This window comes from Cognataquiflexum aquatile (assembly GCF_003316845.1).
In the GTDB taxonomy this organism is placed as follows: domain Bacteria; phylum Bacteroidota; class Bacteroidia; order Cytophagales; family Cyclobacteriaceae; genus Cognataquiflexum; species Cognataquiflexum aquatile.
In genome coordinates, this window is the sequence record NZ_QMIK01000002.1 from 346,029 (window position 1) to 403,699 (window position 57,671).

Genomic DNA, 57,671 nt, shown 5'->3' on the forward strand with positions numbered 1-57,671 from the left:
GGAACTCTGCGAAAAGGGACTGAAGACCCTTGTCCTGGAGCGTGGCAGGATCGTCGAGCATGTCGTGGATTATCCTACCATGACCTTGGATCCTTGGGATACCGAGCTCCGGGGAGGACTCACTCCCGAGCAAAGGGACATCCACCCCAAGGGCAACAGGTCCGGATTTATCGGCGAGATGAACCATCATTTCCACGCCAACGACCTCGAAAACCCCTATACCGAAGTCAAACCATTTCTTTGGATCCGTGCCCATCAGATGGGCGGAAGGTCCCTGCTTTGGGGAAAACAGACCTACCGTTGGTCTGATCTGGACTTCGAAGCCAATATGAAAGATGGTCATGGGGTAGATTGGCCGATCCGATACAAAGACATCGCTCCTTGGTATACCTATGTAGAAAAATTTGCCGGTATCAGTGGGGAAGCACTTGGCTTGCCACAGTTGCCGGACAGTCATTTTCTGCCTCCGATGGAGCTCAACTGTGTGGAAAAACACGTCAGAGAAAGAATAGAAAAAGAATTTTCAGGAAGAAATATGATCATCGGAAGGGTGGCCCACCTGACCGAACCGCTTAACGGACGTGGCAAATGCCAATTCCGAAACCGCTGTGACCGGGGCTGTCCTTATGGTGCTTACTTCAGCAGCAATGCGGTGACTTTACCTGCCGCAAATGCCACCGGAAACCTGACCATCAGGCCGTTTTCCATTGTACAGGAACTGATCTATGACAAGGAAAAAGGAAGGGCCACCGGTGTCAGGATCATCGATTCGGAAACAAGTGAAGTCATCGAGTACAATGCCAAAATCATTTTCTGCAATGCCTCCACGCTGAGTAGCACACAGATCTTGTTGAACTCTGTTTCTGAGCGGTTTCCTAACGGACTCGGCAATGACAGCGGGGAATTGGGACACAACCTTATGGACCATACTTACCGGGTCGGTGCAATGGGTACAGTAGAAGGATTTGACGACCAATACTACAAAGGCCGCCGTCCAAATGGCATCTATATCCCACGCTATGTCAACCTTGACGACAAAACCAAATCCGACAAATTTGTCAGGGGCTTTGGATTCCAAGGTGGCGGCGGAAGAGGCAATTGGGGTGCAGGAGCCAATGTCGAGGACTTTGGCGCAGACTTCAAAGACCGCATGATGAAGCCCGGACCTTGGGAATTCTTCATCACTGGTTTTGCAGAATGTCTTCCTTACCATGAAAACAAAGTGTACCTCAACAAAGACGTCCTCGACAAATGGGGTCAGCCGACCTTGTCGATAGATGCAGAATGGGGTGCAAATGAACTTGCTATCAATGCCCAAATGAGGATAGATGCCAAGGAAATGCTTGACCGTGCAGGTTTGACAAATGTCACCGACTTTGACAACAAACATGAAATGGGATACGGCATCCATGAGATGGGTACCGCACGCATGGGACGCGATCCAAAGACTTCGGTCCTCAATGGAAATAACCAAGTACATGATTGCAAAAACGTGTTTGTGACCGATGGCGCCTGCATGACTTCTTCCTCTTGCGTCAATCCATCACTTACTTATATGGCACTCACTGCCCGGGCAGCAAACTTTGCCGTCGACGAACTCAAAAAAAATAACCTCTAATGCCATGAACAGACGAGACGCACTTAGAAAAACAGCCCTTTTGGCGGGTTCAGCCGCCGCTGCGCCGACACTCCTTTCCCTGCTTCAATCCTGCGCAAAGCAGGACAGGCTGACTTGGCAACCGGTCTTTTTGAATGAAGATCAGGCGAGGTTTATCTCCTCATTTGTGGATACTATCCTGCCAAAAACCGAAACACCGGGTGCTTTGGATGTGAAGACAGATATCTTTATGGACCTGGTCTTTGCCAAAACCTACAACAAAGAAGCACAGGATAAATTGGTGGCGGATATTGAGAAGTTCAATGCGGACTGCAAGTCGACCTATGGCGATGTCTTTGCCAACCTGAGTACGGAAGACAAAACCGCCTGCCTCAAAGCCGCAGAAGCAAGTTCCCCGAAGTTCAATCCAAAAGTATGGGGAACGGCCGTCGGGAAGCAAGAACCTGTAGGTTTCTACCGCTCGCTAAAGTCCATGGCCATGTGGGGATACTTCTCCTCGGAGGAAATCGGCAAAAATGTCCTTAGCTACGATCCCATCCCGGGGGAATTCCTTGGATGCATCCCTCTTTCCGATGTGGGAAATACCTGGAGTCTATAAAAAAGAAAAACCGTCGAAAGGCGGTTTTTTTGTTTGTTAAAAGTGGGGCGTAGCCCCCAAATCTTCGTAGCGAATGGAAATGTTATATGAACGCAAGGGGCGTAGCCCTGAGATTGTTCATTCATTTGTTTTTGCCTTAGGTTTTAAGATTTCAGGGCTACGCCCCTCTTGGGTCCTTTGTTATTGGTTATTAAGAAGATTAGTGGGCTACGCCCTCTTTGTCTATCCGAAATGATTTTTGCTAGAACTTATTGGGGTGATATTTTTTTAAGGTCTCAGACCATTTCATTTCAAGTTCTTGTTCTGATAATTTTGTGATGAGGCAAATGGTTGTGACTAGATTTTTATATTCCATTGTATCGGCCAACAACAATTGCAGTAAACCTTGATCTCCACTATGGCCATGGACAAGTTCACAAATCGCCGCACCGGCAGGATATGCTGTTTGGTATCCATTGTACCTTTCGGATTGGGATATCACAGACTTGAAATTTATTGTTTCTGAACGCTCTTCCAGGTCTATGGCCAATTTGTTCATTAGGCTTTCATATTCTTCCATATTCTCTTTCGTACCGAGGAACTGTGCAAGCCCCTCCTCAACCACAAAATTCCTTTTGGGATTTGAAGGCAGCAGTTTGTGAATAAACTCATGAGGGTAAAATTCACTCCCCTTTGCGGTCAAAATCATTCCTTCTCTGGCTTTTCCGGAGGTTATTCCGACGAAATAATAATCAAAGTTCTCTAGTAAGCCCATGTCATCAATGCTGCTTGTGATGTAAAACTTAAATGACTCCTCATAACCGGGATTAAATCTGCGGATAATCTCCTCGCAAAAACTTTTTGCCCGTTCTGCTTCCTGTATATCAAATTCATGGGTGGGAGGAAATATATAGTCAATATAACCGAGTTTTTTGGAGCTCCAGCCTTTTGATAATTCGACAATCAGGTTTTCCAAAACCCAGGATTCACCTTCTTTAACGGCATTCAGTTTTTGAATACACCAAACTTTGGATCCTGCATACTTGGGGTCAGTCGTTGCCGAAGAGAATAAAACCCTGATCTGATATTTTTTTCCAATCGGTTCCACTGACAGTACAAAAGGTGAAAAATATTGGAACAAACTGTTGGCATCCATTCCCCCCTGAAAAATACTTATTCTGCTAAAGTCAAAGTCTTTGTAAAGGGCCTTTTCCTTTTTGTTCCAATAAGGATTGTCGTAAATAGAGTCCGGTTTGGACCTATAATAGTTCTCATAGAGCTTGATTATTGATCTTATTTCTTCGGATGTCGTGTCCACCCTTGAACTTATCAATAGGCTTATTGGATCGGTATTATCTTGCGCAAAAAGCGGGTAGAATCCGCCAAGAAAAATAATTGTCAGTAGGATGTTTTTCATTGGTCAATAAAATAAATGTACCGTTTCGCCTTTGCCAATAAATTGTGTATAGGTAGATTTTTTATTCGCCGATATAGGCTGTTGATTTGGAAATTTATTTTCGAATCCCGATTTCTTTTCAAACTCTATTTGCCACCTAAAAAGCCGGATGCAAGGAAAAAACCCTACGGAAAACACTGAGCCCCATGTTTTCTCTGGTGCCGAAATGAGGCCCTTCTTTAGTCTATAATTCCGCTTATTTGTTGAAAAACAAATTCAGTTGTCAGGCTGTCTTGTTTGATTTCAAACTTTAAATCTTCAAGTTCAGCACCACTATAACCTCTTCCTTTACTTTTTATAATTCCTTCAATTCCTTTATCCATGCCCTTTAAAGTAAGGATGATTTTGGCGCAAAGACCGTATCCTTGGATGTGGGCATGAATGTATTGAGAATTATTTTTTTCTTGATAAGAATCCATCCAATATGTCAGTTTAGACTTGTCGACTTTTGCCAATTGATTAACTATTTCATCTTTATATTCCTTAGTGTCAGGTGAATAATTCTCGAAAATGGTGTTTGTATTTTTACATTAAGGTTTATCACAAGAAGCAACTAAAGTTAAAAACCCAAAAGCGATAAGGGTTTGGAAAATAATTTTTGTCATAATAAAAATTTTTAAAATAATGACTGTTGGTACATCAAGATTTCTTGCTCACAAATATCCCAATCATTCTATACTTAACAATACTTCTCTTTTTCTCCAACCTTTAAACTTAGTTTTTTTTAGTTAATTATCCAATGCCTCTTTCAGACTAATTAATGATTTGGAAATTCCTGTCCCAATCCTGCAGGAATTCTATAAATCCGAACAATTCAAAAAAATAACCCTCCCGATCAAGCAGGAGGGTCATTCGCATTGATTAGCTGTGTGTATTGGATTATTTAATGTCCATTTCAAAAGCTTAGGTCTCGGACCCTACTAGCCTCATTTAACTACGTTAAATATAAGATTCCATTCAAAAGTGAAATTCTGTGAAGGAGCTTCCCCTCTGATGAGAATGGTATGTTTACCAATTTTCAATTTCTTCAACATCAAGAAATAACCATCAATAACAGCTTCTTGTGGTTGTCCGGTCACACATGGATCAAAGCATCCTGCCAAATCCGGATTTCCTGTAAAGGTAAATAAACCTGAACTCAGCCTATATTTCAATACCTCATCGATCTCATTACCATCAACAAACACTTCAACTGTTTCCAAAGGATCAATATATGGCTTTGCAGTTTCTTTTAAAAAATCCTCTAAACTTTGTCCCTCAGCAGGTTCAAATTCAAATTCGGCTGGACATGGGTAATCATTGACCACAAGTATGGGTGAAAGAAGCACATATTGATCTTTGTTAATGGTATATTCCTCAGGAGTAGTTTCCGAGGTCAACGAGAAGGGTGCTACCACGTTGTCACTTAGGCTAACCATTTTTGATAGCAACACCTCCTCACAATCATAGGTGTATATTTTTCTCCCAAATTCTGTTGCCCAATACTCAATACTTTTTCCATAAACCTGAGCAGTTTTAGGAAATACGAGTGAGTTGTTTATCCGAAGGGTAGGATCTGTTTCTTCAACTGTTTCGGTCGTAGTCGGTTCTTCAATTACGACGGCAGGTTCGGTAAATTCATCCGTTTGGCAGGATGTAAACAAAAACATTAAAACCAGACCAATGCCCGGTACATTTTGGAAAGAAAAATAAGTTTTCATTTGGCTTAAATTTAATAGTTATACCTACTCTGTTGGAGGATTTTCGGTAAGTTCCTTTTGAATTTAAATGCGGCAAAGAATAATAATGGAATGGACGCTACTCTTAAATACCCGGTACTTTAAAAATTTCAAATGGACAAAAGCTTGGGAATTAGTAATGCGTAATTAGAAAGTTTAGATAAACCGTTCTGTTGGTCACTGTAAAGGGAGGAATAATCAGATAATACTACTAGTTGGCTACTCTAAAAGAAATCCGAAGTAAAAATTGAATATCTAATTTAATGAAAATAAATATCAAATATCGTGATTGGTATTTTTTTTTGAATTTCTTGCACTATGTGATAAAAAAATAACCCCCCCGATAGCTCAGGAGGGTCATTTGCATTGATTAGCTGTGTGTATTGGAATATTTAATTGTCTTCATCAAAATCCTCGTCCCCGGGTGTCCCCATGTCAAACATTGAGCTGAACAGGTCCTTGAACTGCATCCCGGTGTCGAGCATTTTTTTGCTGAGTTGGCTGTATTCTGCCAATCCATGAAGTGCAAACTCCATGAAGAATTCCTTTTCTCTTTCGGGTAATGCTTTCACCTGTTTGGTCACGATGCTTTCGAGCCCCGGAACCTGATGAAGGAGTGTCTTGTATTCTTTGTCGCTTTGCGAAGCCAATAAATCGAGGGTATTTCCTTCTCCAAACCATGACAGCGGCAGGGTGTACAGGTTATCGGTTTTCTCTTTTTTCTTTTGCTCGGGAGAAGGGAAGAAATCTGTGAATAAGGTCCGGATGGCTTTGCCGATCAGGGTATAAGCTACCAGTCCTGCGCCTTCCTGTTCGCCTTCATAGACGAGTTCCACCTTGCCTGTGATGGCAGGAATGACGCCAATCAGGTCCGATATCCTGACAACCGTATTTTCCTCATTATTCATATAAATCCTTCTTTCTGCAGCGGAAATGAGGTTTTCATAAGCCGAGATAGTCAGTCGGGCTGATACACCGCTTTTCTCATCCACATATTCACTCTTTCTCGCCTCCACGGCAATCTGCTCGATGAGGTCTTTCATCAGCATCGGCACATGGATTTTGTCCAAGGGCTTTCCGTCCAGTTTTGCTTCCTGTGCGGTAATTCTTTTGCCGATCTCAATGCTCTTGGGATAATGCGTGATGATCTGACTTTCGATCCTATCCTTCAGCGGAGTGACTATCGAACCTCGGTTGGTATAGTCCTCCGGATTGGCGGTAAACACAAACTGAATATCAAGCGGCAACCTCAATTTGAATCCTCGGATCTGAATATCTCCTTCCTGCAGGATATTGAACAGTGCCACCTGTATCCTTGCCTGAAGATCTGGAAGTTCGTTGATGACAAAGATAGAACGGTGAGAGCGGGGTACGAGTCCATAGTGGATGACGCGCTCATCGTTGTAGGAAAGCTTCATCGTCGCGGCTTTGATCGGATCCACATCCCCGATAAGGTCAGCTACCGATACGTCAGGCGTTGCAAGTTTTTCGGTATATCGATCATCCCGATGCCACCATGAGATGGGCGTATGGTCTCCTTTGTGCTGTATGAGTTCTTTGGAAAAAGTCGTAAGCGGCGCAAAGGGATCATCATTCAGTTCAGAACCTTCGACTATCGGAATATACTCATCCAACAAATGTGTCATCTGCCTCGCAATCCTGGTTTTGGCCTGACCACGTAGACCTAGCAAGTTGATATTGTGACGGGAAAGGATTGCCCGCTCGATGTCAGGAATGACTGTATCTTCATATCCCCAAATGCCTTCGAAAACGTTTTCTTTGTTTTTGATCTTGTGGATCAGGTTTTGGCGGAGTTCTTCTTTGATGGATTTGGATTGGTATCCGGCGGCTTTGAGTTCGCCTATGGTTTTTATTTTTAAAAGGTCTTTTCCTGCTAGTTTGCTGTAATCCATGTGTTAAAATTTTTTGGTTCGGTTTCTTTTATAATCTTCAAAAATCAGGTCTCCAAGACCTTTGAGGCTACTGTAATAGGCATTTCCGTTGTTGACTTTGGTAAATTCCTTGACAAATTCCTTCAGGTAAGGATCCGAAGCAATCATAAATGTAGTGACAGGAATCTTCAGCTTGCGGCATTGTGCGGCGAGTTTCAGGGTTTCATTGAGAATTTTGCTGTCGATGCCAAAGGCGTTTTTATAGTATTTGATTCCGACTTTGAGACAGGTGGGCTTGCCGTCGGTAATCATAAATATCTGTTTGTTGGGATTCTTTCTCCTCCTCAATAAGTCCATTGCCAATTCCAATCCTGCGACGGTATTGGTATGGTAAGGACCGACCTGAAGGTAGGGCAGATCTTTGATCTCGATTTGCCAAGCGTCATTGCCAAAGACGATGATGTCGAGGGTATCTTTTGGATAACGGGTTTTGATGAGTTCGGCGAGTGCCATGGCGACTTTTTTGGCGGGCGTGATTCTGTCCTCGCCATACAAAATCATGGAATGCGAAATGTCGATCATCAGCACGGTGGAAGTCTGGGAGCGGAATTCATTCTCGACAACTTCCAAGTCATCTTCGGTCAAAAGATAATCTCCTCCAAAACCGTGGTTTACCTGTGCATTTCTGATCGAATCGGTAAGTGCTATTTGATCAAGGTTGTCCCCAAAAGTGTATGGCCTTCGGTCAGTTCCTTTCTCTTCGCCCTGACCTGAATGAGTGGTGCGGTGTTGGCCGCTTTTGCCGCGTTTGAGTTTGCCGAAGATTTCTTCCAACGCACTTTTTCTGATGGTTTGCTCGGCTTTGGAAGTGATCTTGAATTCTCCTTTTTGATTTTCCTCAGTGAGGTAGCCCTTGGTTTTGAGGTCTTCTATAAAATCACCGATGCCGTAACCCGGATTGGTCATGTTGTAGCGCTTGTCGAGGTTGGTCAACCAAGACAATGCCTCTGCAACATCCCCGCCGGTCATAGTCACGAGCTGGAGGAAAATATTGAGCAGGTTTTCGAAGGTATTTTTCTCCGGATCGTTGGGCGGGACGTATTGTGTAAATCGAAATCCTTTCATAGCAAAGTCATAACACAATCAAGGCAAAGCTGGTTTGGATTCGGGAAAAAATAATTGGGTAGGGGTTTTGGTTAAGGGTTATTAGGTTAGTGGTTATTGAGGTTGAAATGGTTTTGACCTATAAAAATTTGGCAAAGATGGAATTTTATCCAAATTTTATTTCTAAATAATGCCATCCCATTGCCAAAGGACACTTACCTTAGATTCTGAAACCCAAACACTCAGCAACTTATATGGAAAAGAACTTGCCTCAATCCAACCAAAAAATCAAGATCAATCCTGTTGTCTATCATTCTCTGCAACTGCTTGCGCTAGGTCTGTTATTGGTTTGGTGTTTTTACATTTTGGAGCCATTTATCACACCTTTGGTTTGGGCAGCGGTTTTGGCGACGACATTTTACCCTCTACATGTCAGGCTTTCACGCAGGTTGAAGGGAAAAAATGCGCTTTCCGCCACCGTCATTGCTCTCACGCTGCTGATGCTGATCATCGGACCGGGAGTGTGGTTGCTGATCGCTACTGCGGATGAGTTCAAGGAGTTGGTCGATGCCTACCGAAGCAATGACCTGCATGTGCCTCCTCCTGCCGACAAGGTGGCAGAATGGCCGATAATCGGGAAAAAGATCTATGGCCTGTGGGCTGAGGCTTCGGCAAGTCTTTCGCAAACCCTGACCAATCACCAAGATGAAATCAAACCCTATTTGCTGAAGTTTTTGGATCTGTTGAAGAGCAGTGCAAAGGGATTGCTGTTGTTTTCATTGTCCATCGGCATCAGCGGGGTGATGCTCGCCTATGCCAAGGAGGGCACACAAATGCTCAAGACGATTTTCACCAAACTTGCAGGAAAAATGGGTGAGGATATGGCCGAAAGTGCGGAAGTGACGATTCGGAACGTGGTCAAAGGAATATTAGGAGTGGCTTTGATCCAATCCATCTTTGCCGGTTTAGGCCTAGTCGTCGCCGGGATACCCTTTGCAGGAGTTTGGATTTTAATCTGCCTAATCTTGTCTATTGTACAGATCGGTATACTTCCGGTTTCTATCGGGACGATCATCTATATCTGGGGCACAGCAGACAGCCTGACAGCGAGTTTGTTTACCGTATGGATGCTGGTGGCAGGTTTGTTGGACAATTTTCTCAAGCCGATCTTATTGGGAAAAGGCGCACCTGCACCTATGGCCATTGTGTTTATGGGCGCCATAGGGGGGTTTATATTTTCCGGATTTATCGGGCTTTTTACGGGAGCCATCATATTGACACTTGGATACAAACTTGCCGCAGGCTGGCTTGCAGCCGAAAGTGAATAAGCCCAGCCCTGAATGTCACAGGGCTAACAGACCTATTCCATCCCCAATCCCGCAAGGATTGTCTTTCTGATTTGGATTGAAAGCAGATGCAACAATCGGTTTTGATTTTTTGTTATCAGGTTATAAAATATTGATAGCCATGAAAAACTACCTCTTTCCTGTTTATTTGGTAACCGCGGTTTTGATCGTCTATGTGACAGCCATTCAGGTCAACCTTGCCACTTCTTTGATATTGTTTGTATTTTCCTTTTCGCCGGCCTTGGTTCTTTGGATGGTGTATAGGGTACTTACTGCGGATGTAGAAGTAACTTCGACTTTCGAAGAAAAATGGTATGAAGATCAATAAGCAAATCAAAGTTTCAGGCCGGGTTCAGGGAGTTTTCTTTCGGAAAAGTACCCAACAAAAAGCCTTGGAGCTTGGGATTAAAGGTTGGGTTAAAAATGAGCCTGATGGGTCCGTCCTGGTAGAAATCGAAGGTAATCTTTCTGCTATGATGGAAATGGAAGAATGGCTGAAACATGGACCGCCATTGGCCAAAGTTGAGTTTCTTGAAATAACAGATGGTGAAGTTCTCAACCATGCAGATTTTTTAATTGTAAGGTAAGTTGCTGTCAATCCCCTCTGCGAAGGTCAGCGAAATCGGCGGGAGAGTATTTATTTGTAACTGAACCTGAATGGCGAAAGGTCAGGGACGTTTTCTTTTTTTCTTTTTAATTCCAATTGGTACAAATATTCCCCAAGCTCGGCAAAGAACGGAAAGCCGATGGAATCGTACTCATAGACATCGTCATTGAGGGTTTCATCGGCATTGGTATAAATCACCGCCGATACAAAAAACTCTGTTCCCGTCTCATAATCCACAAAATACGAACCGTCCAAAAGATGCCCATAGGCATTTCCTGTTTTGTTGAAAATCCTGAATCTCTCAGGAATCGGGTTTTTGTCCGTTCCGAATTTGAAAAACTTGGAATAGCTGTCGTAAAATTCAGGCAATTCATATTTGGGATAGTCACTTTCCAGAGGCAACATCGACATATATTTCAAGACAAATTCCCTATCTGCCTCACTGATCTGAAACCTTTGCTCAGGAGAAAATTTTTCAGGGAATATTATCCTTTGGACGACACCATGAAGGTCTGAAAGCGCAAACTTATTTTTGAAGGTAAAATCCATCGGCGTATTTACCAGTTGGCCATTGCTGTAGTAAGCCTTTCCGATGCTTGGATGGTCAATGTTGGCGTAGATTTCTGATGTTTCCCTTTCCGGGATTTCCTTTAAAATATTTCCCGCACTATCCACAAAACGAATTGGGTTGAAATGCCTGTTTTCCACCTCACTCATCGGCATACTTAGACGATGGTTGATGAGGGTGTGTGCCAATCCCTTTTCTTTGAGCTTGGTATTGATATAATCCTGACCCAACAGCTCATACAACCTGTTGTATGCATCATTGTCACTGACGAGGAGGATTTTTTTGATGTATTGAGCGATGTTCGGCAGGTTGTTTTCAGCCGAACTGTCCGCCAAAGCGGGAATCTGAGAAGGTCTTACCGAATCGGTAAGCATTATGGTATTTGCAGAAAGTCCGGCTAGATTTTGCTCAGCCAACCATTCCAAAGCCAAAATCGCAATTGGAAGCTTAACCGTGCTGGCGGGATAAAAATAAACCTGATCATCGAGACCCACATTGAAGTCCCTGAAAACAGGATTGCCTAAAGAATCCCGGTCGACCTGTGTATACAGAATCTGTGCTTTGTAAATCTCAGGATGCTCCAAAACCTGACGGAGAACAGGATAGCTTTCCGGAATATCTGCAAATGGAACAGGTTCTTTTTGGGAACAGGAGATCAGCAGGATTCCGAATAGGAAAAGCAAAACAGGTTTTTGTAACATGCGCGTCAAATTTGGCTATTTGACTTCAAGTAAGCCATATTCATTTTTTTACCCAAACAACAGATTCAAAAATCTTCAAATAAGACTTGTAATGGCCTTGTGGAGGATGAGGATATCCGACTCATCGTGACAGCCCGAAACCACGATCCTGTTTGCAAAGGGATCAGTAGGCTTTGGATAGGGAAAAGAGGAAACTATAATTCCTGCCTCTTCAAGCACGGAAACCCAATTTTGATCGGGAAAGGAAAAAACCGGAAAATCACCGGATTGCTGAAGCGAGGAATGTTCTCCCAATAGATTTTTGAAAAGGCTTAAATTGGATCGGGATTTTTCTTTTTGTTTTTGGAAAAGATGCTGTCCCTGAAGGAATGCATATAAAAATCCCGGTGAAGGAGGAGAGGAAGCCCGAAAAATCGGCATTTGGGATATTCCTGAAATGGTTTTTTCATTCGCCAAAATAATTCCGGCAGGAAGGGAAAGTCCTTTTCCCAAGGAACCTGAGATGACCAAATTTATAGGCAGGGTTTTCCATTGGCTGTAAGTACCAAAGATATCTTCGCCCAAAACTCCAAAGGCATGGCTGTCGTCGATGAGTAAAGTATAATGGTGCCGAGAAGGCAGTTTCCTGATCCAATCAAAATCATGGACAGCTGGCTTCAGCGGATCAACGGCATTGGCTAGAATAAGAATATTGGAGGTAGGAAGCCGCTCACAGGTTTCTTTGCAATAGCCGATCCAATAGTCAAAATTTGGGTCTGGGAAGGGGTGAAGCCCCTCTGCCAAAACCGCGGGATGTGTATCAGGAGCAATAAAAATCTGGTGGGCATCTTTCCTCAAATAACTGATGGCGGCAGTTCCGGCCAAGAATCCGCTGCTCAAAACCAGGGATTTTTCAGCTTTTGCCTTTTCTGCAAAAAAAACCTCAAACTGCTCATAGACAGACAATCGGACATTATTGACCCGACTGAGGCCGTGGCTGATGCCGTATTTGGAGATCCCTTCGATGACCAGTTTTTCAAAATCCCCGACACTTCCCATTCCCAAATACGCCGTTCCGCTAAAATACAGGAATTCCCTTCCTTCGTGGAATACCGTTCTGCCGATTTTGGAGTGTAGGTCAAAAGGTTTTTGGAGGGTCATGGGGTTGGGATATGTGGGTTACCGGGGGATTATGAGGAAGGGAATCCTTTTGCCTGACTTTTTTTTGAGATGCTGTCTGTCTTTGTAAATCAAATTTTTAACTCAAAATCGACTGATTTTATACGGGGAAATAGACCGAAAAAATTGCACCCTCACCCTCAACGCCATGTGCTTCAATGTAACCTCCGTGAAGTTCGGCTATTTTTTTACAAATGAATAAGCCAATACCTGTACCCATGAATTCTGCCTGACTATTTAAGCGTTGAAATATTTTAAATACCTTTTCTTTATAGACGGCATCAAACCCTATTCCATTATCTTTTACAATAATTTTATGAAATATTTGTGATTCAAATTCAATTTTGTTGCTGGTCACAATTTCACTGGAAATGCTAATTACGGGCGTTACTTCAGGCCGGGTAAATTTAATTGAATTGCTGATTAGGTTTAAAAACAGTTGCCTTAATTGAAAATTAATTCCGTACACAGAAGGTAAATTTTTTAATTCTATGGAAATATTTTTTTCTTCAATATTTTCTTTAAAATCTAACAAAATATCTTGGATGATTGTGTTTAGATCCACAGTATCAAGCTGTTTTTCTTCATTCACAACTTTGGAATAAGTGAGCAGATCATTAATTAATGTTTGCATTTTATTTGCAGAATTCTGCATTCGGAGAATGTTTTGTTTCACAGAATCAGGTATCAAGGCTCCATCTTTTTCAAGGATGATGGAACCATACATCTGAATTTTCCTTAAAGGCTCCTTCAAATCGTGGGTACTTATCCAATTCATATTGGCAAGTTCATCATTTGATTTTTGCAATTTCTCATTGAGTGTTACATACCTTTTTTCCTCTGCCATTAAATCCGCCAAATGCAATTGACGTTGAATAGAAACTGATATTGCAGCGGCCTCCTTAAGTTCTGGAGTTTTCCATTCTGAACTGCTTAGCTTCACAGTCTCTTTCCAAACCTCAAATGATTTACGTGGTGAAAGCATTGAATTTTCATCATTTTTCTCAATGGCCTTAGAGGGGTTGCCTGCCCAAAAAATACTTTTCTCCATTTCTCTTCTTGTCCATACAATACAATTTTTATCACTTAGGGGTAAATACACTACACCCGCAATGGCATTTGAAATTTGTTTTGCACCGGCAAAATGTCGGTGCAATTGATGGGTGGAAAAATTTTGGGAACCCTTTTCTAATTTTAGCCAAACAATTAAATCCTCAATTTCAGGCTCACTTGGCAGCAACCCTTCGACATAATTTGTTTCATTAAAATGAAGAATGACTCCATCAGCATTTATTAAATCTTTTAGTTTTACGAGGATACTTTTATCCGTAATATTATTTTGATTTTTGATCAAAAGATTCTGTAAATCAACTATTTTCCTTTCCGTTTCTTTAGCAAGCTCAAATTCATCTGCTGTCTGTCTTACATCTATCTGTGATGAAAGAAATATGCCCTGTAAATGTGCTGAAAGTCTGATATAATATGGAATGTGCTTGGCGCTGTTATGGTGACAAGAAATTAAACCCCATAATTTGCCATGATGAATTAGTGAAATTACAAAAGTGGCACCCACTTTCATATTCTTTAAATACTGCAGGTGGATTGGCGAAACACTTCTTAAATTTGCCACGCTCAGATCGAGATTTTTATTTTTGTTTGAACCCTCACTAATGGTAAAAATAGGTACTGGTGTATAAGAAACATCTACCAACATTCTTACCAAATTGCGCAGATAAAGCGCCCTGGCCTGTACAGGAATATCCGTATGGGGATAGTGTAAATTTAAAAAAGGATCAAGGTTTTCGTTTTTACTTTCTGCATATACCTCTCCATTGTACTCTTTGTCAAAGCGGTAAATCATTACCCTGTCATAACCGGTAATGCTTCGGGTTTCATCAGCAATATCCTGGCAAAGACTTTGAAGATTATCTGCACGCTCAGTATAATATGCAAATCGTTTCATTTGGATAAAAATGTCCGGCAGTTCCATTTTTTCTTCTGAAAAAATTTCAAATTCCAATACGATTACTTCATTGGAAGCGTGTGCTGTTACATGAAAACTTTTTTCCCCAAAATTCATCACAAAAGGTTTTGCAAGTTCTTGCGATGCATTGTTAAACTGTTGTTCAATATTGATAACATCTTTTTTGTCAAAAATGTCCTCAAGTTTTATCCCCAATAACTCTACGTGTGTTTTATTTAAAAATTCAAAACAGTTTTCACTGCAATATGCAATTGTAAAATCAACAACAGTGACTGCAAGTAAAAACCCGTGCGGCTGAATACTGCCCGGTATGTGAATGGGCTCACTTTCGCAGTTTGTAATGGATACCACATCCTCATTTATGATACTTTCAATGCTCATATGTTGTAAAGGTTAGAGGGTTGTCATTAAGTAAACCATCTATTATTTTAAAAGTAATAATGGCACCTGCTATTATTTGCTTTTCCTCGAGCGCCGATGGCGGCAGTGCAGTCAGCTGCTGTAAAAATTCCTTCCACATACTGCCTGTTTTCTGTTTGTATGCAGAAAAATAGGCCGAGTTCACAAACCCGGAAGAAAGATTTTTTTGAAGGTGTTTTAAAATTATTTGACCTCCGAGCGTTGAGCCTTCCAATACATACAAGGCGCCTGCCGCACTGTAAATATCAGGATATGTTTCTCTAAAAAAGGATTCTGATGGAGAAGTATTTTTATTGGAGGCGACACCATAATTGCCCAAATCTTCTTCGATAAATTGGGCTTTTTTACGCTCGCTCACATTTTTAAAATGAAGAGGCAATATTGGATAAATGAATTGCTCAAAACCTTTGACAAAGCCGTATAATCGAATCAGATAATTATGGTAAATATTTTCATCAACGTGATCACTCAATAAAGCCAACGACAAATTATTTGTTTCAAGCTGTTTATGACAATCAGCTGTAAGAGCTCTTAAATTTTGTATAAACACCTTTTCTATATTTAATTTTGGCTTATTTTAATGTGTCCCAATCCATTTGAAAACATTTTGATAACGAATCTTTGAATGAACTATAGCTGTTGGGTTTTTTCATATACAGATTTGCACCCATTTTATACATGTCTTTTATTTGCTCAGGATGTGATGAGGTGGAAAGAATGACGGTTTTAATAAGTTTCCACTTTTCAGAGTTTTTAATTTCTTGTAGACATTCTAATCCATTTTTGAGTGGCATGTTTAGATCCAAAAAAATGAAGACCGGTAATTGATTTGCATTGTTAAGCAGGCTCATAAATTTGATGCCATCTTTGGCAACAAAAATTTTATAATCTGCAGAAATTTCAGAAATGATAAGGGTAAAGAGATCCCTATCCTCCTCATCATCCTCGGCTAAAAAAATGTGTTCTTGCATCTTATTTTTTTAAACTTTATAATTAAAATATTATTCAGTAACCATATTGAAAACTTTTTGGTTCATAACATCTTTCATTCCAGCTTTGCTAAAAAACCCTGTTAAAGAAAGACTTTATTTTAAACCTGATGGATTTCTATCAAGCCGAATAATTTCCTGCATAATTGTTTTAAAACGAATAAGTTATCCTCCCTGACCACTTTAAGTTTTTTACTCTTCCTCAAAAGAAGAGCTACATAATGGAAGCGGAACCTGGAAAAGATTAATAATTTAGGTATAAACTAAAAATCGGGTTGGAAATAATAAACGTTAAATTTAATTCTCCTGTTCTGTATAATTCAAAGGCCTAATTTGGGAATTTAATCAGTTTTTTTCCAAGCCACTCTATGTGCCTCGAATGGGTACCCAGGACAAAAATATGACAGCTCCTATGGTTTATACTTTCTACCAAGAGGAAAAGTATAGGAATCCGTGTAATCTTTCGATATGTCCACCCCTTCCATAAAAGCTCGGAGTAAGCCTGATTTATTATCTGCCCATGTTTGTCCGGTAATTTGGATTTGATGGTTTTCAAGGCTTGTTTTGCTTTTACAATTTCTGCTTTACCTTTAGTCAAAATGAACCATTTTAGCTTCTTATTCCATCAAAAATTCATTTATTTGCATTCCGAATTTTACCTGCCAAAGAATACCATCAGGTATGCAGCAAATATCTCCCTTGTATGCCGATTAAAAACAAGTCGACTTTCCTGATTTTTTTATTCCCATTAGTCTTGGGTCTAAGTTCCTGTCAGCAGGATACTGTCTGTGACTGTGAAGGAAATGACCTCGTTTATTCCAATGATTTTTCTGGAGGAGACTTAAATAATATTGAAAATGGCCGATTGATGGTTTTTGAAAATGACACCATTCTTGGAAATTATCATAATGAAGAAGTTACTCTGAACTTATCCTCCTTGCCCTCCCATAATATTGTCAAAGTTACCGTTGAGTTATTTGTCCATGACTCTTGGGATGGCAATCCTGATAATATAGGAGGCCCTGATTATTGGTACATGAACGTGGAGGGAGAGGAGGTCATGAGGACCACATTCTCCAATACTGCCTGTGTATTTGGATTTTGCCTGATGCAATCTTATCCGAATAATTTTTTCCGTCAAAATTTGCCAAAAACCGGAGCTGTAAGAACCAACCTTCCCGGGCTTTGCCATTTGTCAGGCATTCCGGAAAATACGACCGTTTATAGTTTTTCCCGGTTGGTTTCGCATACCGGCCCAACAGTTAAGATTACCCTTGGTGATGAATTGTTGCAGCTCAACAGCCCCGATCCAAAATGTGATGAGAGCTGGTCTGTAGGTAAAATCGAGGTCTCCACCTTATTTGTGATGTGATCAGATGAAAAAAGCCACACCATCATTTTCAGCTTTTACTCTGATTATCCTGTTTGTCCTGATTTTTCAAAATTCCGGATTTTCCCAGACAGTGGCTGTAGGCACACCGGTATTGGAGGAATACATGCGAAGGATGCAGCTTCTGGGAAAACTGAGTGAAACAAGCAGTTTTTCTATCAGACCCATTCTGCCTGTCCATGTTTTTGACAGAGAAGTAGGCTTTGACCTTGACAGCACTTTTATTGATTTTGAAAGCTCTAACACACATCGGTATTTAGGTGAAAAGAAAAAACTGAAATTTCTCGTCATGCCTTTCACCAACAGGTTTCAGTTCACCACCAATTATCCCTTTGGACTCAATGATGGAGCAATGATCCCCAACAGGGGTTTTCAAAATATGGCGAGCGGGGGTGTGTTTTTAGAATATGGAAAATTTAGTTTTCAGTTCCAGCCGGAAGTATTATTAGCTCAGAACAAGGATTATAAAGGATTTCCGATTGAAGAGCCGTCCACACTCTTTTTCTATTACGAACATATGAACAGGATTGACATGCCGGAGAGGTTTGGGAGAGCACAATACGCTAGAGTACTCCCCGGTCAATCAAGTGTCAGATTTAACCACAAAGGCATGTCGCTTGGTGTTTCTACCGAAAATCTGTGGTGGGGACCTGGTAAAAGAAGTTCGCTTTTGATGAGTAACAATGCACCCGGTTTTCTTCACTTTACCTTAAATACCCAAAAGCCCATCAAAACAAAAATCGGATATTTTGAAGGCCAGCTTATTTCGGGTTTCTTAAAAGGCAGTGGATTTCTTCCGCCCTATCCGGAATATTCATTTTTGCTTAACCCTTTCCTAGTCCCAAAAAGAGAAAATGGAAACAGGTACTTAAGTGGGTTGGTTTTGACATACCAACCAAAATGGCTCAAGGGATTTTCTATTGGCTATGGTTCTGTCAGCCAGATGTACAGTGCCGATATGTCAACTTTTGCAGATTACATTCCGATCTTTAATGGAGAGAAAGGCCTCTACGAAGTCCATAATCCCACCCGTGACCGAAGACAACAATTCAGTACAGGATTTTTCAGATGGGTCAGTTCTGAAGGACATTTTGAGTTTTACGGAGAATATGGGACCAATGGCAACAGTATCCGAACTGCTGATTTTATCATCACCCCAGAAAGAAACAGGGCTTTTACCTTAGGATTTTCAACTTTGATCCCTCTGAAAAAAGAAAACCAATTTATCCAGATCAGTTCAGAAATGACCCAATCCGGTCAGACTATCAGGGAAAGTATCTTTAACCTTGACACTTGGTATATTCATGACCATGTCAGACATGGATACACCCATCTGGGTCAGGTTTTGGGGATCGGTTATGGTCCTGCCGCCAATGTCAATTGGGTAGAATTGGGTTGGGTGAGAGATTTCAGCAAAATCGCCTTCCACATTGAAAGGATTGTGTACAACAATGATTTCTATAATTTCAGGTTTGAAGACATCAAAGATTGGCGGACAAAATACGTAGACATAGTTCCTTCTCTCGTGGGAGAACGGAGGTTTGGAAATGTATTGATACATGGAAATTTTCAATATGTCAATACTATGAACTACAAATGGTTTCTGACAAATGATCCTGATAATTATTTTGTGCCGGGATGGGACAGGAAAAATGTCGTACTCAACATCGGACTTACCTATATCATAAAATAAAAAGAGACTTTAAAAAAGCCTCCTTTCAAGTAGCAAACCGTTAAACTTTTAGATTTTTTATTTTTTGGTGAGGACAAAATTGCCAGCACCCTGCTTCAATGTCATTTCGTTGGATTCCGGATTAAATTCCAAAGTCAGTCCTGCCGGAGTAAATATGAAAATATGGCCTTCTTTGTACTCTAATGAGAATTTTGGTTGGCCGGTAGCCTGTCCGATCAGTGTGGTGTTTTCTTTGGTTATGGTCACTTCCAAAGGAAACGAAGCGCTTCCATACACACCGAGATAGGGATCAAGATCTTCTGTCTTGAGGGTATTCGCGGCAAAAGTCGGGATCTCATAATCCCTTCCAAAGTAAGCACTCAATACCGCGATGGCGGCTTGGTTTGGGTCATAGCTGGAACCGTTTACAGCCATGGCAAAGGCAAGTTTTTGCTCCGGAAAATAACTCAGCATGGATTTGAATTCATCAATGCCTCCGGTATGACCAAAAGAAGCTTTGTCATAAAAGGGTATGACAAACATCCCCCTTCCAAAATTATCCTTCATTTCTTTCATCATTTCCAGACTTGTGAGGGAGATGATTCTGCCGGCAAACAGTCCTTCGATGAATTTGGTCAAATCTTCTGTGGTGGAGACCATGGCTCCTGCGCCCAATGGAATAGACATATCGGTTTCGGTTTCTTTTTCCCATTTGCTGACAAATTTGTAAGAATAAGATTCTTTCGCAGCAATTGCTGTTTTTTGTCCCACATATGTGTCATTAAGATTTAATGGTCCGGTAATGTATTTTTTCACCAGATTGGAATAGGGCTGCATATACACGTCTTCGAGAATCCAGGTAAGCAAGACATAATTGGAGTTGCTGTAGTCGGCTTTGGAGTCGGGTGCGAAATCGCTTCCCCCTTCTCTGATTAGGTCATAAAGGCCTTTTCGGGACTTGTTTTGGGTATTCCAAGATAGGTAATCCGGATTGGAGGTGAAGCTGTGGATACCGCTTCGGTGGTTCATCAATTGGCTGATGGTGATGTCGGAAGCGTTTTCAATTTCAGGAAAGAACTTATCGATTTTTTGGTTAAGGTCGATTTTTCCCTCTTCCATAGCTTTTAAAATAAGGGCCGAAGTAAACATCTTTGTGATGGATCCGATCCTGTATTTTGTGGCTGGAGTTGCAGGGATATTTGCCTCAAGATCCGCAAAACCGAAGGCTTTCTGATAGACAATTTTGCCCTCATGGGAGAGGGTGACAGATCCCATCATTTTTTGGTTTTCTGCCAAAGTTTGAAAGTATGTATCAAGTTTTGCTTTGTCGAATGTCTGGGCAGACAGCGTGTGGAGGAAAAAAACCGCAAGAAGGGTCGAAAATATTTTGGCCATGATGATTTAAAGTTTTGATGGAAATTTGCTTGTGTAGGGTATCTAATTTACATAAAGAAATTAAAAATAACCCGAAAAACCCTACACCACATGGGCATAGGGTTCGGGATTATTTAATTGTCCAACCTGTTTCTTTCTTCTGTACTTCCGCTGCTGTTTGAAATTTTGAAATTCTCACCTTTGGCAAATTTATACCTCAAGGTAAACCTTACTCCCTGATTGCTTCTGTATTGCTGGAATTGGGTATCGATATTGTCAAATTGCACGGCCGCATTGATGACCTGAGTTCGGAAAAGATCGGTACCATTGACAGTAATGCTCAGCTTGTCTTTCATAAGGTTTTTTGAAATTCCTGCATCTACCCATCCAAATCCCTTAATGGAAGCTTGGCCATATTGGGAAGGACCGATATACATCGCCATCAATTCACCTCTGAATCCTGCAGGCAGGTTGAAGGTATGCTGTGTTCTGAGGGTCAGTGAGGTCTGGGACACATCCAGCAAAGCATCTCCAATCATTGACTTCCAACGTGCATTGTTGACTTGAACCATGTTACTGGTATTCCACCACTTTCGGATCTCGACAGGAATCATGGCTCTGAAATTCCAGTTTTGTGATTTGTCCAGGTTGGCGGTGTAAGTCGTCGTGGTTCTGGTTTCTTCATCTTGGGTAAATATTTGTTGGAATACATCTGTTGTCAATGAATACCCCAGAGTAAACTGGTATTGGCCTTTGACCACGTGGTTCATTTCCAGGTTGTTGGAATACTGCGGTCTCAGGTAAGGATTTCCCTGCTCGGTAGTCAAAGGATCAATGTAGAATATAAATGGATTCAACAATCGGTAATTGGGTCTGTTGATCCTTCTGTTGGCGTTATAGACGATTTGATAGTCTTTGCTTACTTGCTGCTGAACAAAGAAACTCGGGAAAAGGTCGATGTAGTTTTGTTTATCTACTCTTTCCAAGGTAACTGAGTTTCCTGTGATGTCGGAATATTCAGTTCTTAAACCTACCTGATAGCTCACTTTCTCAGAAAATTTGCTTTTGTAAGTTGCGTAGGCAGCGAGGACATTTTCTTCATAAATGAATTTGTTGGAATTGGGATCCTGCTCAAAAGGCTCTTCTTCAATTGCTTTGCTGAGGTCGAGTTCATTATCCGATTTTACCCAACTTCCTTTTAGGCCTGTTTCTAGGATTCTCCCTTTTCCGAGCGGTTTGGTGAAGTCCACTTTTGCGGTGAAGATGTTATAGTCCATCTCATTGAGTGTTAGAATGTAATCCCGTGCGGCTCCATTTTCATTTTCATTGATCCATCTATTGTTGGATAGCAGCGACGAGGCATTTGATTTCATCTTGGTGTAATCCACGTCAGTGGTAAATTTGGTTCCCAGTGTATCCAAAAGCCCGACATAATGGAAGTTCCCAAATATCCTCTTGTTCTGACTCTCCCCTTCGTTGTTTGACCTAAGAAAGAAAAGGTCTTCCGTTCCAGGATTATCGATTTCAGTAAATGACTTTCCGTCATTTTCTCCTTTGTAATCGGAGGCTTGGATGGAAATTCCGACACTGTGTTTGTCATTGATCTGGTAATCGGAACCGCCATTGAAAAACAAACTTTTATTGATCGTGGTGATCTCGCTGCTTTGGTCAAAGTTGGAAATGCCTTCATCCAATTGGAAATTTCTGTTGATGCTGATGTCGTTTAGAAAATTGAATTCATTGTAATTCAAGTTGGCAGCATTGGTCCACTTTCCTTTTTTAACGTTCAGTGCGATCCCTGCATTTGGACCATATATTCCATTGTACATGCCTCCTGTTTGGATATTGCCAAACATACCGTCCATGTTGTTTTTCTTCAGTTTAATATTGATGACTCCGGCAGTTCCTTCGGCATCGAATTTGGAAGTCGGGTTGTTGATGATTTCTATGCTTTTGATATTGTCAGCTGGCATAGAACGGAGAAAGTTGGCGAGGTCATTTGCCGACATATATGTTTGACGGTCGTTGATCATTACAGTCACTCCGGGCCGGCCGTTGAGGTTGATGTTGTCATTTTCATCCACATAGACACCTGGTGATCTTCCGATTACGTCCAAAGCTGTATTTCCATCAGCCATGACAGTCCCTTCGACATTGATGGTGGTTTTGTCTGCTTCGACGATGATATCCGGTCTGGTGGAGCGCACCGTTACTTCCTCAAGGTTTCCAGCTTCTTCCTCTATAGAAATGATTCCGAATTCTTTGTTTGATCCCACTTTGATTTCAAATTCTTCAGACTTGAAAGTTTGAAAACCTATGGAGGAAACCATAAGCTGGACTTTTCCGGATCTTGCTGTCTCGATTAAAAATTCTCCGGAGTCGTTGGTGACGGCACCTGTGATCAGGGTGCCGGTCTGGGCTTCAACCAGGGCGACGTTGACAAATGGAAGTGATTCTCCTTTTTGGTCCTTGACCTGTCCGGTAATCAAAGCGACATCTTTCGCAGCAAGATTACTCAATCCTAAAAAGAAGAATAAGAGGACTGTAAAAATCTGAGTTGAAATTTTCATAATAATAGGTTGGTTTAGTTTTCATGTACTGTACCAACCCTATTGAAAAATGGATGCCAACAAATAAAAAATAATTTAAACAACTGAAATACAGACGATTAAATGATTTTGTCTTATTCGAACATGTACATTACCGTACACAAAGAACGTACAGAAGGGGTACAAAAAAAGCCTTGGAAGGTCTTTCCAAGGCTTTATGATCATGATGAATATTGTCAATTACTTCGCAGCAGCGTATCTTTTTGCTACTTCTTCCCAGTTGATAACGTTCCAAAACGCAGCAACATAGTCAGGTCTTCTGTTTTGGTAATTCAGGTAATAAGCATGTTCCCAAACGTCAAGACCCAAGATAGGTGTTCCGGGACATTCAGAAACATCCATCAATGGATTGTCCTGATTTGGAGATGAACATACGCAAAGTTCCTTTTTGGTATCTACACAAAGCCAAGCCCAACCTGAACCAAAACGTGTTGCGGCAGCTTTGGCAAATTCTTCTTTGAATTTGTCGAAAGAACCGAATTTTGCATCAATGGCAGCACCGATTTCTCCTGTGGGATTTCCTCCGCCGTTTGGTTTCATGATGGTCCAAAACAAGCTGTGGTTGTAATGACCACCTCCGTTGTTTCTTACGGCTGCATTGCTGCCGGCCACTTTCATCAATTCTTCAATGCTTTTGTTCTCGAGGTCAGTTCCTGCGATGGCATTGTTAAGGTTTGTCACATAAGCGTTGTGGTGCTTTCCATGGTGGATTTCCATGGTTTTGGTGTCGATATGCGGCTCTAGCGCATTAAAATCATAAGGAAGTTTTGGAAGTTCAAAAGCCATTTTTATAAAGGTTTATGGTTAAACATTAATATTAAACTCTACTGATTCATACTACCTTCCAACCAAATTGACTTTAAAAAGGTTCTAAAATGACCTAAAATGAATCAATCTCTTAGCTTTTTGAAGAATTTATCCAGAAGGTCTTTCGATTCTTGGGCCATCAATCCTTCCGTTACTTTGGTTTTTGGATGAAGCAGGTTTTCAGTCAATCTTGTGAAACCTCTTTTTGGGTCGGAAGCCCCATAATGAATTTCTCCCAATTGAGCCCAAAAACAGGCTCCGGCACACATGGCGCAAGGCTCAAGGGTCACATACATTTTACATTCTGTAAGGTATTTTGCGCCTAAGGCATTGGCCGCAGAGGTGATGGCCAGGATTTCGGCGTGGGCGGTTACGTCTGTGAGTTTTTCGGTTTGGTTATAAGCTTTGGCAATGATTTTATTTCTGCAAACAATAATTGCTCCGACGGGAATTTCCCCTTCCTCATAAGCCTGCTTGGCGAGCTTCATGGCTTCGTTCATAAAATATGCGTCCGAGTATAATTCCATTCCTTTGCCTATTTGTAAAAATAAAAATGGCGTAGATTTTTCTGAGAACCTACGCCATTCAAATTGAAGCTCATTTTTAATTACTTAAAAAAGTCAACTACTTCATTTCTAATTCCTTCATTGATGGCCAATGCCATAATTAATGACACTACCAAACCTATTGTAGCTTTACCAATATCCCTTCTTGTCAAGTATATAGCTTGCATAATGCCTACTTTTCTTGTTTCCGATTTCCTGGATTTGGCCAAAGCAATTGCTATCTCCCTGCCGCCCAATAATCCGATGAAAACCCAGGTGGTACTCATAGGGATGTTATTATTTATTTTGAAATAGAAAAGTATGACCCCATATACCAAATCCACCAAAGTCGCAGCCCTCACGTCTGTTACCCTGGTTTTTTCATTGATTACAGATTGGATTCGATCTCCCTTAAGATAAAACAAGATCCCTAATCCCAAGAAGATAAAAGAGGTAAAACCCAAAAATTCCCAAATATTCAATTGTCTAGGTAAAAATACTGCGATATTGGCCGCATCCTGCATAATCCATACTGCCCAGAGAAATCCAGAAGTTATCCATTGCAAAACATCCCAATATTTTGCGGGCTTTCCTTTGAGGTAATTCTCCACAAATTTTTCAAGAATAAACCACACAGCGATGGCGATAACAAATGCCAAAACATACCCAATCAGAGATTTTTGCATTACATCCACAATAGTTCCTGCTTTATAGGTGAAAACATTCAGCAAAAGAAATGTAGTTGAAACAGGCATTCTCATTCTCGTCATGACCAATAATACAATTGGCGCGGCAAGTTGTAAAAAAACAAAACTTTCAGGGGCTTTTTCCAAGCCTGGCACCATCAGTCGTTGGTAACTTACATCGCCATTATATGTGATCCAGCTGTAAGTCACCGTTACAACAAAAATCAAACCCATAAACAACCAAAGCCAATACCACTTTCTTTTTTGATTGGAAGCAATGAAAGTTCCAATAGTCTGGATACTGTCATTTGCTATAGCAGAATAGGCAGCTAGTGCAAAACCAAACCACATCGCAAAGTACGTATATGGCGAAATAATACCAGCTATGGAGATCAGGATGCAAATGAAAATTAAATAGGGGCGTTCTTTCTTTGAAAAATCAAAAAGTGAATAGGCGGCTTTTGAAAGCGTGTCCTGATTAATATTTTGGTCTTTAAGCTTAGCCATGTTTGATATGGGTGAAGGATTTTTTCCGCTGCAAATTTAAAGAAGTTTATTTGGCGTCAATATTAACAAATTGTTAAGGGAGACTACTTTAGGATTTCAAATTTGCCTATCAAAAATTTTATAATGAGGTAACAATTTTAAGAAATCTCTTCACATAAACCAAAAGAATGACTTTTGGGGGAATACTAAAGTATTATAAAAAGGAAATGGTCCTTTTTTAATGTTAACAATATATTCACAGGAAAACGCCTTTTATTTATTCGCTTTACTTTTATTTTGCACCTGATTAAAGGGAATCAACTCCTTCATAAGGGGTTTTATATAAATGACCGAACTCAAAGAAGCTAGTCAGAAGTCAAGTAAGGGTTTGATAATTTTTCAAATGCTATTGGCATTCGTTCTTTTCATGTTTTCCATTGATTTGCTGACAGTGGCGATGGTCAGGATGAACAACATCCTGGCAGAAGATCTTTTTCAGGCCACCAATAATCCATTTGTAGGACTTTTTGTCGGTTTATTGATTACTGCACTTGTTCAAAGCAGTTCGATGGTGACTTCCATGATCGTTGCGGTAGTTGCTTCAGGTAACCTGACCCTGATGCAGGCTGTTCCGTTGGTGATGGGGGCAAATATCGGTACCACTCTTACAAGTACTTTGGTGGCTTTTTCCTATATCATGAAGAAGGGGGAATTTAAAAGAGCCCTTACAGCAGGAGTCGTCCACGATATTTTCAATATCCTGACAGTAATGATCTTATTTCCCTTGGAGATATACTTTGGGTTTTTGAGCAGGACAGCTTCATTTTTGACCAATGCTTTTTTTGATTTCAATTCAGAATTTGTAGGCGATTACAGCTATAACGTTTTGTTTACCCGAAACCTGACCACATGGCTTCTGGATATTCTTAACAGCCCGGTGATAGGACTGATACTTTCTATAATTTTGCTCTTTCTTTCTATAAAATTCTTGTCAGATACTGTTTTTAGAACTTTTGTTTCTACCAATTTTGAAAAAATAAGCAGGCAGATGTTTAAGTTCCCGTTTATGTCGTTTATGTATGGGTTATTTTTTACAGCTGCCATTCAATCGAGTACTGTGACAACTTCTTTGATAGTGCCCGCGGTGGCCAATAGAAAAGTGTCCCTGTCCAAAGTTTTTCCTTTTATCATCGGCGCCAATGTAGGTACCACCATCACTGCGGTCATTGCTTCTATCTATAAAACAGAAGCTGCCATTAGCATTGCTCTTGTTCATGTATTGTTTAATCTTATTGGAGCGTTGGTGTTTTTGCCTTTTCCCGCACTCCGAAATATTCCTGTAAAGCTGGCAACTTTTCTAGGGGATCAGTCTGTCAAAAGGAAGTTTGTAGGGTTTGCTTATATCCTGCTGACCTTTTTTATCATTCCTTTTATTTTGATTTATTTCAATAAAGATAATCACGGCGTAGAGAAGGAACAGAATCCAAAAGTTAAGCCGAAAATTGAAATTCAGGCAGATAAACCTATGTAGAACTTATTCTTTTGCAGATTTGACGATCTGCACACCAGAGCTCGTCCCGATTCTATCAGCGCCGGCCTGCACCAGTCCTAGAGCCTGCTCCAAAGTTTTGATGCCCCCACTTGCTTTGATGCCGACGTTGCTTGGTAAATGCTTCCGCATCAGCTTGATATGGCTTTCTTTGGCCCCTTCCGGGGCAAATCCCGTGGAGGTCTTCACATAATCAACCCCTGCATCTGCACAGATTTCACATGCCTGAATGATCTCTGAATCGCTGAGGTAAGCGGTTTCTAAGATCACTTTTAGGATTCTGTCTTGGTCATGGCAGACTTGCGAAAGCTTGGCCAGTTCTAGCTTTGGCCAGTTCATACCTGCCTTGAAAGCCGTAAGGGACCAGACAACATCGATTTCATCAGCCCCAAGTTTGATCAATTGCTCTGTTTCAAAAACTTTGGTTTCTGTAAGGTTATATCCCAAAGGAAAACCTACCACTGAGACCAGTTGGATGTCAGCATCTTCAATTTCTCTTTTTGCTTTTTTTACCCAAAAAGGCGGTACGCAGACTCCTACAAAACCATATTCTTTGGCTTCCTTTACCAGATTTTCAATGTCTGCATCGACAGTTTGGGCTCTGAGGACAGTTTGTTCGATATATTTTTCAATTTTGATCATGCCAGTTTGGTTAATCTTCCGGAGTATTTACATAATCTCTCAAAAAAATAAATTCTATGGTCAGGTCTCCTTCTTTGGCGATGGTGGCTTTGTCCAAGACCTTTGATTCTTCTTTTAACAATTCCGGAATCAAATGGTGAATCAGTTGGTTTCCGAAATCTTCTGAAGCATTTCTGGGGAGTTCTGTGGGTAGATTATCGATCGCCATGACAGAGATACTCGTCTGCTTACCAAATGCCGGTAACACTTCAAAATTATCCCTTTCGATATCATAGATTGGATGAAGGATGGTGCTGGTTTTGAGGGTAGTCGGTATAGATCCATTGATGTCGCAGGTAATGTCTGCCATCACTGAGATACTGAATTCCTCAGACCGGATATCTTCCATTTTGAATAATTTAGGTGCCCTTGGATCCCAATAGGAGGCTGCCATCAAGATGTCACTGACTTCCGCAAATTTTAGAAAATGGCTTTCATACCTTTCAGGGAAGGAATAAAGCTCATGCCTTTCATATCCCCCATCCGTTTTTCTCCTATAATATTCCTCGGTGGAAAGCACCGTAAAAACAGGCTCATCAAAATACTGCAACAACAATTCTTTGGGTCCCACCTGTCTGATTCCTACATGCTCCAAAATTTCAACAACCCCTTTGCCGACCCTTCCTGTTCCGGTCACTACTATTTTGATCGGAGGCAATTGAACTTTGCCAAGTTCCTGGTCAAGCTCTTCTTTGTCAAAGCAGTCCATAGCCCTTTTTAAGTCAAAAAGTCCCGATTTTTTGCCATATGCCCACAGTCCGTTGTATGCTCCCACTATCCCTGCCCAATGTCCAAATGCGACAGTGCGGTTGCCTTTTTCATCTTTTAAGACTTCATAGTCCATCAGGGTGATGTTTTTTTCCAAAACTGTCTGGAGCAATTTTCTGTTATGGGGCTGCTCTTTGATGGTATGGGAAAAGAAGATGTATGATTTGTTGGGAATCAATTGGGAAACAGGCACTTCTTTGACACCCATCAGCAAATCACAAAATGAAATATCCCCTACTACTTCAATGCCTTCCTGAATATATTCATCATCAGAAAAACACCTGAAAGGACTGGATTCGACATAAAAGGAAAGGGTGTCTTTGTATAATTCAGATAAATGTGACAGTTGTTTGGGGGTAAAGGGCACCCTCCTGTCAGTTGGAATTTTGCCTTCTTTGATTAAGCCTATCTTCATGAAATCAGAATTAATATGCGCTAAAATTTTATTTGTTTTGACAAATCAGTGATTATTGTTTTGGTCTGGGCAATTTTTCGTCGCCTGTCTGGAAGACCTTTCTTTTTGTCAATAGAAATGGGATATTCGTAAAAAAAGTTGATGTCATGCCGTATCTGATTTTGGTTATCCTTTGGGTTTTATTTTATTTTTTGCATTCTCTACTTGCAAGCCTGAATATAAAAAGAAAAATCAAAGGATGGATGGGAAGGCAATACATATGGTATCGATTGCTGTATACGGTTTTTTCTACGGTATTTATTTTTGGAATTTTGATTTTCAGCACCACGTTTTCGCAACCTGATATTCTTGCCAAAACGCCGACTACCACTTATTTGGGATATATGTTGGCGAGTTTTGGAACCATCATCATCGTGCGGTCATTCAAGTCTTTCAGCAAGAAAAGATTTATAGGCTTGCAACCGCATGATGATTTGGAAGACAAAGAGGAATTTGTGGTGACCGGGCTTCATTCCTATGTGCGGCATCCGATTTATTCGGGCACGGTTATGATGTTTTTGGGATTTTTCTTTTTTGAACCTACGCTGAGTTCAATTCTCCATTTGGTCATGTTGCTTGTATACCTACCGTTTGGGATTTATTTTGAAGAAAAGAAACTCATAGAAATCTATGGATCCAAGTACCTTCAATATAAAAAAGAGGTCGCTTCCTTAATCCCCCTGAAAACGAAAAATGTGCTTTAAACAAAAAAAAGCCACCTATAGGTGGCTTTAAAAGGGTATTATTGTTAGCTATTTTTAACTTCCTTCAAGGGCATTTGCTCCTGCAACGATTTCAAGGATCTCGTTGGTGATGGCAGCCTGACGGTTTCTGTTATACATCAACTTCAATTCTTTGAGTAATTCATTGGCGTTTTCAGTCGCTTTGTCCATGGAGGTCATCCTTGCACCATGTTCAGAAGCGTTGCTGTCCAGCACTGCCTTGTAAAACTGGGTTTTCAAAGCTGTAGGTACCAAATCGCGGATCACATATTCTTTGGAAGGTTCTAAGATATAATCAGTATTAGTCGTTATTTTCTTTGAAGCCAACTTCTCCACTCCACCCATAGGAAGGAACTGTTCTACGGTGATGTCTTGGGTTGCGACATTCCGGAAATGGTTGTAAACCAAAACTACCTGGTCAAACTGCTTGGAAATAAATCCATTCATTGCAAATTCTGCTATCGTCCTTACCTCGTCATATTTGACATCGGTAAATACTTCGTAGAAATCGGTTTTGGTTTTATAGTTTCTCCTTGTGAAAAATTCAAAAGCCTTTTTACCTAAAGGAAGGATGGTCACATTTTTACCTTTGTACTCTTTCTCAATAAGACTCACCGTTGCTTTTATGATGTTGGAGTTAAAGGCACCGCACAATCCCTTGTCAGATGTCATGGATACTATCAGCACGTTTTGAACAGGTCTTTGCTCTGCGTAAGCAATTTCAAGTTCGCCGCCCATAGCAGATACTACTTCGTCGAGTATCGAGGTCAGTTTTTGGGAGTATGGACGCATTTTGATGATCCGGTCCTGCGCTCTTCTCAGCTTGGCCGCCGCGACCATTTTCATGGCTTTGGTGATTTGCTGGGTGGAGCTTACCGAGGTGATCCTTTGCTTTACTTCCTTAAGATTGGCCATATTATTCTTTTGTCAGAAAAGAAATTTTAAAGAACCAAGAATGCAGCAGCGCTCTTGGTTCTTATTGTTGATTCAATTATAGTTTTGCGAATTTCGCAGAAAGGTCCTTTGCAGCACGCTCAAGGATTTTTCCTGCTGCATCGATGTCATTTTTCAGGATGAGTTCCAAAGCCTCAGGATGACTGCTCTTCAACAAGTTGTAGAATTCTTTCTCAAATTGTCTTGCTTTTTCCGGAGCAATGCTATCCATGAAACCTTTGGTGGAAACATAGATGATGGCTACCTGAAGCTCTACAGGTACCGGAGCATATTGAGGCTGCTTCAGGATTTCCTGGTTTCTTCTTCCTCTTTCGATGGTTCTTTTGGTACTCGCATCTAGATCAGAACCAAACTTGGAGAAAGCTTCCAATTCACGGAACTGAGCTTGGTCAAGCTTCAATGTACCCGCTACTTTCTTCATGGCTTTGATCTGTGCGTTACCGCCCACACGGGATACCGAGATACCTACGTTGATCGCAGGACGGATACCGGAGTTGAAAAGGTTGGACTCCAAGAAGATCTGACCGTCAGTGATGGAGATCACGTTGGTAGGGATATAGGCAGAAACGTCACCTGCTTGGGTTTCGATGATCGGAAGTGCTGTCAAAGAGCCGCCACCTTTCACCAAATGCTTGATGGATTCAGGAAGGTCATTCATCTGACTTGCAATCTTATCAGAGTTATTGATTTTTGCAGCTCTTTCGAGAAGTCTGGAGTGAAGGTAGAATACGTCACCCGGATATGCCTCACGTCCCGGAGGTCTTCTAAGAAGCAAAGAAACTTCTCTGTAAGCTACCGCTTGCTTGGACAAATCATCATAAATAATCAATGCAGGACGACCGGTATCTCTGATAAACTCACCGATACATGCACCTGTAAACGGCGCAAAGAACTGCATCGGAGCAGGATCAGAAGCAGCTGCAGATACTACTACTGAGTAAGGAAGTGCACCGCCTTTTTCCAATGCTGAAACGATACCCGCTACTGTAGAGGCTTTCTGTCCGATTGCCACATAGATACAAAATACCGGCTCTCCTTTTTCGTAATATTCTCTTTGGTTAAGGATCGTATCGATAGCCACAGCGGTCTTACCTGTCTGACGGTCACCGATGATCAACTCTCGCTGACCTCTTCCGATCGGAATCATGGAGTCAATAGCCTTTATACCTGTTTGAAGGGGTTCGTTTACAGGCTGACGGTAGATAACACCCGGTGCTTTACGCTCCAAAGGCATTTCATAAAGTTCTCCAGTCAATGGACCTTTGCCATCAATAGGATTGCCCAAAGTATCCACTACACGGCCCAACATCCCATCACCTACTTTGATAGAGGCGATTTTTTTGGTTCTCTTGACATTGTCACCTTCTTTGACAAGTTTGGAATCACCGAAAAGTACAGCACCGACATTGTCTTCCTCTAGGTTGAGGACCATTGCCTTAAGACCGTTGTCAAATTCCAATAATTCACCGGCCTGAGCTTTGGTTAGTCCATAAATTCGGGCTACCCCATCACCTACTTGGAGGACGGTTCCCACTTCTTCAAGTTCAGTATCAGTCTTGGCGTTTGAGAGTTGCTCTCTCAAAATAGCCGAAACTTCATCAGGTCTTATTTGTGCCATTATATTTTTATTAAAATGTTTTCTTTGATTTAGTATAGTTTCACGAAATACCTCTGGGCAAATTTCATTCTGGCTTTTCTCAGCTTACCGCTAAGTGAATCATCCCAAAGCTTGTCATTTACTTTGAGAACAAATCCCCCGATGAGGCTTTTGTCGATTTTTTCAACAAGTTCTACCTTCTGAAGACCTGAAATCTCTTTTACAATTTCGATGATTTCTTTTTTCAGGGCCTCGGTCAATGGAAGAGTAACAGTCACCTCCGCAACTTGGATACCCTTGTATTCATTGTACTGCTTCTGAAATTCCTGTGCAGTGGTAATCAATACATTTGACCTGTTCTTTCTGGTAACCAGGTCAAAAAAGCTCATTGTGATATGGTGGGCAGTTTTTCCCAACAGACCCTTTAGAATATTGAACTTTTTGTCATAGGTGACAATAGGACTGTTCATTGCCAGTCCAACTTCTCTATTCTGTTCTGCTATAGAAAGTAATCCTTTCATGTCTCCGATTACAGCCTCTAGCGCATTCTTCTCTATTGCTAGTTCAAGAAGGGCTTTGGCGTATCGGGAGGCTACTTTAATATTTGACATATTAGTTTAACTTAATGTCTTTAACCAATTCTTCAACAAGCTTTTGTTGGGCAGCATCTTCAGAGAAGTTTCGCTTCAGCAGTTTTTCAGCAACAGCAAGTGAAAGTATTCCAACTTGTACCTTGATATCTTCTATCGCCGCCAATTTTTCTGTTTCGATAGTAGCCTTTGCATTCTCAATCATCTTAGCACCTTCCTGATGGGCTTTTTCTTTTGCCTCATCGATCATTTGCTTGGCAGCCTCAGATGCCTTGAGCAGCATCGTGTCTCTTTCGATTTTGGCTTCATGGATGATTTTCTCATTTTCAGCCTTGAGGTTAGCCATTTGATTTCTGGCTATTTCAGCCGACTTGAGAGCTTCGTCTATGCTTTTCTCTCTCTCATCCAATGCCGCAAGTATGGGCTTCCATGCATATTTTGTGAGGAGAAATAATACGATCAAAAATCCAAGTGCTGACCAGAATATCAATCCCAGTCCAGGTGTAATAAGTCCCATATTGCTTTATTTTATATGAATAACAGAGCTTGTTCAATAAATCAAAAAGGTTGGGATTGGCCTAGCGCCAATCCCAATTCTTTTTTTGTTAGAAAGTGTAATCACCCAAGGCAATAAGTAGACAAACTACTACCGCAAACAGGGAAACCACCTCAATAAGGGCAGCGATGATCAACATGGCAGTCTGGATTTTTCCAGCTGCTTCAGGCTGACGGGCAATGCCCTCCATAGCTTGGCCACCGATTCTACCGATACCTAGACCTGCGCCAATCGCAACAATTCCAGCACCGATACCAGCACCCATCAGTGCAAATCCGGCAGTTAATAAGATTGAAGTTAACATACGTGTTTGATTTATAAATTGAACAAAGTAATTACTGATTAATGGTGGTCATGTTCTGCCACTGCCAAGCCAATGTACATGGCTGAAAACAGAGTAAACACATAAGCCTGAATGGTTGCTACCAGGATTTCAATAAAATTGATAAACACAACCATTATGGTACTGGCTACGCCTACTGCCAAAGACTCAAATACAAATATCAAGGCAATGAAACTCAAGATCACAATGTGACCTGCTGTAATTGCCACAAACAATCGGACCATCAAGGCAAATGGCTTGGTGAACAGACCGATTATTTCGACAGGGACAATGATCAACAACAATGGAACAGGTACTCCCGGAGTAGCAAATACGTGCTTCCAATAATCTTTATTTCCATTGACATTGGTAATGATAAAAGTAAATATGGCAAGAGTAAATGTCAGTGCGATATTTCCCGTAAAATTGGCTGCTTCAGGGAAGAGACCAAGGATGTTGCCGACCCAAATGAAGAAAAACAGGGTCAATAAGTATGGCGTGAACTTCAGGTATTTTTTGTGACCGATGTTGGGCAGGGCGATTTCGTCTCTGACAAATATGACAATAGGTTCGATAAATGAGGCGATACCTTTGGGTGCTGCCCCGGGATTTTTCCTGTAGAATTTTGCTGAATTGAGCATCAAGAAAAGCAATACTGCAATCACAATAAACATCATGGTGACATTCTTGGTGATCGAAAAATCATAAAAAGTCCTTGAAGGGTCAGCCGCAGAAAGCTTGTAATTCTCATCTATAAAATATCCGCCGACACCATAATCTTTTCCGAATTTGTGGGTTTCGTGGTTCTGAAAATCCGAAGATAAAAAGAACTCCAAACCCTGATCTGGTGAATAAATAATGACCGGTAAAGGAAGGGTTACATGTGTATGGCCCACCGTAGCAAAATGCCACTCATAGTTGTCCATAACGTGCGGTAGGATAAATCCAGTCTTGCTCTCTCCGTCTCCGGCTGCCTGAACTGAATTTGAAAAACCTAGCCAAAATATTGACAATAAAATACTTAGGCAAAGAAATTTACGGGCCATCAAATGATTTTTTAGTACCTACTTTGAATTTGGGCGCAAATTAGCTAGAAGCGTGTAGATATCAAACAATAAGTAAAAGAAATAAATGATAAAGAAATTGATCACAAACAGAATTAAATTCTCAACTCTTAAGAACAACATGATGGCAACGAAACCTGTACTTGCCAAAAACCGAATGCCTATTGCCCCCAACAAGATATTCACAGAATTTTCTTTGCTGATTTCTAGCAGATAATGGGTAAACATTCCGGTGAGCCAAGTCAATAAAACGAAAAACGAAAGGATCGTCCACAAACTTTCATGGACCCATTCGGGCTTAATATATTCCTGCAGGAGGTAAAATATCCCTCCTATCAGCAGGGAAAACAGGAACAGTTTGATGGTTAGAATTTTGATGGCCTTCATGGGATCCGAATGAGCGCGCAAAGCTAATTATTTTTACGGTTTCCCGCGGATTTGTCATCGTTTTTGAGATTGACATACAGGTGGTAAAAAGAAATCACAACCGAAAGCAGGCAAAAAAGTAAAATCCAGACAGGAAATTTCATGCTGCTTTTTTGCTGCAAGTACCATCCAAACCACGTCCCTGCCCCGATGATGACAAAAAGTTGAAATGAAAGGCCTATATATTTGAGATAGGTAGGCGGATCAGACGGACTGTAACTGTTTTTGGGGTTTGTCTTCGGCATCTGAGTTTTTGGATACGACCATTCCTTTGGCCATCATCTGACATTTGCCATTGAAAACCGCACCGTTTTCCACGATTAGTTTTTGGGTGGTGATATTGCCATTGATTATTGCTGTCTTTGTAAGGTAAAGGGTACCTGAGATAAACACTTCACCGTCTATTTTTCCGGAGATTTCTGCTTCAGGGGCAGTGATGTTTCCTTTGATCAAAGCAGAATCACCCACCACGATTTTGGTCTTTGATTCCACCAACCCTTCGAGTTGACCTTCAATCCGGATATTTCCAGCCGCAGAGATATCTCCCGTGATTTTTGTTTCTCTGGAAATAACATTGGTAGAACTGACCATGTCGGCTAGCGATTTTTTTTCTTCTGTCTTGTTATTGAACATAGCTAATCAAAAGTGATGAATTCCTGAGGATTAAGTGGTGTGCCTTTGTACCATAATTCAAAATGAAGATGCTGCCCGGTGGTGAGTTCTCCGGTATTGCCTATGATGGAAATGATCTCGCCGGCACGGACGAGGTCTCCTACTTTCTTCAATATTACCGAATTATGTTTATAAATTGAAATCAATTCATTGGAATGTTGGATGCTGATGATGTATCCGGTATCCAAGGTCCAGGAAGCCAAAATGACTGTTCCATCGGCAATAGCCTTGACAGGTTCATTTTCTTTTGCAACAATATCCACCCCAAAGTGGTCTTCTTTGGGAGCGAAAACGGCCGTCAATACACCTTTGATCGGGGTAAAAAAGAAGGTCTCTGCAAATGAACCGGTGGATATCCCGATAGGATTGGAAGTTTCCAAATTCGAATTACTAAACTCATCGAGGATGCTTAAAGTCGCCTCGCTCGGTTCAAACACAGTGTTGACCGATGAATCCTGTTTGGGATTGGATTGATCCATTTCGGTCATGCCATTTGGATCAATGCCTTCATTTCCGCTGATGATTCCTTGGATGTTGGCCAGGTAGGCATCTTTTTGGCTGACAGCCAGAGATAATGAATCGACAATATCAGACAGCATAAGGATCTTGGCGGTGTTTTCGGTTTCCATATATACAGGATCAAACCACTGCCTCAAAATAGTCCTCGTCAACACCAGAGAAATAAAAAATATCACCGAAAGAGAAAGAACCCCAAGAATGATGGCCCGCGAAAATGACACATTGAACGATCCCACCACAGAAAAATCGTGTTTTTTTCTGATCACAATGAGGTATTTTTCCGTCAGCCAGTTTCTTATTTTTATCCTGATATTCAATATTTCTTCCGTTGGGTTGTTGACGTAAAAATATAATATTATTCTTAAGCGTTAATTAATTTACATCATTTCAAGTAATTTGGGCGTTCTAAGCCTTTGGCCTACCCATGAATAGAATCATTTTCCTTCTTTTGTTTCTTTGCTCTATGGTGCTGCTATCCTGTTCTTCGGAGAGGAATACCTTTACCAATAGACTTTTTCACAATACAACAGCAAAATACAATGCATATTACTATGCCAACGAAAAAATCCAGGAATTAGAGACTGCTATCGCCACTAACCACCGGGAGGATTTCAGTCAGGTACTTCCTGTATTTTACACCATTGACAGCGCCTTTATTGATTCCAATGAAGAACTTTTGGGGGAGGTCAGGTCATTTGCTTCCAAGGCGGTGGATTGGCACAGAATCTCCAAATGGGTCGGGCCAAGTTATTTCCTGATCGGGATGGCGGATTATTATGAAGCAAAGTTTGACGATGCAAGCAATACCTTTAAATACCTCAATGTCAACGGCAAGAAAAAGGACATCCGCCACCGAAGCCTGATCCAACTGATGCGGCTTTTTACCGACTTGGATAATTTTGATGATGCCGCTTATGTCATTGACTTCCTTTCCAAAGAATCCGGAATCAGCTCAGAAAACAAATTTTTGCTCTATAAAACCCTTGCATATTATTACCATAAAAGGGGCGAACTGAATGGCAAAATCGGTGCCCTCGACAAGTCCCTCAGCCATACCAAAGACAAAAAAGAGAAATCCCGAATCAATTTCATCCTAGGACAGCTATACCAAAGGGAAGGAATCGACGCCTTGGCCTATGACTATTACCTGAAATCCGTGAAGGGCAATCCTCCTTATGAAAGGGCGTTCTTTGCGCAGCTGTATGCACAGCAGGTAGCAGAACTGAATCAGACCAAGGACATTGATAAAGTAAGAAACTACTTTGACGGATTGTATAAAGACAGCAAAAACAAAGACCTGAAAGATGTCATCCTCTTCGAAAAGGCAAACTTTGAACTTAAGCAGGGAGATATCGAAGCGGCAGAGAAGCTTTTGATCAGGGCAGCCAAGGAAGAAAGCCAAAATCCTATCCAAAAAGGCTATATCTACGAAAAACTCGCCATGATCAATTTTGATAAGAAAAATGATTTCAGGGCAGCAAAGTTTTATCTTGACAGTGCCTTGGCCAATTTCCGGCCGACAGATCCGTTGTACAGGGATATTTCTGATAGAAAAAAAATCCTGGACAATTACGTTCTCCACTATGATATCGTCACGAAAAATGACAGCCTTCTGTTGCTTGCCGACCTGAGTTTGGAAGCCCAAACCCTGATCGCAGAGAATTTCATCAAACAGGAAGAAGAGCGCTTGCTGAGTGAGGCAGCTGCCAAAGATGACAAAAAACCTTCCGGCATTTTTGACAACCTGTTGGCCTTTGGGGGAAGAGGAGGAAGCGGGGAATCTTTCTATTTTGATAATTCCCTTGCCATACAGCAAGGGTCGATTGACTTTAACAGAAATTGGGGCAACAGGCCACTGCAGGATAATTGGAGGAGAACAAGCCAAAACTTCCAGACTTCTTCTACACGACCTGAGGAGGTGACCACCACCCCTACTGATACGACCGCCACTGAAGAAAATCCGATATTGTCGGGAATCCCTACCACTGAAGAGCTGCTTTCAAAAATCCCAAGCAATCCCGAACAGATCAAAGAAATGAAATTGGATTTGGAACGGTCTTACTTTGAGTTGGGAAAAATTCTGTTTTTTGACCTCAAAAATCCGGCAATCAGCATCGAAAACCTCGAAAGCCTGATTACCAAGTATCCCAATACCATTAAAAAACCCGAGGCTTATTATATCCTTTACCTTGCCAATAAGGAAACCGGAGGCAATACCGATATATTTGCGCAGCGGCTCAACAGGGAATTTCCGGATTCACCGTTTACCATGTCGGTCAATAATCCCGACCAAGCCTCAGGCAATGTCGCTTTCCTCGAAACTTCCCGAAATTACAAAACGGCCTACGAATTGTATCATAAGGATCAGTATGGTGAAGCAAAAGCCCTGATAAGGTCCACCCTCGAGGCACATCCGCTGACAGCCAATACTGACCGACTTCTCCTTTTGGACATCATGGTCACGGGCAAAACTGAAGACGTCTCAAGGTATCAGGAAAGGCTTGAAAATTATATTCAGACCACCGAGGATGAAGGGCTTGTAGAAATGGCAAGGAATATGCTCGGTGCATTTAAGGTAGATGAAGAAGTGGCAGAAGCCGAAACCACCGAACAAACTGAAACTGAAGTGAAAGAAGAAACCGTCGCGGAAGAAGGTGTGGCTGAAGAAGAGGAAGCAGAAGCTGAATCACCTTACAAAAATAATCCTAACCAAACCCATATATTTGTGATCGTACTAGGCGCGGATAAGTCAGGCGAATCCAAAAACCTCCTCGCAGATTTGGAAGGTTTTCACAATGAAAACTTCAAAGGATCAAGACTGCGGACCGGAAACATGAACTTAAGCAGAGAAAATACGATTTTCATTGTCAGTCCATTTATCTCGGCCCAAAAAGGAATCGAATACCGCGAAATATTCATGGAAGGATTCAAGAATGAATCATTGACTGATGAAGACAAAGCCAACTGTTTTCTGATTTCGATCGAAAACTTCCAAGAACTGAACAAAAGGAAAAATCTGGACGAGTACAGAAATTTCTACAAGAATTCATATTATTAAAGATGGATATACGCTTCTTTGCCTGTTGACCTATATTCTTCTTCAGTCGGGACGGAAGACCGAAGTCGGAAGACCGATGCACCGGGCATTTAAGTCTGCAGACAAGAATTAAAATGGATAACCAATCTATTGGCAAAATTGAATACATACATTTTATTTAAAACAGTACCAAATACCTGAACATAGATGACCCAAAAAATAATTAAATATATCTGGATGGTTTTTGCAGCGGGACTCTTGGGTTTCGTTTTGTTTGTCTGGGCCGTAAGCGGAAATTTCCTCGGACTCTTCGGCGATTTGCCTGATTTCAAAGAACTCGAAAATCCCCAAAGTGAAATCGCCTCAGAATTGTATTCCTCAGATGGGGTTTTGCTCGGAAGTTATGCCCGTGAAAATAGGATTCCCGTAACCTACAATGAGCTCTCAAAAAACCTGGTGAATGCCCTTATTGCTACGGAAGATATACGTTTTAATGACCATTCGGGTATTGATTTTCTAAGTATGGGAAGGGTATTATTTAAATCCATTATCCTGCAACAAGGTGCAGGTGGTGGAAGTACACTCAGTCAGCAAACTGCAAAAAACCTTTTCAAAACCAGAAACACTGAATTGGGAATCCTCACTCGTATTCCTGGGCTACGCATGTTAATTATTAAAACCAAAGAATGGATCGTTGCCGCTAAGTTGGAGAAGTCTTACACCAAAGAGGAAATCCTAACTTTGTACCTCAATACATCTGAATTTGGTAGTAATGCATTTGGTATTAGAACTGCTTCCAAAACTTTTTTTAACAAGGAACCTATCGATCTCAATATACAGGAATCCGCGACCTTGGCTGGTTTATTCAAAGCTCCTTCTTATTACAGTCCTGTTTTCAATCCTGATAATTCTTTGAGAAGAAGAAATACCGTGTTGGGTCAAATGGAAAAGTATGATTACCTCACAGAGGCTGAATTTGATTCCATTTCCAAACTTCCGATTGAATTGGATTACAAGGTTGGCAATCAAAACCAAGGATTGGCAACCTACTTCAGAGAAGTGATCAAGGCCGACCTGATCAAGTGGACAAAGGAAAACCTCAAATCAGACGGGACTCCTTATGACCTGTTTGGTGACGGGTTGAGGATCTATACAACCATTGATAGCCGCATGCAGCAGTATGCCGAAGAATCTGTCGATGAGCACATGCGCGAGTTGCAAAAGAAATTTGTGAAGGAAATGGGTACCCGCGCCCCTTGGATAGACAGCAACGGACAGGTCATTCCTGACTTCCTCGAGACTGCGGTCAAGCGGACGGATGCTTACAGAAATTTGGAAAAAAGGTACGGTGCCGGCGCTGATTCCATTGACATCAAGTTGTATGAGAAAAAGAAGATGAGGATATTCTCATGGGAAAAAGGCGAAATCGATACCCTCATGAGTACCATGGATTCGATGAGTCATTACAAAAAACACCTGCAGACAGGCTTCGTCTCTATGGATCCGCACACCGGCCATATCAAAGCTTGGGTGGGTGGTATCAACCACAAATACTTCAAGTTTGACCATGTCAAGCAAAGTAAAAGACAACCGGGCTCGACTTTCAAGGCCTTCGTCTATGCTGCTGCCATCGAAAATGGCTATAGCCCGTGCTATACTGTCATCGACCAACCGGTAGAAATCAATACACCGGGACAGCCTACCTGGAGTCCAAGCAATGCGGACGGAAAGTTCTCTTATGAAAAGATGACGATCCGTCTTGCGATGGCACAGTCCATCAACTCCATCACTGCCTTTATGATGAAAAAACTCGGTCCAAAAGTGGTAGTCGAAACTGCCCACCGATTGGGGATCACCTCTGATTTGGAAGAAGTCCCCGCCCTTTCCTTGGGTACTTCCGATGTGTCGGTCTATGAAATGGTCGGCGCCATGGGCACTTTTGTCAACAAAGGAGAGCACATCGTTCCTTTCTACATAGATAGGATCGAGGACAAAAACGGAAACTTGTTACAGCAATTTACCCCGAAGAAAAAACCTGCCATGAGCGAAGAACACGCTTATCTGATGGTATACATGCTTCGTGGAGGTTTTGAAGAATCAAGAGGGACCTCACAGGGCGTATCCTGGACACTGCGGGATGAGGGCAATCAGTTGGCAGGTAAAACCGGTACTACCCAAAATGCCTCTGACGGTTGGTACATCGGAATGAGCAAAGACCTCGTGTCCGGAGCGTGGGTTGGTGGAGATGACAGGGCGATCCACTTCAGAAGTTGGGTAAGTGGTCAGGGCAGTCAGACGGCTAGGCCGATTTGGGTCAAGTACATGGCCAAAGTCTACGCCGATCAGACCTTAGGCTATACCAAAGGACCTTTCCCAAGACCGGAAAGACCACTGAGCATTGAGATTGATTGTGACAAATACGAATTGGAAAACAGCCGGTTTACCGACTTTGATTACGACCAAAAGAAGAATGACTTCTAAAAAAGTCGACAGACGACAGTCAACAGTCCATAGCTGAAAGTCCACAGTCCACAGTCGACAGTCCATAGCAGGCTTAAATGAACTTCAAGCATATAACCAATGGTAAAGCGGTTTATGCATGTTCTCTTTAAATTGGTTGGTTTAGAAATGTTCGACTCCGAAGGAGTCGCATATTTATAGACAAACGGATGTTTATAAACATACAACCCCAAAGGGGTTGAAATATTGAGTTTTGTATTTTGGAAATACATAAGCATTGAATTGGAAAAAAATAGTGATTGAAAATCCTTTGCAGTGGCTATGGACTGTCGACCGTGGACTATGGACAATTAAAACTGTAAAGAAAACCAAAACCAAGACCTCAAGACAGCCTTTCACAGGGCTGTTTTTTTTATATTTGCACCCATGCAGGCATCCTCCTACCTCGTTGAAGACTACCATTCCCTTCCGGATCTGCCGGGAGTGTACAAGTATTTCAATGCCGAAAATGAACTCATCTATGTGGGTAAAGCCAAGAGCCTGAAGAAAAGAGTGGCTAGCTATTTTGTCAAAACCCTCGGCATCAATTACAAAACCAAAAGGATGGTCAAGGAGATCCGAAAGATCGAAATCACCATTGTGGACACAGAGTTTGATGCCCTGCTGCTGGAAAATAACCTGATCAAAAAGATCCAGCCCAAGTACAACATCATGCTCAAGGATGACAAGACGTATCCTTACCTCTTGCTGACCAATGAACCTTTTCCCCGCTTATTTCCCACCCGGAGAATGATCACCGGAAGGGGAACGTACTTCGGACCTTTTGCCAGTGTAAAGGGGATGAACAATGTCCTCGAACTTATCCGAAGCATCTTTACCATCCGTACCTGCCGCCTCGACCTGAGTCCAGGCAAGATCAAAGAGAAGAAGTACAAAGTCTGCCTCGAGTACCATATCGGCAATTGCCTTGGGCCCTGTGAAGGACTGCAAGTGGAATCCGAATACATGAAGGAGATCGAACAGGCCAAGCATATCCTCAAGGGAAATCTGGGAGTGCCCAAGATCCACTTCAAAAAGAAAATGCAGGAAGCTGCCGAAAGTTTGGCTTTTGAAAGGGCGCACTATTTCAAAAACAAACTCGAACTTCTCGAAAAATACCAAGCCAAATCCATGGTGGCCAATCCCGCCATCCATGACCTCGACGTCTTTGGGATAGAGTCGGATGAAAAATCTGCCTACGTCAACTTCCTCAAAATCAAAAACGGCGCCGTCATCCTCACCAAAACCGTCGAGCTCAAAAAGAAACTGGATGAAACCGACGGAGAACTGCTTCTGACGGCCATCATCCGCCTCCGGGATCAATTCAACTCCGAGTCGCTGGAAATCATCGCCAATATTCCCCTCGAAGAGGAATTTGAAGGACTGAACTTTGCCGTCCCCAAAATCGGGGACAAAAAGAAACTCGTAGAACTCTCCCTCAAAAACGCCAAGTACTACAAAAAGGAAAAGCTGCTTGCCTCCGGTGAAGTACAGGACAAAAAGAACCGCGTGCTCCGGCAGCTGCAATCCGACCTTTCTCTCAAAGAACTGCCCATCCACATCGAGTGCTTTGACAACTCCAACATCCAAGGCACCAATCCCGTGGCGAGCATGGTCTGCTTTATTAACGGCAAGCCCGCCAACAAAGAATACCGACACTTCCATATCAAGACCGTCACCGGTGCAAACGACTTTGCGAGCATGAAGGAAATCGTGGGCAGAAGGTATGAGCGCATTCTCGAGGAGGCAAAACCCCTTCCCAACCTTATCGTCGTCGATGGGGGAAAGGGACAACTGTCTTCCGCCGTGGAGGCGATGAAGGAACTCGGGATCTATGGTCAGGTGCCGATCATCGGGATTGCCAAAAGGCTGGAGGAAATCTACTTTCCCGAAGACAACTACCCGCTGCATATCGACAAAAAATCCGAATCCCTTCGGCTGATCCAAAAGATCCGGGACGAAGCACACCGCTTTGCGATCACCTTTCACCGTCAGGTCCGCAGCAAAAACGCCTTCAACACCAAGCTGACCGACATCGAAGGCATAGGAGAAAACACCGCCAACAAACTACTGAAGCACTTCCGCTCCTTCAAAAAAATCCAGGAAGCCAATATTGATGCCCTTGCCGAAGTCGTCGGCAAAGACAAAGCAGAGAAGGTTTATTTGGCAGTGAGGCAGGAGGGGGATCAGAAAGATCAGGAAGGGGAAAGTTCTGTTTAGGAGGTTAAGATACTTTATTCGAAACCAGGGTTTTCTGCTTTTTCAATTCTCGATTCTCTGATTTCTTTAATGATTTCATCGGAATCCTTGTTGTCTTCCCATGCTCCAAAAAGTGTAAAAAGGTCCACCTTCTCTTCTTTTGCTTCAAGAGATTCTGTCAATTTTATGATCAACTTTTTCTTGGAAAGATTATGCATACCCTTCAATGGACAGAGATATTTTTCCAAAGTCTTGTTATTTACAGTAAGGTTTGGATTAAGCACTTCAATGTAATAAAACAGGAAACCCGGCTCTGTATAAAAAGACAGTTATGAGCAGGGCTTTATTGTTGTTTGTTTTTTGCGTCTCTTGAAGTATTCCAAAATCTCTTCTTTCGTCATTTTAGATAACTTCTTGCTCAATTCGTCTCTCTGTTGACGCATAAATTTTACAGCGTCAAATGTTTTTTCAGTCGTCTTCATATTTTTCAAATTCCCTAGGTGAACGAATCTCTAATTGTTTGTAACCGTTTTTAATATTGATTGAATTATAACCCTTTATTCTTTCAATGTTTACGATATGTTTGAAGTTCCAACTTACTAAAAAGTCTACCCTTATTTTAACTTTTTAAAAAGTTCATCAAACCTTGACTTCCCAATATTAGCATTCCTCAATATTGCTGTATTGTCCTGATATAATTCATTTTTTTGAAAATTTCCAATTTTTCTAGCCTCATTGCAAAATTCAATATATCCTTCATTTTCAAAACTCGATTTTCTGTATTTTCCTGTAATATCTCTTAATTTATAAAAAAGCTTCCCAACGGTATAATCCATTTCAGGCTCCAGATATTTTAATAAATCATCATGTTTTTCAGACAATTTTGACATAACTATGATTTCTTCAATAACTCTTTGATAATTATTCTTGTCAATCTTTTTATCTATCCTAATTCCAATCTCATAATTATTGATTTGAGAGTATTCATAAAAATTCATGGAAGTAATAAGGCATTGCTTATCGTTTAGATAAATCTTCGCATGTAAGTTTTCCAGACCAATTAAATGAACGTTTGAAAACGATGAAATCCAATCTCTTTCATTTTTCAACAACTCATTTTTTCTATATATAAAAAAACAACTGTCTAATTGAGTGAATTTTTGGGATAGTTTAGCTTTTAGCCGATCCGTAATTTTTAAATAGGGAGAAACAAAAATTAGGTATCTGTAAGATTCATCTATCATTTTTTCCAATTCATTTGATATCTGAATCGTATTTAAAATAGTATTTTCTTTATTCATAAAGCAGAGAAGGTCAATTTAGCGGTGAGGTGGACGGAAGAGGAAAATAAAGAGTATTAAAGTTAAATCTAATTTTTCTCGGTAGGTTACCCAACAAAAGAAGTGGTTTGTAAATAACATAGAAACCTGATCCTTAATTTTCTATTTCAATCAGGTAAATAATTTAAAATGTCACTTCCCTCTATTTAGCCTCCTGTAAGATAGTTTTTTCCAAATGGAGTGTGCTAATTCTACTTCCCTTTCTGTCAAACCGAAATTGTTTTTAAGAATTACCTCATTGGTTATTTTTAAAACTTCCTCTATATCTACTTTATTTCGTATAAGGGCATCAATTTGAGGAAGTAGTTTAGCATTTTCTATATGGTATGGAAGTAAAATGCTTTCAGCTTCATTTGGCATTAACTCTAAAACCCCGCCTCCATGGCTTCTTCCGCTAACCTCTGAAAAAGCTAAAGAAAGTGAATTGTAATAGCTTGCTGTTAGAGCATTAATGTCTGTATTCGGACGAAGAAAAACCCGGTGCATTGTATCAGTAGTAAATGCTTTTGCACTGTTTATTATCAACCTAGGATAAAGATTGTTTCTTCGAATGAATAGAGCATCAGAAATTTTCAGTGAAGGAACAACAAACCAGTCCTCTCTAATTCTGGTTTTGTAGGCTTTGTGAATATCCAAGTTTTCACCATATTCAATATATTTTATTGCTCCGTTTTCTGGATTTAATTCTTTACTTTTTGGTAAAACAAGAAGATGTGCACGAGACTTTGAGAATTTATTTTTGAGCCAATCTTCAGCAGTAAATATTACACTATTCACCTGTACACTTCGTCCCACCATTGGTCTAGCGTAATCTTGTAACCCATATTCTTCAACAGTCGAAAGTGGTACGGTGAAAAACTCATTAGAACCTGTAGTAATTCCTACCTCAACTTTTGCATATTTTTCAAGCCTATGAATTTTTCGATGCTTACCAATATTTTCAAGAAAATCTATTTCCTCTTGCTCTAAAAAATAGAAGGTCCATTTGTTGCTTTTAAAATCAATTTTCTTTTTTGGGCTCTTTAATCTAGACACATCAAGCTTTTGTAATTCACTTGCATCCTTCAACTCAATATGTTCAATATTATGTTCTTTTGAATTATTTTTTTCACAAAGTAACAAAACGACCTCTTGCTGAATATCTGGGAAAACGAGTTTTTCGAATGATATTATATTGATCTTATTATAAAACTGTGCAATAAATGTCCGCAATTGCTTCGCAAAAGAAACCTGTAAAATCTCTGCTGGAAGTACAAACCCAATCTTCCCAGTTTCTTTTAGAAGAAGAGAGGAGCCAACAACAAATGAAACCCAAGCATTTGTAAGCTTGGAGTACTTCAAACCTGCTTTAATGAATATGTCATTGGCCTCAATCTGTTGTTGTCGGTCAAAAAATTGGTATCGAATATACGGGGGGTTTCCAACAATTAAATCAAAACGTTGCAATGTGCTATTACAATATGTGTGAAAGTCTGCACAAAATACCTTCTTGTTTTCCAAAATTATGCTATCAGCCTTGTCGGCTTCTTGTTCGTCGAATTCAACTGCAGTTACCGATTTGTATTTTAGTTTTTGTTTTTGAAGTTGTTTTAAAAAGATTCCATCACCACAACTTGGTTCTAAAATATCAAAGTCAATGCTTCCATTTATTCCCCATTGCAAAATGAATTCTGCTATTGGTTCAGGAGTATAAAAGCCTCCTCTTAGTTTTTCCGGAGAAGCTTCGGTAATTAGTTTCATTGGGTTGCAGTTTTTTGGTTAATTATGTATTTCACTTTTTCTTCTGCCACCTTAAGAATTTCAGTTGACAAATCTTCTTCGTCCATGACTTGGTAAACTACCGTATCGCTTAAAAATGAAATCATTAAATCTTTTTCACTCACTTTGAAATAACTGGCAAATTTTTCAATGTGTTGTTTTGTTGGTTTTCGATTATTTTTCTCAATCTTCCCAAGCATCGAAGTGTCAATTTGCAATGCTTCTGCAACTTCGCGCAATGGAAGACCTCTTTCCTCTCGAAGTTTCTTTACTGTTTCACCGAAGGTTTTTTCTAATTTCATTTTGGACTACTTCAGTCCAAAGATAGTAATGTTATTCAAACCCTCAAAAAAATTTGAGAGCCAGTTTTAAAAAAAATTACTTTATTTCTATGGTAAATTCACCTTTTCGGGTATTCTTAAAAAGGTTAGCATTTTTTCCGATGTATTCCTCTTTTGCAATGATTTTCTTAGCCTCTCCCCAGCTTATTGAGGTAACCGAATTTTTTTGTACATATGAAACAGTATCAGTTCTTGGATTGTGTGTTATTTTTAATTCAAAGTCTCCAAAATCTATATCATCTATTATTAACTTGAATAAGGCAGTTGCTCTTTCGAGATGTGAATCTTTCTCCCATTCTAGATCCGAAAAAACTTCATCTCTGAAATAATGTCTTTGGTCAATTTCTTTAGTTTTTCCCTTTTTGAAATTCATTGAACCTGTAGGGTTGGTATTTGAGCCTTTTGGGATATTTAAATCTCTTTCTGTAAGTGGGCCGCTAGTCCATAATAATCTACTCTTAGTACTTTTGATTTCAAATTGGTTAAAAGTTTCTTTTCCAAACATTTTTTGAAACTTAGAAATACTTCCTCTGAATTCAGGAGGGATTTTTGAGATAATTCTTTTAGGAAAAATTCGAGAAAGTAATTCATCTCTTTTTTCTTTTTCTCCAATTTCCAATTTGTCTTGAGTGGCCATTCTTTCTATTTCAGTTGGAACAACTTTAGCATTTACCAAAGCTTCAATTATTTCGGGAGTTATTGCCTGAAGATTGGGATCTGAATAATCAAATATGCCACCGAAATATTCCTTAAGCTGCTTTACAATTTCTTTATCTGAATCAATAGTGTTATCCAAACTAATAAGTAATGAAAATTCGACATTTGTAAATAACCCTTGTAATGTTAGATTTGAAGATCCAATAATTAGTTCAGATTTCTTATCCCCCTCAAAAAGATAAATTTTTGGATGGAAAATTGTTATTGAAGGTTGGTAGAAAACAAAAGTTAAAATATCTAAAGATAATAGTTCTTCCAAAGCCTCCTTCGTGGTTCCTTTTTGGTCCACACCTGTTATAATTGTTATATTTTCAAGGTGCGTTTTTGCTTTCAAAATATATTGAGATAATCCATTTATAGCAGCTTTGCTTGTAAATGCTGAAATTGCTGTAAATGCCCGATATTCCTCACTAGAAAAAAACTTAATTAATTGGTTACCTACTGAAAATTCGGATTCTTTCTCAAAACCTTGGCCTAAAAGTGTGATTTTCATTTCTTTTCCTTCAATTAAAGATTAATAAATGTATAATTAAACAAGGTCAACATTAATTAAAAATATTTTAAATTTTTTTCAATCACCTAAACATACTCTCTTTTCATTATTTATCCAATCCTCCCCTTTCACTATTTATAGGAGTATCTATTCCCTACCCATTCATCTTCAGCTTCATCATGATATCGGTCTGGGCGTCGTTGCCCAAGACGAAGATATGCCTGTCAAACTCCACAAAGCCGTTTTTCTTATAGAATTGGATGGCTCTTGGGTTATGTTCCCATACGCCTAGCCACACGTAGTCTGCACGCTGCTTTTTGGCGATTTGGATGGCTTTGTCGTAGAGCATCTGCCCTACCTGTTGCCCATGGAATTCCTTCAGGACATAGATCCTCTCGATTTCGAGGGATTTGTCGTCCTTTAACTCCGTCTGAGAGGGACCAAAATTCACTTTCAGGTAACCGATGACCTTTTCGCCCAAACAGGCAAAATAGAATTCTGAATGCCTGTCATGGAGTTCGGTGCTCAGCTTCTCAGTAGAAAACCCTTCCGCCAAATAGGTGGTCATGTTTTCCTCGCTGTTGGATGCAACAAATGTTTCAAGAAAAGTCTGCCTGCCGATCTGCTGCAATTGGGCGAGGTCTTCGGGGTTTACCCTTTTGAGGATGATGTTTTCCATGTTTTTAGGAGACTGCTTTTAATCCGATGATTGAACCGATCAAGGTGGAAATGAACAGGAGCCGTAGAAATGTCGCAGGTTCTTTGAATACCAAAATGCCTATGAGCACCGTCCCGACTGCGCCGATTCCTGTCCATACGGCATAGGCTGTCCCGATCGGCAAGGTTTGGGTGGCCTTGACCAAAAGTCCCATGCTGATGCCAAGGGTAATCAGAAAACCCGCGTACCAAAAATACATGTCGTTTCCGGTAGGCACTTTCGCCTTTCCCAGACAGAAAGGAAAAGCCACTTCAAACAGTCCTGCGATAATCAATATGATCCAGTTCATGGGGTTTGTGGGATTGGGAGGTTGGAAAAGATTGAATTTAGGGTTTTGGAAGATTGGGTTTTTGATTTTGGTAAATATTATCAAAATCTCCTCTTTTAGATAGCTCTCTGTGGTATGGGAGTACAATAAAAAAAACCGTACTTTCAAAAAGTACGGTTTGGGAATTCTTCCAACACAGATCGGAAAAATGATTGCTTCCTTACCTATTTTATGTTGGGATGGACAGGGGATAATTTAGCGGAACAGCCCAAATTTCAATCCCATATAGCCTGTCAATCCCGAAATATCTGACTGATTGAAGTTGCGGTACTCCATCTGTCCCACAAACCGGTAACCGGCCCCGACATTCAACCGGACGTTTTTGTGGAGGTTGACTTCCAATAAGGCCGAGGGTTCGACCTGAAAGAAATTGGCTTCGCCAAGACCTGCATTGCCGTTTTCATTGTCCATTTCCACTTCACCATATCCGATGTAAAGGGGAAAAGTCACATGGACTATGTTATTGGACAATAGGGTGTATTCCGCAAATCCACCGACTGACCAATAATCCATATACACATTGGGGACGGTTTCGCTTTGCGGCCGGATATCATTTATGGAAGTATTGAAATACGCGCCAAAAGCAATATTGTCCTTTAGGCTTACACCGCCTCTCAGGTTGAAAAGTGAGGCACTGCCTCCGTCCATTTGGGTAAAGCCAAAAGACGGTGCTACAAAAAAGCCCAAATCTTTTGTATCAATTGAGCCATTCCCAAGGAGAGTTTTGGCTTCGCCCTCTTCTTGGGCCATCAGATTGCTTAGGGATAGTGTCAGGCAAAGAACAATTAGTGTGGTATAGAGGAGTATTTTCATGTTATTGGATGTTGGGTTTTTTTACTGTTGTTGGAATACGAGTTTGTCGCCGCTGTCTTCAAATCTGATGGTATTCCCACTTTGGGAGATAAAATACCAATCATCGCTGAGTTCGTACAGCTCGGAATTTTCCGGAAAATCCATCCTTAATTCTACCCGGCCATCATCCCTGAAAACAAGAAAGGTGCCGTTGATGGAGGTTCCTGTTTTGGAAGCGGTCACCGAACCATCTGAGTTGAACAAAAAAGTAAAAGGGCTGAAAATTGCTGTTTTGTCCCTTCCTTCTTCGACAAACTCCGTTATAATCAATCCATCAGGCAAGGTGAGTGAAGCGGTGATGGATTCGGTAGAATTCTGAGGACTGAGGTTGTCCTCATTTTCACAGGCAGTAAGCGCAAACAAAATGCAAAATGCGATTAGGATTCTAGTCATTTTTCCGATCTTATTTAGGTTTAGTCCAAATAACGATAAGAGTATTTATGGGTTGGGTTTTTTGAATTATTTTTTTCTTTTTCCGTAAAAAAGCCCCTTCTGACTGCTTTTAGAAGTATTAATCCGAATGAAACCATCCCCAAGCCGTTGGCATGCTTTGTCTTTTACCTAATTTTTGACAATACCCGAAATGGATTTTCATTGTTCAAAAAGACTTCAGAAAAAGGGGTGGGCACTACGACATATTCCGGAATAAGAAAAAAAAGATGTTTCAATACCTTCCGAAGGTCCGCGTCATACTTCGGAAGGTGGCCACATATTTCCCTTAATACTAAGGGATTTCAAAAAATAGACTTTGAATCAAAAAAGGGGAAAACGCTATTAATTTTTACTGAACATTGATACCACCATCAATTACCTGTGTCGTACCTGTGATAAACTGACTGTCGTCGCTTGCCAAAAACAAGACGAGTTTTGCGATTTCGATGGGTTTGGCATACCGGCCAAGGGGAATGGTCAGCTCGAGTTGCTTCTTGACTGCGGCACCCTTACCCGGGGAAAATCCTTCTTCGAGCGAGCGCATCATGCGGTTGTCGACCGGGGAAGGATGTACACTGTTGACTCGGATTTTTCTGGGAGCAGCCTCTACCGATGTCGCCCGCATGATGCCTACTCCGGCATGTTTGCTGATGATATAGGCACTGACATTGGGACTTCCGAGCAAGCCTGCCACCGAGGAGGTGATGATGATGCTGCCGCCGTCATTCATGTGGGGCAAGACGTATTTATTTCCTAACCACACACCCCGCACATTGACGGCAATGACTTTGTCAAACATTTCTTCCGGGTAGTCAATGATCGGTTTTACCGTTCCCTCAATTCCTGCATTGTTAAAAAACACATCGATTTTCCCAAAGGCTTTTACTGCTGAGTCCACGTACCTTTTGACATCCGCAGATTTAGTCACATCCGCCACGCAATACTGCACGGCTTTTCCACCCAATTCTTTCACCGCTTTTTTGAGAGGCTCTTCCTCCAAATCTACCAACAGAACCTTTGCCCCTTCTTCAAAAAACAACTTGGCAGTAGTCATGCCGATACTTCCTGCACCACCGGTAATGATGGCAATCTTGTTCTCTAATTTTTTCATCTCAAATTGCTTAAATTAAAATCAGTATGTTTTTTCACTTCCTGTTGCTTAAAACCTAAATGCGGCAAAAGCAATGTCAGTTTTATTTTCTTTCGTCCACGGACGACAGTCCACTGTCCACCGAATCGCTAATCGTTCCCCAATCATTATTTGTTTGGCTACAGGCAAAGAAGCGTTTACATATGTTGTATTTATGTTAGCAATGATGCCAGTGAAAACTTTAATTCAAAGTAATTCAATGATGGAGACTGACATGTCCGGTACATCCCTGCCCGGCGGCAGGCGGGGGTCTTCCGACTTCGGTCTTCCGTCACGCCTGAAGTAGATAATTCCATTACTGGCCCGGAAGTGCATATCTATTCTTTTATGTGTTAAAATGGATCATTGAGCTCACTTACACGGATAAGCTTCTTATTGACAAATTCATGGATTCCCAGCTCGGAGAGTTCACGGCCAAATCCTGAACGCTTGGTTCCGCCAAAAGGAAGGTCAGCCTGTGTCCAGGTAGGGTGGTTGATAAATACCATTCCGACATCGATCTGATCGGCGATCCGCTTTCCGCGCTCGATATCTTGGGTAAAAACAGATGCCCCCAAACCAAAATCAGAATCGTTGGCAAGGGCGATCGCAGCCTCTTCGTCTTTCACCACATAGAAGGAAGCCACCGGGCCAAATAATTCTTCATGATAGGCATCGATACCGGGTTTCAGGTCGGTGAGAATCGTAGGTTCCATAAAGGCACCTTCACGGTCTGCCCGTTTTCCTCCCAACAGAACTTTTGCTCCTTGGTCAACGGAGCGTTTTACCTGATCTGCCAATTGCACAGCGGCTTCTTCACTGCTCAAAGGGCCCAATTCTGTCTCGGGATCCATCGGATCACCCACTTTCATTTTTGATAGCGCGTCCTTAAATTTTTGGATAAATGTGTCTGCAATTGCTTCCAACGCAATGAAACGCTTAGAGGCGACACAACACTGACCGTTGTTATTCATCCGGCCGACAACAGCCCATTCGACGGTTTTATCCATATCTGCATCCTCTAGGATTATAAAGACATCGTTGCCGCCAAGCTCCAAGACAACCTTTTTCAAATATTTCCCGGCTTCTATCGCAATACTTGCACCGGCCTCTTCGCTTCCTGTCAGGGAAACTCCTTTGATTCTTTTGTCGGAAACAAGTGCAGATGCACGCTTACCTGAGATAAACAGATTGGTGTACAATCCCGCAGGCGCTTCAGCTTCTGTAAAAAGTTCCTCAATAGCGGCGGCACATTGTGGTACGATGGAGGCGTGCTTGAGTAGAATAGTATTGCCGACCATTATATTGGGAGCGACAAAACGGGCTACCTGATAGAACGGGAAATTCCAGGGCATTACACCCAACAAAACCCCAATAGGACTATTGCGGATAAGGGCCGTTCCATATTCAGGATCGAGAATTTTATCTGCAAGAAATTCCTCTCCATGATTTGCGTAATAATCAAAAATATCAGCACTCAGGTCGATTTCACCTTCGGCCTGCGCCAGGATTTTTCCCATTTCCAGTGTGATGGTTTGAGCGAGTTCTGATTTTTTGACCCGCATGAGGGTGGCGACTTTGTGTAGCAAATCAGCCCGATTCTGGTAACTTGTTTCTTTCCAGTGGGTATAAGCTTCCTGTGCATTGGCTACTTTTCCTTCCACTGCCGTCTCTGTCATTTCTTTGAATGACTTTACTGTTTTATTTGTAAAAGGATTGGTTGTTTGAATGGCCATATTGGTTTGTCTTTAATTTAATCGGATAAGGATCTCTTCCTTACCTGTGTCGAAAGCACTTCCGGGGGTATGCTTCCATTCCAAAATCCGAAATAGAGGAATCAGAAATGTCAGTAGACCTAAAAGAAAGCTTTGATGATGATGTGTCGCCCCAGCTCAAAGTGTTAGGCTATGGTTGGCATTTGTTGCGTTATTTGCTCAAAAAATTGTCTCGAGGAGAATGATTGGCCTCCTTATTTCGAAGTTTTCAAACCAAAAAAAAGAGAGCATCAATAGTCCTCCCTCTTCCGGCTTAATTGGGATCAGGCTTTTGCAGAATCCATTTGTTCACAGATCTCTGCGCATTTTTTACAGGCTTCTGCACACGCTTTACAGCTATCATGGTGTGCGGCATGTTTTTCACATTCTGCGGCACAGGCCCTGCAGATTTCTGCACACAAGGCGTGAAGTCCCGATCCGTAGGCGGAGCCTCTTGCATCAAACCTTGCACACAATGCGCAGATGTCGGCACAGTCTCGGCATATCGAAATACAGTCCAGATTGCTTTCTTTGATACAATCGGTGATGCATTTTTCGCAGGTCACCACACAGGCCAAACACGCATCAATGCAGCTTTTTAAATTTTCCATTTGATTGTGATTTATATGATGTAAGAATTTTTACAATCCTAAAGGTGACCATCTTTGAAAGAGGAGGCATTACGGATTTCCGAAAACATGTTATGTCAATCCCACATTATTGGACCGGAGTTATTCAACTTTCGGCCTACTTTGACTAGAATCTTTAAGGTTTTTTGGTTCAATACTATTTTCCAATTAAAAGCCAAGTACACACCAAATAGGAATATGGATGGATTATACGGGAGTCGTTTTGGCTGAAAAATTCCAAAAAGAAAGTGCCGGTATTAAAAATGGAGGAGAAAGATTTATTGCTTCAAAAAAAGCTACCAATGGTAAGAACAGAACAAATGCCCAACAGCAATACACTTGACTTTGTCAAAAAGTGAGTCTTCTTATTTTTTACCATAAATAGGATTCCAACAATCAGAAATACTATTTGGGCAAGTAAAAAGGGGATAGTGAGGATTTCCTTAAAAACACCGATCACCGTATTTTCCACCTGGAAAAAATGAATTGCATAAATCAATAAAAAATAGGTTACAATAAGGAAATTGGCAATAATTAATTTCCTTTCAGTTAGTGTTTGGCCCATTCCCGTCTGACATTTATTACAGTGATTAGAAACGTTTGTTGATTGTCTAATTTACTTAAACTTAGCCTCTTTTTGCCAAATAGGCAATCCATCTTTTAGAGCAATTTCAAAAGTATTTGGAAAAAAAAATCAGACCTTAGAAATCTTATCCTAAATAAAAAAATCCCTGTAAGATCGCTCTCACAGGGATTTTTCAATTTAAAAGGATCTTGATATTCCCTTTGTTTCCAGTTGGTTCAAAAACCAATTTTAACGTCAATTGAGGGATAAATATCTATCAATATCCAATATCAATGAATATCAATTTTTAAGCATTTTCAAAGGCTTAATGATCTCCTCTTTCAGACGCAAGGTCAACTTTCTCCGGCGATCTCCAAAGTGCCGACAGCAACAATTCCCTCATAAAGAAAAACTCTTTCGGGACTTTGTCATAGGCTTTTTCGAACAGTTCACTGTGGCCAAGCAATTCAGTCTTCCAAGGCTCCGGCTCGATCATCATGATCTTGTCAAAATCCTCTTTGCTGAAATCATGCATGCCTTCCCAGTCCATGTCTTTGTACCTAGGTCTCCAGCCAATCGGACATTCGACAGCAGAAATCCTTCCCTTGCAACGGCCGATGATCCACTTGAGCACACGCATGTTGTCACCGAATCCCGGCCAGATGAAGTTGCCTTCCTCGTCTTTTCTAAACCAATTGACACCAAAGATTCTTGGGGCGTTTTGCAGGTCCCTGCCAAACTGTAGCCAATGGTTGAAATAGTCTCCCATGTGGTAGCCCATAAATGGCAGCATCGCAAATGGATCCCTTCTGACTTTTCCTACTTCGCCAAAAGCTGCCGCGGTAGTCTCCGAACCCATTGTTGCAGCCATGTAGACACCAAAATTCCAGTTGAAAGCCTGGTATACCAAAGGCACCGTGGAGCTTCTTCTTCCTCCAAAAACGAATGCTGTGATGGGCACTCCCTCGGCATTGTTCCACTCAGGATCTATTGCAGGATTTTGGTTTGCAGGAGCGGTAAATCTTGAATTGGGATGCGCTGCAGGTTTTCCGCTTGCTTTGTCATAAGGTTTTCCGTGCCAGTCAGTAAGACCTTCAGGCACTTCTTTGGTCATGCCTTCCCACCATACATCCCCGTCAGCGGTGACGGCGACATTGGTAAAAATCGTATTTGCCCGGATGCTTTCCATGGCATTGGGGTTGGTCTTGTAGTTGGTTCCGGGAGCTACTCCAAAATATCCTGCTTCGGGATTGATGGCGTGTAGCCTTCCGTTTTCTCCTTTGTGAACCCATGCAATGTCATCCCCGATGGTGGTGATGCGCCATCCTTCCATTTCTTTGGGAGGGATCATCATCGCAAAGTTGGTCTTGCCGCAGGCGCTTGGAAACGCTGCTGCGATATAGCTTTTTTCCTTTTGGGGGCTTTCCACGCCAAGAATCAACATGTGCTCAGCGAGCCATCCTTCTTCTCTTCCCATGGTGGAGGCGATTCTGAGTGCAAAGCATTTCTTACCCAAAAGGGCATTTCCGCCATAGCCACTACCGTAGGAGATGATCAGTCTTTCTTCAGGGAAATGCGAAATGTATTTGACAGTGGGGTTACATGGCCACTTGACGTCCTTTTGGCCCGGCTCCAAAGGAGCACCAAGCGTATGGATACATTTAACAAAATGCTCATCAATGTATTTCAGGATAGGTGCTCCCATCCTGGTCATGATTCTCATGTTGACGACCACGTATTCGCTGTCTGTAATCTGAACACCGTATCTGGAAAGGTGCGAACCCACAGGACCCATGCAAAAAGGAATGACATACATCGTCCGGCCTTTCATACTTCCTGCCGTAAGACCGTTCAAAATCTCCTTCATTTCTGATGGATTCATCCAATTGTTGGTCGGTCCGGCATCTTCTTTTCTTCTGCTGCAGATAAAAGTTTTGTCTTCCACCCTGGCGACATCGCTCGGGTCTGAAAAACATGCAAAACTATTCGGTCTCTTTTCCTGATTGAGTTTGATAAAAGTTCCTTTGTCCACCATTTTTTGGCAGAGTGAATCATATTCTTGTTCAGAACCATCGCACCAATGGATATTATCAGGGCCGAAGTGGCTTGTCAAGGAATCCACCCAGTCCTTTAATTCAGTTTTGATTTGTGTCAGCATAGTTTCTTAATTTAAGCAGATTGTTTTTTTAAGTTGAAATTTGGGTTTAAAAGTCAATTGAATATTTTTTTTGAAGAAAACCAGTGGTAATCAATCCAAAAAGTCTATTTCTTTCTTTATTCCAGAATTATGTTTTTTTTG

At 41.2% G+C, this 57,671-nt stretch carries 53 protein-coding genes (1 of these 53 only partly in view); 14 read left to right on the forward strand and 39 right to left on the reverse strand.

The genetic code is table 11. The annotated features are described in order from the left end of the window. Positions 1-1,618 carry the 3' portion of a GMC oxidoreductase gene (locus tag DQW11_RS07985; RefSeq protein ID WP_113923528.1) on the forward strand. The gene continues 89 nt to the left of window position 1, outside the view, so the window shows 1,618 of its 1,707 coding nt (coding positions 90-1,707); its start codon lies off the left edge, out of view; it ends in the stop codon at positions 1,616-1,618. A gap of 4 nt (positions 1,619-1,622) precedes the next feature. Continuing rightward, positions 1,623-2,216 (forward strand): gluconate 2-dehydrogenase subunit 3 family protein, encoded by a 594-nt coding sequence (locus tag DQW11_RS07990; RefSeq protein ID WP_113923529.1) that lies wholly within the window; start codon positions 1,623-1,625, stop codon positions 2,214-2,216. Between the two features lie 241 nt (positions 2,217-2,457). Here DQW11_RS07990 and DQW11_RS07995 read toward each other — a convergent pair whose 3' ends face one another. From DQW11_RS07995 to DQW11_RS08015, 5 genes are all read right to left on the reverse strand, one after another. Beyond that, a complete protein-coding gene (locus DQW11_RS07995) occupies positions 2,458-3,612 on the reverse strand; it encodes a hypothetical protein (protein WP_113923530.1) in 1,155 nt (384 codons plus the stop codon). A 218-nt stretch (positions 3,613-3,830) separates the two neighbouring features. After that, the gene (locus DQW11_RS08000) at positions 3,831-4,070 is read right to left on the reverse strand and encodes a hypothetical protein (RefSeq protein ID WP_113923531.1); all 240 of its coding nucleotides are present in this window, start codon (positions 4,068-4,070) and stop codon (positions 3,831-3,833) included. A 507-nt stretch (positions 4,071-4,577) separates the two neighbouring features. Next, complete coding sequence (locus DQW11_RS08005; protein WP_113923532.1) at positions 4,578-5,351, reverse strand: hypothetical protein; 774 nt, start codon at positions 5,349-5,351, stop codon at positions 4,578-4,580. A 410-nt stretch (positions 5,352-5,761) separates the two neighbouring features. Then, positions 5,762-7,282: a P-loop NTPase family protein gene (locus DQW11_RS08010; protein WP_113923533.1), complete on the reverse strand. Its 1,521-nt coding sequence runs from the start codon at positions 7,280-7,282 to the stop codon at positions 5,762-5,764. Between the two features lie 3 nt (positions 7,283-7,285). Then, positions 7,286-8,386: a vWA domain-containing protein gene (locus DQW11_RS08015; RefSeq protein ID WP_113923534.1), complete on the reverse strand. Its 1,101-nt coding sequence runs from the start codon at positions 8,384-8,386 to the stop codon at positions 7,286-7,288. 233 nt (positions 8,387-8,619) lie between these two features. On the opposite strand from DQW11_RS08015, the gene DQW11_RS08020 reads away from it, so the two are divergent. The 3 genes from DQW11_RS08020 to DQW11_RS08030 all read left to right on the forward strand — a co-directional run bounded on the left by DQW11_RS08020 (position 8,620) and on the right by DQW11_RS08030 (position 10,298). Next, positions 8,620-9,693 (forward strand): AI-2E family transporter, encoded by a 1,074-nt coding sequence (locus DQW11_RS08020; RefSeq protein WP_113923535.1) that lies wholly within the window; start codon positions 8,620-8,622, stop codon positions 9,691-9,693. A 139-nt stretch (positions 9,694-9,832) separates the two neighbouring features. Further along, positions 9,833-10,039, forward strand: a complete 207-nt coding sequence (locus DQW11_RS08025) for a hypothetical protein (protein WP_113923717.1) — start codon at positions 9,833-9,835, stop codon at positions 10,037-10,039. Then, the gene (locus DQW11_RS08030) at positions 10,026-10,298 is read left to right on the forward strand and encodes an acylphosphatase (protein ID WP_198669869.1); all 273 of its coding nucleotides are present in this window, start codon (positions 10,026-10,028) and stop codon (positions 10,296-10,298) included. The genes DQW11_RS08025 and DQW11_RS08030 overlap by 14 nt, the downstream gene beginning before the upstream one ends. Positions 10,299-10,348: 50 nt before the next feature. On the opposite strand, the gene DQW11_RS08035 is transcribed toward DQW11_RS08030, so the two are convergent. The 5 genes from DQW11_RS08035 to DQW11_RS08055 form a co-directional block, all read right to left on the reverse strand. Then, the gene (locus DQW11_RS08035) at positions 10,349-11,587 is read right to left on the reverse strand and encodes a serine hydrolase (RefSeq protein ID WP_113923536.1); all 1,239 of its coding nucleotides are present in this window, start codon (positions 11,585-11,587) and stop codon (positions 10,349-10,351) included. 75 nt (positions 11,588-11,662) lie between these two features. Beyond that, on the reverse strand, positions 11,663-12,727 hold the full coding sequence (locus tag DQW11_RS08040; protein ID WP_113923537.1) for an aminotransferase class I/II-fold pyridoxal phosphate-dependent enzyme: 1,065 nt from the start codon (positions 12,725-12,727) through the stop codon (positions 11,663-11,665). Positions 12,728-12,845: 118 nt separating this feature from the next. Next, positions 12,846-15,110 carry an ATP-binding protein gene (locus tag DQW11_RS08045; protein WP_113923538.1) on the reverse strand — a complete coding sequence of 755 codons (2,265 nt, stop codon included), beginning with the start codon at positions 15,108-15,110 and terminating at the stop codon, positions 12,846-12,848. Next, positions 15,100-15,699, reverse strand: coding sequence for a biliverdin-producing heme oxygenase (locus DQW11_RS08050; protein WP_157966069.1), 600 nt, complete (start codon positions 15,697-15,699; stop codon positions 15,100-15,102). The genes DQW11_RS08045 and DQW11_RS08050 overlap by 11 nt, the downstream gene beginning before the upstream one ends. Positions 15,700-15,721: 22 nt before the next feature. Continuing rightward, positions 15,722-16,120, reverse strand: coding sequence for a response regulator (locus tag DQW11_RS08055; protein ID WP_113923540.1), 399 nt, complete (start codon positions 16,118-16,120; stop codon positions 15,722-15,724). 721 nt (positions 16,121-16,841) lie between these two features. Here DQW11_RS08055 and DQW11_RS08065 point away from each other — a divergent pair. Both DQW11_RS08065 and DQW11_RS08070 read left to right on the forward strand, forming a co-directional pair. Beyond that, a complete protein-coding gene (locus tag DQW11_RS08065) occupies positions 16,842-17,510 on the forward strand; it encodes a hypothetical protein (protein ID WP_113923542.1) in 669 nt (222 codons plus the stop codon). Between the two features lie 4 nt (positions 17,511-17,514). Continuing rightward, the gene (locus DQW11_RS08070) at positions 17,515-19,221 is read left to right on the forward strand and encodes a capsule assembly Wzi family protein (RefSeq protein ID WP_157966070.1); all 1,707 of its coding nucleotides are present in this window, start codon (positions 17,515-17,517) and stop codon (positions 19,219-19,221) included. A gap of 57 nt (positions 19,222-19,278) precedes the next feature. On the opposite strand, the gene DQW11_RS08075 is transcribed toward DQW11_RS08070, so the two are convergent. From DQW11_RS08075 to DQW11_RS08095, 5 genes are all read right to left on the reverse strand, one after another. Beyond that, positions 19,279-20,595, reverse strand: coding sequence for a serine hydrolase domain-containing protein (locus DQW11_RS08075; protein ID WP_113923543.1), 1,317 nt, complete (start codon positions 20,593-20,595; stop codon positions 19,279-19,281). Between the two features lie 113 nt (positions 20,596-20,708). Further along, entirely contained in the window at positions 20,709-23,144 is a 2,436-nt protein-coding gene (locus tag DQW11_RS08080) for an outer membrane beta-barrel family protein (RefSeq protein WP_113923544.1), read from the reverse strand. A gap of 219 nt (positions 23,145-23,363) precedes the next feature. After that, positions 23,364-23,969 (reverse strand): superoxide dismutase, encoded by a 606-nt coding sequence (locus DQW11_RS08085; protein WP_113923545.1) that lies wholly within the window; start codon positions 23,967-23,969, stop codon positions 23,364-23,366. 104 nt (positions 23,970-24,073) lie between these two features. Next, positions 24,074-24,517, reverse strand: coding sequence for a nucleoside deaminase (locus tag DQW11_RS08090; RefSeq protein WP_113923546.1), 444 nt, complete (start codon positions 24,515-24,517; stop codon positions 24,074-24,076). 80 nt (positions 24,518-24,597) lie between these two features. Continuing rightward, positions 24,598-25,728, reverse strand: coding sequence for a hypothetical protein (locus DQW11_RS08095; protein WP_113923547.1), 1,131 nt, complete (start codon positions 25,726-25,728; stop codon positions 24,598-24,600). Positions 25,729-26,053: 325 nt separating this feature from the next. Between DQW11_RS08095 and DQW11_RS08100 the strand changes: the two genes are divergently transcribed. Continuing rightward, positions 26,054-27,238, forward strand: a complete 1,185-nt coding sequence (locus tag DQW11_RS08100) for a Na/Pi symporter (RefSeq protein ID WP_113923548.1) — start codon at positions 26,054-26,056, stop codon at positions 27,236-27,238. Positions 27,239-27,241: 3 nt separating this feature from the next. Here the strand turns inward: DQW11_RS08100 and deoC are convergent, their stop codons facing one another. Both deoC and DQW11_RS08110 read right to left on the reverse strand, forming a co-directional pair. Then, on the reverse strand, positions 27,242-27,898 hold the full coding sequence (gene deoC, locus DQW11_RS08105) for a deoxyribose-phosphate aldolase (RefSeq protein WP_113923549.1): 657 nt from the start codon (positions 27,896-27,898) through the stop codon (positions 27,242-27,244). Positions 27,899-27,908: 10 nt separating this feature from the next. Beyond that, positions 27,909-29,120 carry an NAD(P)-dependent oxidoreductase gene (locus tag DQW11_RS08110; RefSeq protein ID WP_113923550.1) on the reverse strand — a complete coding sequence of 404 codons (1,212 nt, stop codon included), beginning with the start codon at positions 29,118-29,120 and terminating at the stop codon, positions 27,909-27,911. A 146-nt stretch (positions 29,121-29,266) separates the two neighbouring features. On the opposite strand from DQW11_RS08110, the gene DQW11_RS08115 reads away from it, so the two are divergent. Next, positions 29,267-29,863 (forward strand): methyltransferase family protein, encoded by a 597-nt coding sequence (locus tag DQW11_RS08115; protein WP_113923551.1) that lies wholly within the window; start codon positions 29,267-29,269, stop codon positions 29,861-29,863. A gap of 54 nt (positions 29,864-29,917) precedes the next feature. On the opposite strand, the gene atpG is transcribed toward DQW11_RS08115, so the two are convergent. From atpG to DQW11_RS08165, 10 genes are all read right to left on the reverse strand, one after another. Continuing rightward, the gene (gene atpG, locus DQW11_RS08120; protein WP_113923552.1) at positions 29,918-30,796 is read right to left on the reverse strand and encodes an ATP synthase F1 subunit gamma; all 879 of its coding nucleotides are present in this window, start codon (positions 30,794-30,796) and stop codon (positions 29,918-29,920) included. A gap of 76 nt (positions 30,797-30,872) precedes the next feature. Beyond that, the gene (atpA, locus tag DQW11_RS08125) at positions 30,873-32,453 is read right to left on the reverse strand and encodes a F0F1 ATP synthase subunit alpha (RefSeq protein WP_113923553.1); all 1,581 of its coding nucleotides are present in this window, start codon (positions 32,451-32,453) and stop codon (positions 30,873-30,875) included. Between the two features lie 29 nt (positions 32,454-32,482). Further along, positions 32,483-33,043 (reverse strand): ATP synthase F1 subunit delta, encoded by a 561-nt coding sequence (gene atpH, locus DQW11_RS08130; protein WP_113923554.1) that lies wholly within the window; start codon positions 33,041-33,043, stop codon positions 32,483-32,485. 1 nt (position 33,044) lies between these two features. Further along, positions 33,045-33,539, reverse strand: a complete 495-nt coding sequence (gene atpF, locus DQW11_RS08135; RefSeq protein ID WP_113923555.1) for a F0F1 ATP synthase subunit B — start codon at positions 33,537-33,539, stop codon at positions 33,045-33,047. 88 nt (positions 33,540-33,627) lie between these two features. Beyond that, positions 33,628-33,882 carry an ATP synthase F0 subunit C gene (atpE, locus tag DQW11_RS08140; protein WP_009032918.1) on the reverse strand — a complete coding sequence of 85 codons (255 nt, stop codon included), beginning with the start codon at positions 33,880-33,882 and terminating at the stop codon, positions 33,628-33,630. Positions 33,883-33,920: 38 nt separating this feature from the next. Then, on the reverse strand, positions 33,921-34,946 hold the full coding sequence (gene atpB, locus DQW11_RS08145; RefSeq protein WP_113923556.1) for a F0F1 ATP synthase subunit A: 1,026 nt from the start codon (positions 34,944-34,946) through the stop codon (positions 33,921-33,923). Positions 34,947-34,964: 18 nt separating this feature from the next. Continuing rightward, positions 34,965-35,351, reverse strand: a complete 387-nt coding sequence (locus tag DQW11_RS08150) for a hypothetical protein (protein ID WP_113923557.1) — start codon at positions 35,349-35,351, stop codon at positions 34,965-34,967. 23 nt (positions 35,352-35,374) lie between these two features. Beyond that, positions 35,375-35,635, reverse strand: coding sequence for an AtpZ/AtpI family protein (locus DQW11_RS08155; RefSeq protein WP_113923558.1), 261 nt, complete (start codon positions 35,633-35,635; stop codon positions 35,375-35,377). Next, positions 35,595-36,023: a bactofilin family protein gene (locus DQW11_RS08160; RefSeq protein ID WP_113923559.1), complete on the reverse strand. Its 429-nt coding sequence runs from the start codon at positions 36,021-36,023 to the stop codon at positions 35,595-35,597. Before DQW11_RS08160 ends, DQW11_RS08155 begins: the two co-directional genes overlap by 41 nt. A 2-nt stretch (positions 36,024-36,025) precedes the next feature. Continuing rightward, complete coding sequence (locus DQW11_RS08165; protein WP_113923560.1) at positions 36,026-36,898, reverse strand: M23 family metallopeptidase; 873 nt, start codon at positions 36,896-36,898, stop codon at positions 36,026-36,028. A 107-nt stretch (positions 36,899-37,005) separates the two neighbouring features. Here DQW11_RS08165 and porW point away from each other — a divergent pair, with 107 nt between their 5' ends. The 3 genes from porW (at position 37,006) to uvrC (ending at position 44,337) form a co-directional block, all read left to right on the forward strand. Continuing rightward, positions 37,006-39,639: a type IX secretion system periplasmic lipoprotein PorW/SprE gene (porW, locus tag DQW11_RS08170; protein ID WP_113923561.1), complete on the forward strand. Its 2,634-nt coding sequence runs from the start codon at positions 37,006-37,008 to the stop codon at positions 39,637-39,639. A 186-nt stretch (positions 39,640-39,825) separates the two neighbouring features. Continuing rightward, entirely contained in the window at positions 39,826-42,099 is a 2,274-nt protein-coding gene (locus DQW11_RS08175) for a penicillin-binding protein 1A (protein ID WP_113923562.1), read from the forward strand. Between the two features lie 405 nt (positions 42,100-42,504). Then, positions 42,505-44,337 carry an excinuclease ABC subunit UvrC gene (gene uvrC, locus DQW11_RS08180; RefSeq protein WP_113923563.1) on the forward strand — a complete coding sequence of 611 codons (1,833 nt, stop codon included), beginning with the start codon at positions 42,505-42,507 and terminating at the stop codon, positions 44,335-44,337. A gap of 14 nt (positions 44,338-44,351) precedes the next feature. On the opposite strand, the gene DQW11_RS08185 is transcribed toward uvrC, so the two are convergent. From DQW11_RS08185 to DQW11_RS08245, 11 genes are all read right to left on the reverse strand, one after another. Then, positions 44,352-44,534 (reverse strand): hypothetical protein, encoded by a 183-nt coding sequence (locus tag DQW11_RS08185; RefSeq protein ID WP_113923564.1) that lies wholly within the window; start codon positions 44,532-44,534, stop codon positions 44,352-44,354. Between the two features lie 396 nt (positions 44,535-44,930). After that, complete coding sequence (locus DQW11_RS08195; protein ID WP_113923565.1) at positions 44,931-45,617, reverse strand: phospholipase D family protein; 687 nt, start codon at positions 45,615-45,617, stop codon at positions 44,931-44,933. 171 nt (positions 45,618-45,788) lie between these two features. Then, a complete protein-coding gene (locus DQW11_RS08200; protein WP_113923566.1) occupies positions 45,789-47,396 on the reverse strand; it encodes an Eco57I restriction-modification methylase domain-containing protein in 1,608 nt (535 codons plus the stop codon). Next, a complete protein-coding gene (locus tag DQW11_RS08205; RefSeq protein WP_113923567.1) occupies positions 47,393-47,716 on the reverse strand; it encodes a helix-turn-helix domain-containing protein in 324 nt (107 codons plus the stop codon). Before DQW11_RS08205 ends, DQW11_RS08200 begins: the two co-directional genes overlap by 4 nt. Positions 47,717-47,792: 76 nt before the next feature. Beyond that, positions 47,793-48,965: a phospholipase D-like domain-containing protein gene (locus DQW11_RS08210; protein WP_113923568.1), complete on the reverse strand. Its 1,173-nt coding sequence runs from the start codon at positions 48,963-48,965 to the stop codon at positions 47,793-47,795. Between the two features lie 154 nt (positions 48,966-49,119). After that, positions 49,120-49,644 (reverse strand): GNAT family N-acetyltransferase, encoded by a 525-nt coding sequence (locus tag DQW11_RS08215; RefSeq protein ID WP_113923569.1) that lies wholly within the window; start codon positions 49,642-49,644, stop codon positions 49,120-49,122. A 4-nt stretch (positions 49,645-49,648) separates the two neighbouring features. Beyond that, the gene (locus DQW11_RS08220; protein WP_113923719.1) at positions 49,649-49,972 is read right to left on the reverse strand and encodes a DMT family transporter; all 324 of its coding nucleotides are present in this window, start codon (positions 49,970-49,972) and stop codon (positions 49,649-49,651) included. A 234-nt stretch (positions 49,973-50,206) separates the two neighbouring features. Then, a complete protein-coding gene (locus DQW11_RS08225) occupies positions 50,207-50,824 on the reverse strand; it encodes a hypothetical protein (RefSeq protein WP_157966071.1) in 618 nt (205 codons plus the stop codon). Between the two features lie 21 nt (positions 50,825-50,845). Beyond that, positions 50,846-51,256, reverse strand: coding sequence for a hypothetical protein (locus tag DQW11_RS08230; protein WP_113923571.1), 411 nt, complete (start codon positions 51,254-51,256; stop codon positions 50,846-50,848). A 388-nt stretch (positions 51,257-51,644) separates the two neighbouring features. Continuing rightward, a complete protein-coding gene (locus DQW11_RS08240; protein ID WP_113923573.1) occupies positions 51,645-52,406 on the reverse strand; it encodes an SDR family NAD(P)-dependent oxidoreductase in 762 nt (253 codons plus the stop codon). A 371-nt stretch (positions 52,407-52,777) separates the two neighbouring features. Next, positions 52,778-54,160, reverse strand: coding sequence for an NAD-dependent succinate-semialdehyde dehydrogenase (locus DQW11_RS08245; protein ID WP_113923574.1), 1,383 nt, complete (start codon positions 54,158-54,160; stop codon positions 52,778-52,780). Positions 54,161-54,552: 392 nt separating this feature from the next. Between DQW11_RS08245 and DQW11_RS22565 the strand changes: the two genes are divergently transcribed. Further along, positions 54,553-54,780 (forward strand): hypothetical protein, encoded by a 228-nt coding sequence (locus DQW11_RS22565; RefSeq protein ID WP_157966072.1) that lies wholly within the window; start codon positions 54,553-54,555, stop codon positions 54,778-54,780. Positions 54,781-55,009: 229 nt separating this feature from the next. Further along, positions 55,010-55,150: a hypothetical protein gene (locus tag DQW11_RS22240; RefSeq protein WP_157966073.1), complete on the forward strand. Its 141-nt coding sequence runs from the start codon at positions 55,010-55,012 to the stop codon at positions 55,148-55,150. Between the two features lie 547 nt (positions 55,151-55,697). On the opposite strand, the gene DQW11_RS08260 is transcribed toward DQW11_RS22240, so the two are convergent. Continuing rightward, positions 55,698-57,530, reverse strand: coding sequence for a phosphoenolpyruvate carboxykinase (GTP) (locus tag DQW11_RS08260; protein WP_113923577.1), 1,833 nt, complete (start codon positions 57,528-57,530; stop codon positions 55,698-55,700). Between the last annotated feature and the right edge of the window lie 141 nt (positions 57,531-57,671).

What these genes read in the sequence shown, in the direction of transcription:
- DQW11_RS08175 (WP_113923562.1), top strand. Translation starts at nt 39,826, where the DNA reads ATGACCCAAAAAATAATTAAATATATCTGGATGGTTTTTGCAGCGGGA.
- DQW11_RS08215 (WP_113923569.1), bottom strand. Translation starts at nt 49,644, where the DNA reads ATGGAAAACATCATCCTCAAAAGGGTAAACCCCGAAGACCTCGCCCAA.
- DQW11_RS08150 (WP_113923557.1), bottom strand. Translation starts at nt 35,351, where the DNA reads ATGAAGGCCATCAAAATTCTAACCATCAAACTGTTCCTGTTTTCCCTG.
- DQW11_RS08100 (WP_113923548.1), top strand. Translation starts at nt 26,054, where the DNA reads ATGACCGAACTCAAAGAAGCTAGTCAGAAGTCAAGTAAGGGTTTGATA.
- DQW11_RS08090 (WP_113923546.1), bottom strand. Translation starts at nt 24,517, where the DNA reads ATGGAATTATACTCGGACGCATATTTTATGAACGAAGCCATGAAGCTC.
- DQW11_RS22565 (WP_157966072.1), top strand. Translation starts at nt 54,553, where the DNA reads ATGTTTTTCACATTCTGCGGCACAGGCCCTGCAGATTTCTGCACACAA.
- DQW11_RS08245 (WP_113923574.1), bottom strand. Translation starts at nt 54,160, where the DNA reads ATGGCCATTCAAACAACCAATCCTTTTACAAATAAAACAGTAAAGTCA.
- DQW11_RS08195 (WP_113923565.1), bottom strand. Translation starts at nt 45,617, where the DNA reads ATGAATAAAGAAAATACTATTTTAAATACGATTCAGATATCAAATGAA.
- DQW11_RS07995 (WP_113923530.1), bottom strand. Translation starts at nt 3,612, where the DNA reads ATGAAAAACATCCTACTGACAATTATTTTTCTTGGCGGATTCTACCCG.
- DQW11_RS07990 (WP_113923529.1), top strand. Translation starts at nt 1,623, where the DNA reads ATGAACAGACGAGACGCACTTAGAAAAACAGCCCTTTTGGCGGGTTCA.
- DQW11_RS08220 (WP_113923719.1), bottom strand. Translation starts at nt 49,972, where the DNA reads ATGAACTGGATCATATTGATTATCGCAGGACTGTTTGAAGTGGCTTTT.
- deoC (WP_113923549.1), bottom strand. Translation starts at nt 27,898, where the DNA reads ATGATCAAAATTGAAAAATATATCGAACAAACTGTCCTCAGAGCCCAA.
- DQW11_RS08115 (WP_113923551.1), top strand. Translation starts at nt 29,267, where the DNA reads ATGCCGTATCTGATTTTGGTTATCCTTTGGGTTTTATTTTATTTTTTG.
- DQW11_RS08035 (WP_113923536.1), bottom strand. Translation starts at nt 11,587, where the DNA reads ATGTTACAAAAACCTGTTTTGCTTTTCCTATTCGGAATCCTGCTGATC.
- DQW11_RS08155 (WP_113923558.1), bottom strand. Translation starts at nt 35,635, where the DNA reads ATGCCGAAGACAAACCCCAAAAACAGTTACAGTCCGTCTGATCCGCCT.
- DQW11_RS08015 (WP_113923534.1), bottom strand. Translation starts at nt 8,386, where the DNA reads ATGAAAGGATTTCGATTTACACAATACGTCCCGCCCAACGATCCGGAG.
- atpE (WP_009032918.1), bottom strand. Translation starts at nt 33,882, where the DNA reads ATGTTAACTTCAATCTTATTAACTGCCGGATTTGCACTGATGGGTGCT.
- DQW11_RS08230 (WP_113923571.1), bottom strand. Translation starts at nt 51,256, where the DNA reads ATGACTAGAATCCTAATCGCATTTTGCATTTTGTTTGCGCTTACTGCC.
- DQW11_RS22240 (WP_157966073.1), top strand. Translation starts at nt 55,010, where the DNA reads ATGGATTATACGGGAGTCGTTTTGGCTGAAAAATTCCAAAAAGAAAGT.
- DQW11_RS08055 (WP_113923540.1), bottom strand. Translation starts at nt 16,120, where the DNA reads ATGCAAGAACACATTTTTTTAGCCGAGGATGATGAGGAGGATAGGGAT.
- atpF (WP_113923555.1), bottom strand. Translation starts at nt 33,539, where the DNA reads ATGGGACTTATTACACCTGGACTGGGATTGATATTCTGGTCAGCACTT.
- DQW11_RS08070 (WP_157966070.1), top strand. Translation starts at nt 17,515, where the DNA reads ATGAAAAAAGCCACACCATCATTTTCAGCTTTTACTCTGATTATCCTG.
- DQW11_RS08260 (WP_113923577.1), bottom strand. Translation starts at nt 57,530, where the DNA reads ATGCTGACACAAATCAAAACTGAATTAAAGGACTGGGTGGATTCCTTG.
- DQW11_RS08110 (WP_113923550.1), bottom strand. Translation starts at nt 29,120, where the DNA reads ATGAAGATAGGCTTAATCAAAGAAGGCAAAATTCCAACTGACAGGAGG.
- DQW11_RS08080 (WP_113923544.1), bottom strand. Translation starts at nt 23,144, where the DNA reads ATGAAAATTTCAACTCAGATTTTTACAGTCCTCTTATTCTTCTTTTTA.
- DQW11_RS08160 (WP_113923559.1), bottom strand. Translation starts at nt 36,023, where the DNA reads ATGTTCAATAACAAGACAGAAGAAAAAAAATCGCTAGCCGACATGGTC.
- DQW11_RS08095 (WP_113923547.1), bottom strand. Translation starts at nt 25,728, where the DNA reads ATGGCTAAGCTTAAAGACCAAAATATTAATCAGGACACGCTTTCAAAA.
- DQW11_RS08210 (WP_113923568.1), bottom strand. Translation starts at nt 48,965, where the DNA reads ATGAAAATCACACTTTTAGGCCAAGGTTTTGAGAAAGAATCCGAATTT.
- DQW11_RS08075 (WP_113923543.1), bottom strand. Translation starts at nt 20,595, where the DNA reads ATGGCCAAAATATTTTCGACCCTTCTTGCGGTTTTTTTCCTCCACACG.
- DQW11_RS08010 (WP_113923533.1), bottom strand. Translation starts at nt 7,282, where the DNA reads ATGGATTACAGCAAACTAGCAGGAAAAGACCTTTTAAAAATAAAAACC.
- DQW11_RS08065 (WP_113923542.1), top strand. Translation starts at nt 16,842, where the DNA reads ATGCCGATTAAAAACAAGTCGACTTTCCTGATTTTTTTATTCCCATTA.
- DQW11_RS08045 (WP_113923538.1), bottom strand. Translation starts at nt 15,110, where the DNA reads ATGAGCATTGAAAGTATCATAAATGAGGATGTGGTATCCATTACAAAC.
- DQW11_RS08000 (WP_113923531.1), bottom strand. Translation starts at nt 4,070, where the DNA reads ATGGATTCTTATCAAGAAAAAAATAATTCTCAATACATTCATGCCCAC.
- DQW11_RS08205 (WP_113923567.1), bottom strand. Translation starts at nt 47,716, where the DNA reads ATGAAATTAGAAAAAACCTTCGGTGAAACAGTAAAGAAACTTCGAGAG.
- DQW11_RS08030 (WP_198669869.1), top strand. Translation starts at nt 10,026, where the DNA reads ATGAAGATCAATAAGCAAATCAAAGTTTCAGGCCGGGTTCAGGGAGTT.
- atpG (WP_113923552.1), bottom strand. Translation starts at nt 30,796, where the DNA reads ATGGCCAATCTTAAGGAAGTAAAGCAAAGGATCACCTCGGTAAGCTCC.
- DQW11_RS08005 (WP_113923532.1), bottom strand. Translation starts at nt 5,351, where the DNA reads ATGAAAACTTATTTTTCTTTCCAAAATGTACCGGGCATTGGTCTGGTT.
- uvrC (WP_113923563.1), top strand. Translation starts at nt 42,505, where the DNA reads ATGCAGGCATCCTCCTACCTCGTTGAAGACTACCATTCCCTTCCGGAT.
- DQW11_RS08085 (WP_113923545.1), bottom strand. Translation starts at nt 23,969, where the DNA reads ATGGCTTTTGAACTTCCAAAACTTCCTTATGATTTTAATGCGCTAGAG.
- atpB (WP_113923556.1), bottom strand. Translation starts at nt 34,946, where the DNA reads ATGGCCCGTAAATTTCTTTGCCTAAGTATTTTATTGTCAATATTTTGG.
- DQW11_RS08040 (WP_113923537.1), bottom strand. Translation starts at nt 12,727, where the DNA reads ATGACCCTCCAAAAACCTTTTGACCTACACTCCAAAATCGGCAGAACG.
- DQW11_RS08200 (WP_113923566.1), bottom strand. Translation starts at nt 47,396, where the DNA reads ATGAAACTAATTACCGAAGCTTCTCCGGAAAAACTAAGAGGAGGCTTT.
- DQW11_RS08025 (WP_113923717.1), top strand. Translation starts at nt 9,833, where the DNA reads ATGAAAAACTACCTCTTTCCTGTTTATTTGGTAACCGCGGTTTTGATC.
- porW (WP_113923561.1), top strand. Translation starts at nt 37,006, where the DNA reads ATGAATAGAATCATTTTCCTTCTTTTGTTTCTTTGCTCTATGGTGCTG.
- atpA (WP_113923553.1), bottom strand. Translation starts at nt 32,453, where the DNA reads ATGGCACAAATAAGACCTGATGAAGTTTCGGCTATTTTGAGAGAGCAA.
- DQW11_RS08240 (WP_113923573.1), bottom strand. Translation starts at nt 52,406, where the DNA reads ATGAAAAAATTAGAGAACAAGATTGCCATCATTACCGGTGGTGCAGGA.
- DQW11_RS08185 (WP_113923564.1), bottom strand. Translation starts at nt 44,534, where the DNA reads ATGCATAATCTTTCCAAGAAAAAGTTGATCATAAAATTGACAGAATCT.
- DQW11_RS08225 (WP_157966071.1), bottom strand. Translation starts at nt 50,824, where the DNA reads ATGAAAATACTCCTCTATACCACACTAATTGTTCTTTGCCTGACACTA.
- atpH (WP_113923554.1), bottom strand. Translation starts at nt 33,043, where the DNA reads ATGTCAAATATTAAAGTAGCCTCCCGATACGCCAAAGCCCTTCTTGAA.
- DQW11_RS08020 (WP_113923535.1), top strand. Translation starts at nt 8,620, where the DNA reads ATGGAAAAGAACTTGCCTCAATCCAACCAAAAAATCAAGATCAATCCT.